General features: G+C 65.9%; 53 protein-coding genes (2 of these 53 running past the window's edge). 32 read left to right on the plus strand and 21 right to left on the minus strand.

What is annotated here, in order from left to right; genetic code table 11:
* Positions 1-166 carry the 3' portion of a flagellar brake protein gene (locus tag ACZY0R_RS16680; RefSeq protein WP_488859412.1) on the plus strand. It extends 581 nt beyond the left edge of the window, so only the last 166 of its 747 coding nucleotides appear in the window; its start codon lies off the left edge, out of view; the stop codon is at positions 164-166.
* A gap of 212 nt (positions 167-378) precedes the next feature.
* Here the strand turns inward: ACZY0R_RS16680 and ACZY0R_RS16685 are convergent, their stop codons facing one another.
* From ACZY0R_RS16685 to ACZY0R_RS16695, 3 genes are all read right to left on the minus strand, one after another.
* Positions 379-729 (minus strand): mechanosensitive ion channel protein MscS, encoded by a 351-nt coding sequence (locus tag ACZY0R_RS16685; RefSeq protein WP_488859413.1) that lies wholly within the window; start codon positions 727-729, stop codon positions 379-381.
* A 525-nt stretch (positions 730-1,254) separates the two neighbouring features.
* A complete protein-coding gene (locus ACZY0R_RS16690) occupies positions 1,255-2,604 on the minus strand; it encodes an NTP/NDP exchange transporter (protein WP_488859414.1) in 1,350 nt (449 codons plus the stop codon).
* 7 nt (positions 2,605-2,611) lie between these two features.
* Positions 2,612-3,526, minus strand: a complete 915-nt coding sequence (locus tag ACZY0R_RS16695; protein WP_488859415.1) for an aldo/keto reductase — start codon at positions 3,524-3,526, stop codon at positions 2,612-2,614.
* Positions 3,527-3,676: 150 nt separating this feature from the next.
* On the opposite strand from ACZY0R_RS16695, the gene ACZY0R_RS16700 reads away from it, so the two are divergent.
* From ACZY0R_RS16700 to ACZY0R_RS16730, 7 genes are all read left to right on the plus strand, one after another.
* Complete coding sequence (locus tag ACZY0R_RS16700) at positions 3,677-4,144, plus strand: DUF3995 domain-containing protein (RefSeq protein WP_488859416.1); 468 nt, start codon at positions 3,677-3,679, stop codon at positions 4,142-4,144.
* Between the two features lie 153 nt (positions 4,145-4,297).
* Positions 4,298-5,488, plus strand: coding sequence for a 4-hydroxybenzoate 3-monooxygenase (pobA, locus tag ACZY0R_RS16705; RefSeq protein WP_488859417.1), 1,191 nt, complete (start codon positions 4,298-4,300; stop codon positions 5,486-5,488).
* 85 nt (positions 5,489-5,573) lie between these two features.
* Entirely contained in the window at positions 5,574-6,437 is an 864-nt protein-coding gene (locus tag ACZY0R_RS16710) for a branched-chain amino acid ABC transporter permease (RefSeq protein WP_488859418.1), read from the plus strand.
* Positions 6,434-7,459, plus strand: coding sequence for a branched-chain amino acid ABC transporter permease (locus tag ACZY0R_RS16715; RefSeq protein ID WP_488859419.1), 1,026 nt, complete (start codon positions 6,434-6,436; stop codon positions 7,457-7,459). The genes ACZY0R_RS16710 and ACZY0R_RS16715 overlap by 4 nt, the downstream gene beginning before the upstream one ends.
* The gene (locus ACZY0R_RS16720; RefSeq protein ID WP_488859420.1) at positions 7,456-8,208 is read left to right on the plus strand and encodes an ABC transporter ATP-binding protein; all 753 of its coding nucleotides are present in this window, start codon (positions 7,456-7,458) and stop codon (positions 8,206-8,208) included. Before ACZY0R_RS16715 ends, ACZY0R_RS16720 begins: the two co-directional genes overlap by 4 nt.
* The gene (locus ACZY0R_RS16725; protein ID WP_488859421.1) at positions 8,201-8,902 is read left to right on the plus strand and encodes an ABC transporter ATP-binding protein; all 702 of its coding nucleotides are present in this window, start codon (positions 8,201-8,203) and stop codon (positions 8,900-8,902) included. The genes ACZY0R_RS16720 and ACZY0R_RS16725 overlap by 8 nt, the downstream gene beginning before the upstream one ends.
* Before the next feature lie 135 nt (positions 8,903-9,037).
* Positions 9,038-9,655, plus strand: coding sequence for a DUF6869 domain-containing protein (locus ACZY0R_RS16730; protein WP_488859422.1), 618 nt, complete (start codon positions 9,038-9,040; stop codon positions 9,653-9,655).
* Here ACZY0R_RS16730 and ACZY0R_RS16735 read toward each other — a convergent pair.
* On the minus strand, positions 9,636-10,811 hold the full coding sequence (locus ACZY0R_RS16735) for an ABC transporter substrate-binding protein (protein WP_488859423.1): 1,176 nt from the start codon (positions 10,809-10,811) through the stop codon (positions 9,636-9,638). The two genes, ACZY0R_RS16730 and ACZY0R_RS16735, sit on opposite strands and share 20 nt — an antisense overlap.
* Positions 10,812-11,009: 198 nt before the next feature.
* Positions 11,010-12,554, minus strand: a complete 1,545-nt coding sequence (locus ACZY0R_RS16740) for a methyl-accepting chemotaxis protein (RefSeq protein ID WP_488859424.1) — start codon at positions 12,552-12,554, stop codon at positions 11,010-11,012.
* Between the two features lie 390 nt (positions 12,555-12,944).
* Here ACZY0R_RS16740 and ACZY0R_RS16745 point away from each other — a divergent pair, with 390 nt between their 5' ends.
* The 8 genes from ACZY0R_RS16745 (at position 12,945) to ACZY0R_RS16780 (ending at position 18,500) form a co-directional block, all read left to right on the plus strand.
* Positions 12,945-13,316 (plus strand): TraR/DksA family transcriptional regulator, encoded by a 372-nt coding sequence (locus ACZY0R_RS16745; RefSeq protein WP_045239733.1) that lies wholly within the window; start codon positions 12,945-12,947, stop codon positions 13,314-13,316.
* Positions 13,317-13,553: 237 nt separating this feature from the next.
* Complete coding sequence (locus tag ACZY0R_RS16750) at positions 13,554-14,186, plus strand: nitroreductase family protein (RefSeq protein WP_488859425.1); 633 nt, start codon at positions 13,554-13,556, stop codon at positions 14,184-14,186.
* Between the two features lie 44 nt (positions 14,187-14,230).
* Positions 14,231-14,929 carry a dienelactone hydrolase family protein gene (locus tag ACZY0R_RS16755; protein ID WP_488859426.1) on the plus strand — a complete coding sequence of 233 codons (699 nt, stop codon included), beginning with the start codon at positions 14,231-14,233 and terminating at the stop codon, positions 14,927-14,929.
* Positions 14,926-15,558, plus strand: a complete 633-nt coding sequence (locus ACZY0R_RS16760; RefSeq protein ID WP_488859427.1) for a phosphoribosyltransferase — start codon at positions 14,926-14,928, stop codon at positions 15,556-15,558. Before ACZY0R_RS16755 ends, ACZY0R_RS16760 begins: the two co-directional genes overlap by 4 nt.
* A 352-nt stretch (positions 15,559-15,910) precedes the next feature.
* Positions 15,911-16,117, plus strand: coding sequence for a hypothetical protein (locus ACZY0R_RS16765; protein WP_488859428.1), 207 nt, complete (start codon positions 15,911-15,913; stop codon positions 16,115-16,117).
* A gap of 44 nt (positions 16,118-16,161) precedes the next feature.
* Positions 16,162-16,374, plus strand: coding sequence for a DUF6566 family protein (locus ACZY0R_RS16770; RefSeq protein WP_488859429.1), 213 nt, complete (start codon positions 16,162-16,164; stop codon positions 16,372-16,374).
* 69 nt (positions 16,375-16,443) lie between these two features.
* Complete coding sequence (ald, locus tag ACZY0R_RS16775) at positions 16,444-17,559, plus strand: alanine dehydrogenase (RefSeq protein WP_488859430.1); 1,116 nt, start codon at positions 16,444-16,446, stop codon at positions 17,557-17,559.
* A gap of 503 nt (positions 17,560-18,062) precedes the next feature.
* A complete protein-coding gene (locus ACZY0R_RS16780) occupies positions 18,063-18,500 on the plus strand; it encodes a universal stress protein (RefSeq protein WP_488859431.1) in 438 nt (145 codons plus the stop codon).
* Between the two features lie 49 nt (positions 18,501-18,549).
* Here ACZY0R_RS16780 and ACZY0R_RS16785 read toward each other — a convergent pair whose 3' ends face one another.
* The 9 genes from ACZY0R_RS16785 to ACZY0R_RS16825 all read right to left on the minus strand — a co-directional run bounded on the left by ACZY0R_RS16785 (position 18,550) and on the right by ACZY0R_RS16825 (position 25,366).
* A complete protein-coding gene (locus ACZY0R_RS16785) occupies positions 18,550-18,795 on the minus strand; it encodes an SRPBCC family protein (protein WP_488859432.1) in 246 nt (81 codons plus the stop codon).
* A complete protein-coding gene (locus tag ACZY0R_RS16790) occupies positions 18,796-19,038 on the minus strand; it encodes an SRPBCC family protein (RefSeq protein ID WP_488859433.1) in 243 nt (80 codons plus the stop codon).
* 83 nt (positions 19,039-19,121) lie between these two features.
* Positions 19,122-19,571 (minus strand): HU family DNA-binding protein, encoded by a 450-nt coding sequence (locus ACZY0R_RS16795; RefSeq protein ID WP_488859434.1) that lies wholly within the window; start codon positions 19,569-19,571, stop codon positions 19,122-19,124.
* A 222-nt stretch (positions 19,572-19,793) separates the two neighbouring features.
* A complete protein-coding gene (locus tag ACZY0R_RS16800) occupies positions 19,794-19,964 on the minus strand; it encodes a hypothetical protein (protein WP_488859435.1) in 171 nt (56 codons plus the stop codon).
* A gap of 427 nt (positions 19,965-20,391) precedes the next feature.
* Positions 20,392-20,721 carry a hypothetical protein gene (locus ACZY0R_RS16805; protein ID WP_045239742.1) on the minus strand — a complete coding sequence of 110 codons (330 nt, stop codon included), beginning with the start codon at positions 20,719-20,721 and terminating at the stop codon, positions 20,392-20,394.
* A 256-nt stretch (positions 20,722-20,977) separates the two neighbouring features.
* Positions 20,978-22,339, minus strand: coding sequence for a GntP family permease (locus tag ACZY0R_RS16810; protein WP_045239743.1), 1,362 nt, complete (start codon positions 22,337-22,339; stop codon positions 20,978-20,980).
* Positions 22,340-22,456: 117 nt separating this feature from the next.
* Positions 22,457-22,849, minus strand: a complete 393-nt coding sequence (locus ACZY0R_RS16815) for a RidA family protein (protein WP_045239744.1) — start codon at positions 22,847-22,849, stop codon at positions 22,457-22,459.
* 115 nt (positions 22,850-22,964) lie between these two features.
* Entirely contained in the window at positions 22,965-24,458 is a 1,494-nt protein-coding gene (locus tag ACZY0R_RS16820) for an N-acyl-D-amino-acid deacylase family protein (RefSeq protein WP_488859436.1), read from the minus strand.
* Between the two features lie 2 nt (positions 24,459-24,460).
* Positions 24,461-25,366, minus strand: a complete 906-nt coding sequence (locus ACZY0R_RS16825; protein WP_441627878.1) for a MurR/RpiR family transcriptional regulator — start codon at positions 25,364-25,366, stop codon at positions 24,461-24,463.
* 149 nt (positions 25,367-25,515) lie between these two features.
* Between ACZY0R_RS16825 and ACZY0R_RS16830 the strand changes: the two genes are divergently transcribed.
* The 4 genes from ACZY0R_RS16830 to ACZY0R_RS16845 all read left to right on the plus strand — a co-directional run bounded on the left by ACZY0R_RS16830 (position 25,516) and on the right by ACZY0R_RS16845 (position 30,282).
* Entirely contained in the window at positions 25,516-26,784 is a 1,269-nt protein-coding gene (locus ACZY0R_RS16830; protein WP_488859437.1) for an amino acid deaminase, read from the plus strand.
* Positions 26,785-26,856: 72 nt separating this feature from the next.
* A complete protein-coding gene (locus ACZY0R_RS16835) occupies positions 26,857-27,792 on the plus strand; it encodes a sugar kinase (RefSeq protein ID WP_045239747.1) in 936 nt (311 codons plus the stop codon).
* 103 nt (positions 27,793-27,895) lie between these two features.
* Positions 27,896-28,540: a bifunctional 4-hydroxy-2-oxoglutarate aldolase/2-dehydro-3-deoxy-phosphogluconate aldolase gene (gene eda, locus ACZY0R_RS16840; protein WP_045239748.1), complete on the plus strand. Its 645-nt coding sequence runs from the start codon at positions 27,896-27,898 to the stop codon at positions 28,538-28,540.
* A gap of 98 nt (positions 28,541-28,638) precedes the next feature.
* Positions 28,639-30,282: a phospholipase D family protein gene (locus ACZY0R_RS16845; protein WP_488859438.1), complete on the plus strand. Its 1,644-nt coding sequence runs from the start codon at positions 28,639-28,641 to the stop codon at positions 30,280-30,282.
* 126 nt (positions 30,283-30,408) lie between these two features.
* Here ACZY0R_RS16845 and ACZY0R_RS16850 read toward each other — a convergent pair whose 3' ends face one another.
* Positions 30,409-30,540: an entericidin A/B family lipoprotein gene (locus tag ACZY0R_RS16850; RefSeq protein ID WP_035861400.1), complete on the minus strand. Its 132-nt coding sequence runs from the start codon at positions 30,538-30,540 to the stop codon at positions 30,409-30,411.
* 421 nt (positions 30,541-30,961) lie between these two features.
* A complete protein-coding gene (locus ACZY0R_RS16855) occupies positions 30,962-32,275 on the minus strand; it encodes a hemolysin family protein (protein WP_488859439.1) in 1,314 nt (437 codons plus the stop codon).
* 392 nt (positions 32,276-32,667) lie between these two features.
* Here ACZY0R_RS16855 and ACZY0R_RS16860 point away from each other — a divergent pair, with 392 nt between their 5' ends.
* From ACZY0R_RS16860 to ACZY0R_RS16875, 4 genes are all read left to right on the plus strand, one after another.
* Positions 32,668-34,812, plus strand: a complete 2,145-nt coding sequence (locus tag ACZY0R_RS16860) for a hydantoinase/oxoprolinase family protein (protein WP_488859440.1) — start codon at positions 32,668-32,670, stop codon at positions 34,810-34,812.
* An 11-nt stretch (positions 34,813-34,823) separates the two neighbouring features.
* On the plus strand, positions 34,824-37,148 hold the full coding sequence (locus ACZY0R_RS16865; protein ID WP_488859441.1) for a hydantoinase B/oxoprolinase family protein: 2,325 nt from the start codon (positions 34,824-34,826) through the stop codon (positions 37,146-37,148).
* 60 nt (positions 37,149-37,208) lie between these two features.
* Complete coding sequence (locus tag ACZY0R_RS16870) at positions 37,209-37,715, plus strand: acetone carboxylase subunit gamma (protein WP_045239753.1); 507 nt, start codon at positions 37,209-37,211, stop codon at positions 37,713-37,715.
* 354 nt (positions 37,716-38,069) lie between these two features.
* Positions 38,070-40,091, plus strand: coding sequence for a sigma-54-dependent Fis family transcriptional regulator (locus ACZY0R_RS16875; RefSeq protein ID WP_488859442.1), 2,022 nt, complete (start codon positions 38,070-38,072; stop codon positions 40,089-40,091).
* Between the two features lie 29 nt (positions 40,092-40,120).
* On the opposite strand, the gene ACZY0R_RS16880 is transcribed toward ACZY0R_RS16875, so the two are convergent.
* A complete protein-coding gene (locus tag ACZY0R_RS16880) occupies positions 40,121-41,119 on the minus strand; it encodes a tripartite tricarboxylate transporter substrate binding protein (RefSeq protein ID WP_488859443.1) in 999 nt (332 codons plus the stop codon).
* 97 nt (positions 41,120-41,216) lie between these two features.
* Positions 41,217-42,911: a thiamine pyrophosphate-binding protein gene (locus tag ACZY0R_RS16885; protein ID WP_488859444.1), complete on the minus strand. Its 1,695-nt coding sequence runs from the start codon at positions 42,909-42,911 to the stop codon at positions 41,217-41,219.
* Positions 42,912-43,119: 208 nt separating this feature from the next.
* Between ACZY0R_RS16885 and ACZY0R_RS16890 the strand changes: the two genes are divergently transcribed.
* The 6 genes from ACZY0R_RS16890 (at position 43,120) to mdoH (ending at position 51,058) form a co-directional block, all read left to right on the plus strand.
* The gene (locus ACZY0R_RS16890; RefSeq protein ID WP_488859445.1) at positions 43,120-43,845 is read left to right on the plus strand and encodes a GntR family transcriptional regulator; all 726 of its coding nucleotides are present in this window, start codon (positions 43,120-43,122) and stop codon (positions 43,843-43,845) included.
* Between the two features lie 58 nt (positions 43,846-43,903).
* The gene (locus tag ACZY0R_RS16895) at positions 43,904-44,815 is read left to right on the plus strand and encodes a helix-turn-helix domain-containing protein (protein WP_488859446.1); all 912 of its coding nucleotides are present in this window, start codon (positions 43,904-43,906) and stop codon (positions 44,813-44,815) included.
* 287 nt (positions 44,816-45,102) lie between these two features.
* A complete protein-coding gene (locus ACZY0R_RS16900; RefSeq protein WP_488859447.1) occupies positions 45,103-45,654 on the plus strand; it encodes a surface-adhesin E family protein in 552 nt (183 codons plus the stop codon).
* Between the two features lie 174 nt (positions 45,655-45,828).
* Positions 45,829-46,014 carry a hypothetical protein gene (locus ACZY0R_RS16905; RefSeq protein ID WP_045239759.1) on the plus strand — a complete coding sequence of 62 codons (186 nt, stop codon included), beginning with the start codon at positions 45,829-45,831 and terminating at the stop codon, positions 46,012-46,014.
* Positions 46,015-46,952: 938 nt separating this feature from the next.
* Positions 46,953-48,536, plus strand: coding sequence for a glucan biosynthesis protein G (locus ACZY0R_RS16910; protein WP_488859448.1), 1,584 nt, complete (start codon positions 46,953-46,955; stop codon positions 48,534-48,536).
* Positions 48,509-51,058 (plus strand): glucans biosynthesis glucosyltransferase MdoH, encoded by a 2,550-nt coding sequence (mdoH, locus tag ACZY0R_RS16915; RefSeq protein WP_488859449.1) that lies wholly within the window; start codon positions 48,509-48,511, stop codon positions 51,056-51,058. The genes ACZY0R_RS16910 and mdoH overlap by 28 nt, the downstream gene beginning before the upstream one ends.
* An 83-nt stretch (positions 51,059-51,141) precedes the next feature.
* On the opposite strand, the gene ACZY0R_RS16920 is transcribed toward mdoH, so the two are convergent.
* Positions 51,142-51,717, minus strand: a complete 576-nt coding sequence (locus ACZY0R_RS16920; protein WP_488859450.1) for a hypothetical protein — start codon at positions 51,715-51,717, stop codon at positions 51,142-51,144.
* Between the two features lie 379 nt (positions 51,718-52,096).
* Here ACZY0R_RS16920 and ACZY0R_RS16925 point away from each other — a divergent pair, with 379 nt between their 5' ends.
* Positions 52,097-53,317, plus strand: a complete 1,221-nt coding sequence (locus tag ACZY0R_RS16925) for a Bcr/CflA family multidrug efflux MFS transporter (protein ID WP_488859451.1) — start codon at positions 52,097-52,099, stop codon at positions 53,315-53,317.
* Positions 53,318-53,384: 67 nt separating this feature from the next.
* On the opposite strand, the gene ACZY0R_RS16930 is transcribed toward ACZY0R_RS16925, so the two are convergent.
* Complete coding sequence (locus ACZY0R_RS16930) at positions 53,385-54,215, minus strand: mechanosensitive ion channel family protein (RefSeq protein ID WP_488859452.1); 831 nt, start codon at positions 54,213-54,215, stop codon at positions 53,385-53,387.
* Positions 54,216-54,446: 231 nt separating this feature from the next.
* On the minus strand, positions 54,447-55,649 hold the full coding sequence (locus ACZY0R_RS16935; protein WP_045239764.1) for an ammonium transporter: 1,203 nt from the start codon (positions 55,647-55,649) through the stop codon (positions 54,447-54,449).
* Positions 55,650-56,248: 599 nt separating this feature from the next.
* On the opposite strand from ACZY0R_RS16935, the gene ACZY0R_RS16940 reads away from it, so the two are divergent.
* On the plus strand, positions 56,249-56,406 hold the 5' portion of the coding sequence (locus tag ACZY0R_RS16940; protein ID WP_017226623.1) for an HU family DNA-binding protein. The gene runs 124 nt beyond the window's last position; 158 of the gene's 282 nt are visible here — the first part of the coding sequence; it begins with the start codon at positions 56,249-56,251; its stop codon lies beyond the right edge, outside the window.

The raw sequence follows: 56,406 nt of genomic DNA on the forward strand, positions 1-56,406 counted from the left end.
CCTGGGTGCGATGAAGCTTGCGCTGCAGGTGGTGCGGCATCGAAAGGCATGGCACGGCAACGAGGCGCACAATCATTTCGGCTGCCGCTTTGGCCAGATGGATGGGCAGAGCGGCAAGTGGCTGCAGCGCGTGGTGTTTGCCCTGGAGCTGGTGGGGCGCCAGTGAGCAGGGCGCCCGGAGACGGGCCAGCCTGCGCCGGTCGCCGCAACAACGGCGCCATTGCATCCGGCACCGCCAACTCGAAACGCAGTACCGCACCGGCGAGCGCCTCGCTCAGCTTTTGCGCCAGCAGGCTCGCGAGGATGCCGGTGGTGCCATGGCCCGCGTAGTGGGCGCTGCCGATGGCATCGCACGCTGGAACTGACGAGCCGTCGCGCTCAGTATCCTGGGTATGGCTGCTGCGGCGCCTCCTGATAGTAATAGGGCGCCGGCTGCGGTGCGCATGGCACATAAGCGCGATCGTAATCGCGATAGCAATATCCCGGCGGCGGCCCATAAGCCGGCCCATAAGCTGGCGCGGGCGGGGCGGCCACGACGACCGGCTGGCTGGCCACGGCGGTACCGACTACCGCCAGCCCGACGAGGGCGCCGATGGCCAGCGCGACCGCGCCGGCCGAGTCGCCGTCACCGTGGCCGCGTCCGCGTGCGGAGGCAGGACCTGCGGCCAGCAGCGCGGCGGTGAGCAGGCCTGCGCCTAGGATGCGGGCGGCACGATTGGGTTTGCGCATGACTGACTCCTTGTGGCTGCATGTAAGGGCCAGCGACAGTGACAGCGGCTGGCCTTGCAGCCATCTTAGGGGTCAGGCGTCTCCGGAATCTGTCCACACGGTTAGCAGATGTAACGCTGGAGCCATGGCGATCAGGGTGCCGGACGCGGTGGCGGAGGCGGCGGCGAAGCGTCGGGTGCCGGGGCCGCCTGCGGCGCCGGGGCCTGATTGTCAGGAGCCTTTTGCTCGTGCTTCTTGTGTTTCTTGTGCCGCGGTGGCTGTGGCGGCAGGGGCTTTTGCGTGGCGCGCTCGCCTTGCGGCGTTTGCGGCTCTGGCGGCGGAAGCGCGGCGCAGGCCATGCCACTGACGGCCAGGGCGGTAAGCAGGGCGGCTGCCTTGCAAATCGAAATTCCGGGCTTCATCAGGACCCCTCGAAAAATAATCCGTCACAATCGTCACAACTCTCGGCAAATGCGGGGGCTGAAGTGTAGGAAAACACCTGAACCGTGTATCGCATTTGCCTCCCGGCGTATCTGGCGAGCGTACTCAGGCACCGCCCCGGTCGCGAGGCACCGCCGCCAGGCGGGCGGTGGACGCTGGCGATGCGGTCCCGTGCTGGCCTTCATGCTGACGGCCAAGCCACCATCCCAGCCAGGCCCATCCCAATGCCAGCGCAGCCCCGGTGAGCGCCACCACGGCCGGGTGGCCGGATAGCCCGTCAATGGCGGTCTTGATCCAGGCGCTGACCGTATCGCCGGCGCGATAAACGGCGGTGTCGATCACGTTCTTGGCCTTGTATTTGGTTTCGGCATCCATCAGCGTGAACAGCATCTCCCGGCCCGGCCGCAGCAATGCGTATTCGCCCACCCGGCGCAGGATCATCACGCCGGCCAGCACGCCGAAGGCCGGCCATAGCGCCAGCACCAGGAAGCCCGCCGCCACCGCCAGCGGCACCGCGCTGAGCAGGGAAGTCACGCCGTAGCGCCTGGCGATGCGGCCCGAGAAGAACACCTGCACCACAATGGTCAGCGCCTGCACGATGGCGTCGATGGCGCTGAAGACCTGCGTCTGCTGCGTGCGGCTGGGAAAGGTCTGCGCCACCAGCCTGGCCTGCTCGAAGTAGAGAAAGGTGCTGGCGGTGGCCAGCAGGATCACGAACAGGCTGATGCCCAGCAGGTAGCGCGAACGCGCCACCAGCGTCAGGCCGGCCCAAAGCCCGCCGCCTATAGGCCGGGCCGGGTCTTGAGCCGGGACCGGATCGTCCGCCACCGGCACGCCGGCACCGGCGCGCCGGCGCCAGCCGAACAGGTAGCCCACGCCGGGCAGCGTGGCCGCCAGCAGCGCGGCGGACAGGAGCATCAGCCCGGTCAGGCCGATGCGCGGCACCAGCCAGCCGCCGAGCAACGGCCCGGCGAGTCCGCCCGCGCTGGCGCCGGCGGCCAGCAGGCCGAACAGGCGCCGCGCCTGGCCGGGGCGGAATACATCGGCCATCAGGCTCCACGCCACCGACACCACGAACAGGTTGAACACCGACAGCCAGACGTAGAACACCCGCGCCAGCCAGATACCGTCGGGCGCGGCGCGCGTGGCCACGGCAAAGCCCAGCAGGTTGGCGATAAAGAACGCATAGACCCACGGCACAAAGCGCCGCCGCGGCAGGCGTGCGCTGCACAGGCCATAGCAGGGAATCGCCACCAGCATGACCACGAAGGTGGCGGTGAACAGCCATTGCAGGTTCTGCACACCACCGGCGATACCCATGGTCTCGCGCACCGGGCGCAGCATGAAGTAGCTGGCGAACAGGCAGAAGAAGAACAGGAAGCCGGCCGCCACCGCGCTGCCTTCGCCGGACTGGATGCCGAGGCTGTGCCGGGCCGCTTGCGTGCTGCTGGCCATGACCGGCTCAGGCCAGCAGCGCGGCGATGCGCTCGCGCTGGCGGGCATCGGGCATGCGGCCCAGGCCCGCGCCGAGGTTGTCACGCATGTTCCTGGGCTTCGAGGTGGCGGGGATTGCCGCCGTCACGGCGGGATGGCTGACAATGAATTTCAGGAAGAGCTGGGCCCAGGAGTCGCAGTCGATCTCGCCGGCCCAGGGTGGCAGCGGGCGGTCCTTCACCGCGCGGAACAGCCGGCCGTCCTGGAACGGGCGATTGACCAGCACCGCCACGCCGCGCTCCTGGCACAGCGGCAGCAGCGTGCGTTCGGCATTGCGCTCGGCGAGCGAGTAATTGATCTGGACAAAATCCACGCGTTCGCTACGCACGATCTGGGCCAGCGCCTCGTGCGCGTCCTCGCGGTAGTGGGTGATGCCGGTATAGCGCGTCTTGCCGCGTTCCTTCAGCTGGCGGATAAAGCGCAGGTTGTCGCGCCAGTCGATCAGGTTGTGCACCTGCAGCAGATCGACGGTTTCGCTACGCAGGTCGCACAGCGACTGCGCCCACTGCGCCGGCGCGTTGGCGGCCGACGCCGAGATCTTGGTGCCCAGGAAGACCTTGGCGCGGGCGTTGGCATCCAGGAGCAGGTCGCCGGTAACGGCCTCGGCGCTGCCGTAGCTGGGCGCGGTGTCGATCACCGGGCCGGGCGTTTGCAGCAGCAGGGCCATTACCTCGGCCAGCGGCGCGCGCTCGCCGGGCTCGGTACCCACATTGAAGGTATCGGCGGTGCCCATGCCGATCACCGGCAGCGTTTCGCGGCCGCCGGGCAGCGCACGGCGCAGGGGGACCGGGGAGGGCGGGGCAGCGAGCGCGGCGACGGGCGAGGCCAGGCCGGCGGCAAGCAGCATGCCGCGGCACAGGAAGCGGCGTCGATCAGATGACATGGCGGTCTCCTCGCTGGTGGGCACGGATTCTGGTGGCCGGGATCCCCTGTGCTGCGGCATATAGCCACGGCTTCGCACGGCACGGTGCGGCTGGATTAAGCTGGACGCTCCGGTCCGGGGCATCTTCTCACAGATAGGAATCCTGCTGCTATGGTCGCTTTGGTCGCTCTTCTGCTGGTCTGCATCTACCTGTTGCTTGCCGGTGTGCATGTTTACTGGGCGTTGGGCGGCTCCCTGGCCAAGGATGCGGCGGTGCCCCGCGTTCCGCGCAAGGTATCCCCCGGCGAAGGGGCGGCTGCGGTGCCTGCGATGGTGCCTGCTTTCACGCCTTCGCGCACTGGCACGCTGATGGTGGCCGTCGGGCTGGCGGTGGTGGCATTGATGGTGGCCGCGCGCGCCGGGCTGTTCGCCGTGCCATACACGGGGCCGCTGCTGCAATGGGCCATCGGCCTGGTGGCGGTGGCCATGCTGGCGAGGGCGGTGGGCGATTTCCGCCTGGTTGGTTTCTTCAAGCGCGTCACCGGCTCACCGTTCGCGCGGCTGGATACGCTGGTCTATTCGCCGCTATGCGCAGTCCTGGCCGCCGGCCTGGCGTACGTGGCGATGCTGCCACCCTGAGCGTCCTGCGTGCTCCCGCCGGCGGCCCGCGCGGTATCGCCGGAACCCCCGATTGCAAATTGGGGGCGAGCGCCTGAAAATGCCCCTCATCCAAGACCGGGCGCCGCGGCCAGGGGCCGCGGCAAGAGGCTGAACGGGAGACGGGAGACCACGATGCGCACCCAGGTAGCGATCATCGGTGCCGGGCCGGCGGGCCTGCTGCTGGGGCATCTGCTGCGCCGCGCCGGCATCGATGCCGTGGTCATCGAGGACCGCAGCCGCCAGCACGTCGAGGCGCGCATCCGCGCCGGCGTGCTGGAGCAAGGCACCGTGGACCTGCTGGTGGCCTCCGGCGCGGGCGAGCGCCTGCAGCGCCAGGGCCTGCGCCATCACGGCATCGACCTGCTGTTCGGCGGACGCCGCCACCACATCGACCTGTCCGGGCCGACCGGGGGCCGTGCCATCACTGTGTACGGCCAGCACGAAGTGGTCAGGGACCTGATCGCCGCGCGCCAGGCGGATGGCGCGCCACTGCTGTTCGAGGCCAGCGGCGTGGCGCTGCACGGCATCGATGGCAAAGCGCCCGGCGTCACGTTTGCACACGGGGGGCGGCGCCACACGCTGCATTGCGATTTCATCGCCGGATGCGATGGCTTTCGCGGCGTCTCGCGCGGAGCGATTCCGGCATCCGCGCTGCAGGTGTTCGAGCGGACCTATCCCTTTGCCTGGCTCGGCATCCTGGCCGAGGCCGCGCCAGCCGCGCGGGAGCTGATCTATGCCAGTCATGCGCGCGGCTTTGCCCTGTTCTCGATGCGTTCGCCGCAGATCACGCGGCTCTACCTGCAATGCCGTCCCGACGAGGATCTCACCCTGTGGCCAGATACGCGGATCTGGCAGGAGCTGCACGCCCGCCTGGAGACCGGCGACGGCTGGCGGCTCAACGAAGGCCCGGTGCTGCAAAAGGGCATCACGCCGATGCGCAGCCATGTGGTGGAGCCTATGCAATATGGCCGGCTGTTCCTGGCCGGCGACGCGGCGCATATCGTCCCGCCGACCGGTGCCAAGGGCATGAACCTGGCGGTGGCCGACGTGCGCACGCTGGCACGCGCGCTGGCGGCACACTATGGCGAACGCCGCGAAGACCTGCTGGCGGCGTACTCCGCCACCTGCCTGCGGCGGGTCTGGCGCGCCGAGCATTTCTCCTGGTGGATGACTTCGCTGCTGCATCGTTTCCCTGACCAGACCCCCTTTATGGCGCGGCTGCAGCGGGCCGAGCTGGAATATGTTGCCGCTTCACCCGCCGCGGCCGCGTCTCTCGCGGAAAACTACGTCGGGCTGCCCTTCGCCGCCTTCGAGGGCGAGTGAACCCCATCCAACCCTTTGGAAAGACAGGAGACTTCATGACTCAGCGCAGTGGACGGGCCTCATCGCAACGCGGGGAGGCCCGGCGATGATCGCCAGCTTTGGCGTGCTGTTCGACGGGCTGGCCTATGGCTGCCTGCTGTTCCTGATCAGCGTCGGGCTCTCTGTCACCATGGGCCTGATGAATTTCGTCAACCTGGCCCACGGCGCATTCGCCATGTTCGGCGGCTACGTGGCGGTGGTGCTGATGAGCCGTGCCGGCGTGCCCTTCCTGGCGACGCTGCCGCTGGCCTTCGCGGGTGCCGCGGTGGTGGGCTGGGGGCTGGAGCGCACCTTGTACCGGCGCCTCTACCGCGCCAGCCATCTCGACCAGGTCCTGTTTTCCATCGGGCTCACCTTCATGGCGATCGCCACCGCCACCTACGTGTTCGGGCCCGGCCAGCAGCCGGTGGAACTGCCCGCTTTCCTGCGCGGGCAGGTGCGGCTTGGAGGACTGGATCTTGGCGCCTATCGGCTGTTCCTGATCGGCGTGGTGGTGGCGATCACCGCGGCGCTGGGCTGGCTGGTGGCCCGCACGCGCTTTGGCGCGCAGGTGCGCGCGGCTGTGGACAACCAGCAGGCGGCGCGCGGCCTCGGTATCAATGTGGAGCGCGTATTCAGCCTGACTTTCGCGCTCGGTTCGGGGCTGGCGGGCCTGGGGGGCGGGCTTGGCATTGATGTGCTGGGCCTCGATCCCTCCTTCCCGCTCAAGTACATGGTGTATTTCCTGCTGGTGGTGGCGGTGGGCGGCGCGGGCACCATCCGCGGGCCGCTGGTGGCGGCGCTGCTGCTGGGCGTGGCCGATGTGGCCGGCAAGTATTACGTGCCGGCGGTGGGCGCCTTCGTCATCTATGCGCTGATGGTGCTGTTGCTGGTGCTGTTCCCGGCCGGTCTCTGCGGGAGGCGGGCATGAGCGCGCTGGACAAGGTATCCGATGTGGCCAGCGCGGGTGGCGGCGTACTGCGCCCGCGCCTGCCGGACGGGCGCTGGCGAGCCGGCGAGATCGTGTTCTGGCTGCTGCCGGTGGCGGCCTGGTTCCTGTTGCCCGGCTACCTGATACTCGGCAGCCAGGTGCTGATTACCGGCCTGTTCGCGCTGTCGCTGGATTTGTTGCTGGGCTACGCGGGCATCGTCTCGCTCGGACATGCGGCGTTCTTCGGGCTGGGCGCCTACACCGCCGGCCTGCTTGCCGCGCATGGCTGGGGCGAGCCGTTGTCGGGTCTGCTTGCGGCGGGCGCGGTGGCCGGCGTGGCGGGCTGGCTGGCGAGTTTCCTGGTGGTGCGCGGCGGCGACCTGACCCGGCTCATGGTCACGCTGGGCATCGGGCTGATGCTGTTCGAGGCGGCCAACAAAGCGGCCTTCCTCACCGGTGGCGTGGACGGACTGTCGGGCGTCACCATGTCGCCGCTGCTCGGGTTGTTCGCGTTCGATCTGTTTGGAAAGACCGCCTACCTCTACAGCCTGGTGGTTGTCTTCGTTTTGTTTGTGCTGGTGCGCAGGCTGGTGGACTCCCCCTTTGGGCTGTCGCTGCGGGGCATGCGCGAAGGGGCGCGCCGCATGCCCGCGCTGGGCGTCAACGTGCCGCGCCGGCTCGGCGCGGTATTTGCCGTGGCGGCCGCGCTGGCCGGCGTGGCCGGCGGGCTGCTGGCGCAGACCACGCAGTTCGTGGGCATGGACGTGCTGGGCTTTCCGCGCTCGGCGGAGTTGCTGGTGATGCTGGTGCTGGGCGGCGCGGGCAGGCTGTACGGCGCCCTGGTTGGCGCGGCGGTCTTCATGATCGCGCAGGATGTGCTGGCGGGCATCAATCCGGTCTACTGGCAGTTCTGGATCGGCCTGTTGCTGGTGGTGATCGTGCTGTTCGCGCGCGGCGGGGTGATGGGCGCCGTTGACGCCTTGCGCGGGATGCGCCGCAAGCCGGAAGGAGGCCAGCCATGACGGCCATCTTGCGCACGGAAGGGCTGTCCAGGTCCTGGGGCGGGTTTGCTGCCAACAGCGAGATCTCGCTCCGTTTCCCGCCGGGCGCCCGCCATGCCCTGATCGGGCCGAACGGCGCCGGCAAGACCACCTTCATCAACCTGCTGACCGGCGCCTTGCCGCCCAGCAGCGGCACCATCTGGCTCGGCGACGAGGACATCACGCATCTGCCGCAGCACGCGCGGGTGCGGCGCGGCATGACGCGCACCTTCCAGATCAACACCTTGTTCCCTGGGCTGACCGTGCTGGAATCCGTCGTGCTTGCGGTGGCCGAACGCAGCGGCGCTACACGTATCTGGCATCGCACCGTGGCATCGCAGAGACCGCTGGCCGACGAGGCCATGGCGGTGCTGACCAGCCTGCGCCTCGACCGCGATGCCGATACCGAGACGCGCAGCCTGCCTTACGGCAAGCAACGCCTGCTCGAAATCGCGCTGGCGCTGGCCACCCGGCCCGCCATCCTGCTGCTGGACGAGCCCGCGGCCGGCATCCCGGCCGGCGAGAGCGCCGATCTGTTCGGCGTCATTGCCGGCTTGCCGCGCGACATCACCATCCTGTTTATCGAGCACGACATGGACCTGGTATTCCGCTTTGCCGAGCGCATCACCGTGCTGGTCGGCGGCCGTGTGCTCACCGAAGGCACGCCGGCGGAGATCGGCGCCGATCCCCGCGTCAGGGAGGTGTACCTCGGGGAGGCCGTGCATGACTGAATTGCTGCAGGCAGAAGGGGTGTGCGCGGGCTACGGCGAGGCCGTGGTGATCGACGGCATCGACCTGACGCTCCGTGCCGGTGAGAGCCTGGCCCTGCTGGGCCGCAACGGCGTGGGCAAGAGCACGCTGCTGATGACCTTGATGGGCCTGACGCGGCTGCGGCGCGGCAGCCTGCGCTGGCAAGGGCGCGACCTGTCGCGGCTGGCCGCCCACCAGCGTGCCGCCGCCGGGCTGGGATGGGTGCCGCAGGAGCGCTGCATGTTCCCGTCGCTGACGGTGGAGGAGCACCTGACGGCGGTGGCGCGGCCGGGCTTCTGGAACGTGGCGCGGGTCTACGAGATCTTCCCGCGATTGCAGGAGCGCCGGGGCAATCTGGGCAACCAGTTGTCCGGTGGCGAGCAGCAGATGCTGGCGATTGCACGGGCACTAATGGTAAACCCGTTACTGCTATTACTGGACGAACCGATGGAAGGTTTGGCGCCTATTATTGTTCAGGAATTGCAGAACGTGATCCGCCGCTTGATAGACGAAGGCGGCATGGCTGTGATTGTGGTGGAGCAGCACGCGCGCCTGGCGCTTGGCATGACCCGGCGCGCGATGGTGCTCGACCGGGGCAGGGTGGTACATGCTTCGACCAGCACGGAGTTGCTGACGGACAAGGTTACGCTGGACAGGTTGCTGACGGTCGCCTGAGCCAGGCCACGGCATGGTCAACCGGGGTCTGGCGGTGGTGGGCAGCCGTTGATGAACCACGCCGACACGGGCGGCAAAACCGTGGCCGGCATTCGGGCTATGCCCATTCTTGCAGACGGGTAGTGACGGGGGACTATGGAAACCCATGAGCAGAAGCGGCTGGTCAACGCCTATATCAAGCGTTACAGCCGGTACGACCCGGCCATCGGTCGGCACGAGGTGCGCTCATTCTGGGTCTGGCAGGCCTGCGACTGGCTGTGCGTCAATGATCCCGAAAGGCTGTGGCGGCTGGTGCTGGAGGTCCTTGCCCATACGGAGAGTCCCCGCGTGCTGGGCGCGCTCGCCGCCGGCGAACTCGAAGACCTGATCGAATACCACGGCCCGGCGTTCATCGAGCGTATCGAGCAGCAGGCCGGGCGCGACCCGCGCTTCCGCCGCCTGCTGTGCGGCGTCTGGCGCAGTTCCACGCCCCAGGTCTGGGCGCGTATCCTGGCCGCCAGCGATGGCAATTTCAATGAAGTGCCGCAGCGCGCGATGTGGATGTGCTACGACGTGCGGGGCATCGGGCTGCCGGACGGGCCAGCGCCTGGCGGCGCCACGGCGGAACTTGCGCAGATGCGGCGCGCACCCGAGAAAGTGCCTGCCCGCATCGAGAAACCGCAGTCTCCCCGCCGGCAGTGCCAGGGCGCGCGGGCCACCATCGCCATTGAGCCACCGCGCCCCGGCGCGCGGGCTACTTCCCCGGATCCTTGACGTTGTCGAACTTGTCGAACTCCACGTTGTAGAGTTCGCCACCGACCTTCTCCACGCGCCGGATATAGACCGTCTGCACCACGTCGCGGGTGTCCGGGTCGATCAGGATCGGGCCCCGCGGGCTGGCGATCTTCATGCCTTTGAGCGCTGCCAGCATCTTGTCCCCGTCAGTCGCGCCGCCGGTTTTCTTCAGCGCTTCGTAGATCGCGCGCATGCCGTCGTAGGCGGCTACCGCCATGAAGTTGGGCCGGCCGGCGCCAGGGTTGGCTTCGGCGAACGCCTTCAGGAAGGCCTTGTTCTCCGGCGAATCGTGCGCCATCGAATAGTGGAAGGACGTGATCACGCCCAGCGTGGCGTCGCCCATGGCCGGCAGCACGTGGTCGTCGGTAAGGTCGCCGGTGGCGATCACGCGGATCCCCGCCTCGGCCAGGCCGCGCTCGCGAAAGCCCTTCATGAACGCCACGCCTTGCTCGCCCGCGGGCAGAAAGAGGAAGACCGCCTCGGGTCTGGCATCCTTGATGCGCTGGATAAACGGGGCGAACTCCGGGTTGCGCAGCGGCACCCGGATGGATTCGATCACCTGGCCGCCACCGCCGATGAAATTGGTCTTGAACGCTGTCTCCGCATCGATGCCCGGCGCGTAGTCCGCAACCAGCGTCACCACCTTGCGCACCTTGTTCTTGACGGCCCAGGTGGCCATCGGCGCCGAGATCTGCGGCAAGGTCATCGAAACCCGCGCGATATAGCCCGACTTGGTGGTGACCGAAGACGACGCAGCGTTGAAGATCACCATTGCCTTCTTCGCCTGCTCGGCCACCGGCGCCACCGCCAGCGCCTCCGGCGTGAGACCAAAGCCGGCCAGGACATCGACCTTGTCGCGCACCACCAGTTCTTGCGCCAGGCGCTTGGCCACATCGGGCGCGGGGCCGGTGGTGTCCTTGCTGATGATCTGCACCTTGCGGCCCGCCACGGTGTCGCCGTTGAGCTTCTGGAACGCCTTGATGCCACCCTCCATCTGCTTGCCGTAGTCGGCGAAGCTGCCCGAAAAGGGCGCGATCAGCCCGATCTTGACGGGGTCGGCGGCGTGGGCGAGCGTTGGCGCCACGGCAAGCACGCTGCACGCCGCTAGGGCGCGCAGCAAGGGGGCAAAGGTCATCGATGGTCTCCTGGTTGGGTGCGCTCTGATCCCGGCGCCGGGCCGGGCGCGTGCCGGCGCGGGCACTGGCTGTGGAGTTTAGGGGGATGGGGGATTTGGTGCAATCGGGGAGGGCCGCGCATTCATGGCGGCCGTATCGGTCCGGCGTTGGCCAGCGGAACCTCGCGCAGAGGCGCCGGCTAACGCCGGTTGTCCGCGTCAGGCAGCAACAAGACGGAACGAGGACACCGCTTGCTTCAGGCGTTGCGCCTGCTCTTCCAGCGATCCCGCTGCGGCTGCGGCTTGTTCCACCAGCGCAGCATTTTGCTGCGTCACCGTATCCATCTGGGTGACCGCCTGGTTGACCTGCTCGATGCCGGCGCTCTGCTCGGCCGACGCCGCGCTGATCTCGCCCATGATGTCGGTTACGCGCCTGACCGCGCCCACGATCTCTTCCATGGTGTGGCCGGCTTGCCCCACCAGCTGCGAGCCCTTTTCCACGCGCTCGGCGGAATCTCCGATCAGTGTCTTGATCTCCTTGGCGGCAGTCGCGCTACGCTGGGCAAGGCTGCGCACCTCGCCGGCCACCACCGCGAAGCCACGGCCTTGTTCGCCGGCACGGGCGGCTTCCACCGCGGCATTCAGTGCGAGGATGTTGGTCTGGAAGGCGATGCCTTCGATCACGGCGATGATATCGACCACCTTTCTGGACGCGCCGTTGATCTTATCCATGGTGTCGACCACCTGGCCGACCACTTCGCCTCCCCTGACCGCGATTTCGGAAGCATTGACCGCCAGGGAGCTGGCTTGCTTTGCGTTGTCGGCGTTCTGCCGGACGATGCTGGTCAGTTCCTCCATGCTGGAAGCGGTCTGTTGCAAGGACGACGCCTGTTCCTCGGTCCGCTGGGACAGGTCGGTGTTGCCAGCGGCAATCTGGCTCGTGCCGGAGGCAATGGACTCCGTGCCGGTGCGTACCTGGGTGACGATGCGCAGGATATTGCCGTTCATCTCGTTCAGCGCTTGCAGCAACTGGCCGGTCTCGTCCTTACTATCCACGTCGATGCGGCTGGTCAGGTCGCCGGCCGCCACTTTCCGGGCAAAGCCAACGGCACGATGGAGCGGCCGCGTAATGCCGATGGTCAGCCACAGCGAAAATGCCACGCCGATCGCCAGCACCAGCAGGCCAAGCACGATCAGGCGGTTCCGCGTGGTTTCATAAATCCCGTTGATATGTTGCGCGGTCGCGTCGATGCTGGTGCGCTGGATATCGAGCAGCTTCTGGATTTCGGCGAGATAGGCGTTGCCGGCAGGCACGAACTCGGCTTCCAGCACCTGGTTGGCTTCGTCCGTGCTGCCTTCCTCCTTGAGCTTGGTGATCTTGTCGCGAGAGTCGTTATAGGGCTTGCGCACGGTCTGGATCGTCTGGAATGCCGCTTTTTCCGCTTCCGAGGAGAGCATCGGCTCGATCTTGTCCCGCAATGCGGCGATGGCTTCCACGGAGCCCTTTGTCTCCGCGGCAAAAAAAGCGCCGAGGCCCGGGTCCGAGCTCCGCGCCACCGCGGTCGTGCGCCGCACGCTCGTGTGCATCAGGCGATACCAGTCGCTGACGACGCGCTCCTTGGCCAGCGGCTGCTGCATCATGTCGTGCGTGCGGTGAGCGACTTCCTGCAAGCCCAGGACGCTGAACACCGTCATGAGCGTTGACAGTAGCAGCACCACGCCGAAGCCAATACCGAGACGTACCCCAATTCCAAGATTTTTCATTTCTTCTACCTGAATGGAAATAACAATGGTGGCGAAATGCTGGCCCCGAGGGTGCCCATTCGCTCTTTTGTCTGCCGCACAGTGCTATGACGACCGCACCTGTAGGCAATGGTGAATAACGGCTGGCGGGAGACAGACTTGAGTGCCGATGCTGCCCGCGGGGTTGGGGAGGCGCGAACCAGTGCGAAACGCTGTACCGCAAGTCAGAATGCATGGGCCGCATTGGACCCCGTGAAGCAGCGTTGTGTCCGCACACCGTGCGGCCGGGTAGCCCAGCGTTAGCAGGCGTAATTGCGGGGCGACCCCACAACGCTTGATCCAGCGCAAATCAAATGCCTGACGCCATCGCAGAATTAAGTAGGCGCGCATCGGCGCGCTCGGGAGACCACGATGCCGGCATTGACCCTGGAGCAACTCAACACCCTGGCCGTCCTGCTGGATAGCCGGGAGGAACGGATCCGCGGGCAGATGGATGCGGCGAATGTTGCCCGTGCCGTTTCCACACGGCCCGAAGCGGGCGACGTGGCGGATCTGGCGGAGCAGGGCGCCGAACAGCGCATGGACGACGCGGTGGTGGACCACTACCGCGCGGAACTGGCCGATATCGCGGCCGCGCGTGCACGGATAGCGCAGCAAGCCTACGGCATCTGCCTGGATTGCGGCGAGTCCATTCCGTATTTGCGCCTGCAAGCGTACCCGACGGCCGAGCGCTGCATGCCGTGCCAGCGCAGGCATGAACACACATTTGGTGCGGCGTCTTGAATCCCTGATGAGAGAGCGCCACCTGATGGAACGCATCATGGAGATGGAGACGGGGGCTGGCCACCGCCCCACCACACCAGCTTTCAACAGACCCGCGGTATCGGCCCGGCCGCGCATCATGCCTGTCGCGGCAAGCCTGAGATCGACTATGCCACCGCAGAAGAGACGCCGCGCGTTCATTGGCGTCGGGCTTGAGCGCAGCCATCCTGCGCCGCCCGACGATGCCTGGAGACCAGCATGACCCATCCCATCGTGACCCCCGACGCCGTTCCGGAGTATGTCGAATTGCCCCCTCCGCAGATGGAAGGCGGCATGCCGCTGATGCAGGCGCTGCGCCTGAGGCGTTCGATCCGGGCCTTCACCGGCGATCCGCTGGCGCCGGAACTGCTCTCCAGCCTGCTGTGGGCAGCTTACGGCATCAGCGAGCCGAAAACGGGCCGGCGCACAGCACCGTCGGCGCGCAACTGGCAGGAAATCGACCTGTACCTGGCGCTCGCCGACGGCCTCTATGCGCTGGAACCAGTGGCCTGGCGCTTGCGCCTGGTTAGCGGGGAGGACGTGCGCGCAACCACCGGGCTGCAGGACTACGTGGTGCAGGCGCCGCTGGACCTGGTGTTCGTTGCTCGCCTGTCCAGGATGGATGAGCAGGCAAAACCGGTGCGTCAGTTCTACATGGGGCTGGACACCGGATACATCAGCCAGAACGTGTACCTGTTCTGTGCTTCCGCCGGGCTGGCGACGGTGGCGCGCGGCCTGCTGGACAGGCGCGCCATGGCGGGTGCGATGCGTCTCGATGCGGACCAGCGCGTGGTGCTGGCGCAAAGCGTTGGCTTTGCCTCGGCGAACGGAGGGACCGGGCATCCGGCATGACGATCTGCAACGAGCGTCTGGGAGCCGGTTATCTATTGGAGGGCATGATGAGCACAACCTCGCGGGAGCAAATCGACATCGATCTGAGCGGTGCGGTGCTGCCCGGCGACCTGGTCTGTCCGCCGCGTGCTACCGGCCTGGTGCTGTTCGCGCATGGCAGCGGCAGTTCGCGGCTCAGTCCCCGCAACCGCTATGTCGCCGGCCATCTCAACCACGCCGGCATTGCCACCCTGTTGACGGACCTTCTGCTTGCCGAGGAAGACGTCGGGCCGGCGCGGCGTTTCGATATTGGCCTGCTGGCCGCGCGCCTGGAGGGCATCACCCGCGCCGTTCGCGGCATGGCGCAGCTTGGGCGACTGCGCCTGGGGTACTTCGGCGCAAGTACCGGCGCGGCGGCTGCAATCCGGGCCGCCGCGATGACTGGTGGCGGCTATCGGATCGAGGCCGTGGTTTCGCGCGGCGGCCGCCCGGATCTTGCGGGCCATGACGCCCTCGCGGCGTTGTCCGCGCCGACCTTGCTGATCGTCGGCGGCGCGGATACCGAGGTGCTGCACCTGAATGAGCGTGCCTACACATGGATGTCCTGCGAGAAGCACTTCGAGATCGTTGCCGGTGCAACCCATCTGTTCGAGGAGCCGGGCGCACTGGAAGTGGTGGCACGGCTGGCTACCGGGTGGTTCGCCACACACCTGGCGGGGCGGCGGGGCGCGGACCCGGCAACCGGTGAACAGGAGACATCATGATGTTCCGGGACAGGACCGAAGCCGCCACGCGGCTGGCGCAAGCGCTTTCGAGTTACCGGGGCACGCATCCCGTGGTGCTGGCCGTTCCACGCGGGGCGGTACCGATGGGCAGGATCGTAGCCGACCAGCTCGGCGGCGAACTCGATGTGGTGCTGGTCAGGAAGCTGGGTGCGCCATTCCAGCGTGAACTGGCAGTGGGTGCGGTGGATGAGAGCGGCTGGGTTTATGTCACGCCCTTCGCCGAACAGACTGGCGCCGATCCGGCTTATATCGCAGAGGCGCGCAGAGAGCAGCTGGAACTGCTGCGCCGGCGGCGTGCGCTCTACACGCCCGGGCGCACCGCATTGCCGCTCGCCGGCCGTACGGTCATTGTGCTGGATGACGGCCTGGCCACCGGTGCCACCATGATTGCGGCGCTGCACGCGGTGCGGCAGCAGCAGCCTGCGCGGCTGATATGCGCCGTGCCCGTGGCCGCTCCGGATTCCCTGGCCCTGGTGGAGGGCTATGCGGATGAAGTGGTCTGCCTGGGTGCTCCCGCTTATTTTCGTGCGGTCGGCGCGCATTACCGGGAGTTTCCGCAGGTCGACGACGCTGAGGTGGTCGCCTGCCTGGCGGGGGGTGGGGGATGAATGCACAGCCGCATCGGCGGCGGCCTGTGCGCCGAAAACCGCATCTGTGCGACCCACTGCCGCATAAGCCGGCGCAGTGCGTTGGGGCATTCGGAAGTATGCGGCGGCGCGGCAACTATCGGGCGGTTGACGTGCGTCAACTCTGGCCTTCAGACGCCGCCAATAATGAAAAGCGCATCCATGCTGGCACGGTCAGCGTCTGCGCGGTTTCGCCTGACGCTTTTGTGCGGAGACCCGCTCTCCATCCATGTGGGAGACGTCTGGATTTTTATGCCCATCCGCAGTTTACTGAGTGAAATGACGCCTGCAAGGAAGTGATCGAAACGCAGGTGACGAAGTGGGGGCGCGAAACATGGAATTGAAATACAAAGGCCGAACCGTCTCGATCCACACACTCAAGGCCTCCCCCGATAGTTGGGATTGGTCTTACGTCATCCACGGAGTCGAAGCCAGGCGGCATGCCGATGCGCTTGCCCGGTCGGAAGATGTTGCGGTGGAGTGCGCTTTTCAAGCGGCCCGGAAAGTCATTGACCGCTTGTCGGAAGAGGACAATGACTAGCGTCGCCACAAGCCGGGACTGATCGACGGCAGCGGAGGCAGCCAATGGATCGCGACACCATGGAGTACAAGGGGTTCATCATCCATGTCTTCTGCGAGATGATCAAGGATGGCTCGTACACGGCATCGTGCGAAATCTGGGAAGACGCGGCTGTCGTGCATGATGCCAGATCGATTGGCCGGAACTCCGCCACTGCCGCGGATGCGAAGGCGGCGGCTTACGGATGGGCGAGGCAGTGGATAGACAGCAATTCTTGAGAATGAGGCGGGGCCGGTACCTCGCCGCCGTTTGGCCGGATCTGAATGACACCTGGACAGGGGTAGAGAATGCTGATTGGCGTGCCAAGGGAAATCAAGGACCAGGAGTATCGCGTCGGACTGACACCGGCCAGCACGCGGGAATTGACCAGCCGGGGCCACCAGGTGCTGATCCAGGCGGGCGCGGGCGCGGCGATCGGCCTCCCGGACGAAGCCTACACGGCGGCCGGCGCGGCGATATGCGGCGACGCGGGCGAAGTCTTCAGCCGCGCCGACATGATCGTCAAGGTCAAGGAGCCGCAAGCCGCCGAGCGCGCCATGCTGCGGCCGGGACAAATTCTGTATGCGTATCTGCATCTGGCCCCCGATCCCGGGCAAACGGCGGATCTGCTGCGGTCTCGTGCCGTCTGCATCGCCTACGAGACGATCACGGGGCCCGGCGGTGGCCTGCCGTTGCTGGCGCCCATGAGCGAGGTTGCAGGCCGCATGTCGGTCCAGGTGGCCGCGTCCAATCTTGAAATATCGAAGGGGGGCATGGGCTTGTTGCTCGCGGGCGTGCCGGGCGTCGCACCGGCCCATGTCGTCGTGATTGGCGCGGGGGTGGCAGGCACGCAAGCCTTGCAGGTAGCAATCGGCATGGGGGCCAGGGTGACGGTGCTCGACAAGAACGTGGAACGCTTGCGGCAGCTCGACCTGATCTTCGGCAATCGCATCACGACGCTTTACTCCAGCGAACATAGCGTCGAGGCGTCGGTATTGAATGCCGACGCGGTGATCGGATGCGTGCTGGTGCCGGGCGCATCCGCCCCGAAGCTTGTCACGCGCGGCATGGTCGCGCGCATGAAGACCGGATCGGTGGTCGTGGATGTGGCGATCGACCAGGGCGGGTGCTTTGAGACCTCGCATGCGACCACGCATACAGAGCCAACCTACCTGGTCGATGGCGTGGTGCATTATTGCGTTGCCAATATGCCCGGGGCCGTTGCCAGAACCTCAACGTTCGCGCTGAACAATGCAACCATCGGCCACGCTATCGCGCTGGCGGACAAGGGATGGAAGCGCGCGCTGGCGCAGGACAGGCACCTGAAGGCAGGCTTGAACGTTTGCGAGGGCCGCGTGACGTACAAGGCAGTGGCCACGGCGCTGGGCTACGAGTACATGCCTGCCGACCAGTTGCTGGACTGATTCCGTGCCGCAACAACGCCGCCCTCGGTTTGCTTCATTAGCCATCGGGTTGCGATGGAGGTGCGGTTCAGATTACATCCGCCTGTTCCTGGCAAGGCGCGGCGACCGCGACGCACGCATGGCGCATCAGGACGGTCTTCCGGCCGTATCGCCTCGTGAGCTCGGCTTCACTGCGCGATGCCATCCGCCCCTTTTGTACTCAAGAGATGGGCGGCCGCGCGTATGCTGAGTATGCTAGATGAGGTAGACGCTCACCTGACCAACCGGAGGGAATCATGACCGCGCCTGTCACACCCCGGGTTATGCGCAAGTGCCCGTCATGCGGCGCGCAAGGGATGGATAAGATTGCCCACCGTCATCAGCTCTCGCCACAGCAATGTGCCCATCTTCGTTGTCGTTCACAGCAATGAAGGCGGGCATGTTTATGGGGTCCTGCCATACTCGCAGCCATAGGCAGGTCCGCGCTACGCAACGCCGCTCGTCCTAGTCGCGAGGAGGCAGCTATGTTCAAGCATCTTCTGGTACCCACGGACGGATCCCCACTCTCCGAAACCGCCGTCAGAATGGCGATGATGGTCGCCAGGGACTTCCGTGCGAAGGTTACGGGCATTCACGTCATTCCCGAGTTCCGTGTCTTTACCCATCGAGCCGACATGCTCGAGGATGCGCAGGAGCGCTTTGCCCAAAGGGCTGAACACCATGCAGAGCAATACCTGGGAGTGATCGCGCAAGCCGCGAAGGAAGCAGGGGTGGAGTGCGAAACGGTCTGTGTAACCGGCGACCATCCTTATGAGGCGATTCTCCGGGCGGTGGAGGAGCGGGGCTGCGACCTTGTCGTCATGGCCTCGCACGGCCGATCTGGCATTCAGGGGCTGCTGATCGGCAGCGAAACCCAGAAGGTCCTGACGCATGGCACGATCCCGGTTCTTGTGTATCGTTGAGGGATCGTGCCCGGTTGACAGCGCCTGAAGCGCACCGCCTTCAAGCAGCTCAGTGGGTACCGATTCCTTCGCTCACGCTGTCCTGCGCGAGCCGCCTCCAGTTCTTCGCTGCATAGGCATGGGCTTGCCTTAACGCTGCCCACAGACCGACCAGCCTGAGCATCTTCAGCAAGCCTCTGGCTTCGAATTCCGTCGTGCGCCGGACCCGGGTCCGGCCATCGCCGAGCGATTCAAGGGTGAAGGTGTCGACCAGCTTGCCAACCCAGGCGCGGCACCAGACGGTGCTTTCCCGCATCTAGTACTGCAGCAGCCGGTCCGGCTCCAGCTGCAGGATGCGCTGGTTGATCGTGCCCCGGTCCGTGGTGCATTGGCGCGTATTCCCGACCGCAGCGGTGCCTTCCAGGACCCGGCAGCTCACTGGCTTGGGAATTCCGAACCAGAACAGCAGCGGGCGCGACGTATCCATGCGCGCATGCAGGAAGTGCGGCCAGACATGCCGCGGCTCGCAATCGAAAATCCACTCGGATTTGATCTTCATAACCTGTGCCCGATTGCGGATAGCGGTTGGCGGAAACAAAAGGGAGCCGCGCGGGCTCCCCTCGTTCAACAGGCCGGCACGGCTTACAGTGCGGCGTCTTTCAGCTTCTTCATCGGGCGTACCTTGACCTTGACGGTTGCCGGCTTGGCGGCGAACCACTGGTCTTCACCGGTGAAGGGGTTCTTGCCGAAGCGCTTCTTGGTGGCGGGCACCTGGGTGGCGACGACCTTGAGCAGGCCCGGCAGGGTGAACTCGCCGGCGCCCTTCTTGTGGACAGCGCTGAGCACCGTGTTCTCGAGATGGGCCAGCACGGTCTTGACCGTCTTGGCATCCAGTTCGGTCTGGGCGACCAGGTGGGCGACCAGGCTGGATTTGTTGAAGGTGTCCTTCAGGGGCTTCACCGCCGGTGCGGCTGCTGCGACCTTCTTGGCCGGCGCGGCCTTCTTTGCCGGTGCCGCTTTCTTTGCCGGCGCTGCCTTCTTGGCGGCAGGCTTGGCGGTGGTCTTTACGACAGCATTTGCTTTGGTAGCCATGGGTCTTGAATCTTGTGTTCGTTGAATTGCCGCCTGCTGCCGACGGCAGCAGGCGCGCGGCGAGCATAGCACTCCGCGCGGCGCATGCCAAACGCGCGCCATCGGCGCGGCGCGCGGCGCGCTAATTGCCGGTGCCGCCAGCGCCGCCACGCAGGCTGGCGGCAAGCGCCAGGCAGCCGAGGCCGATGCGGCGACCGCGATTCCGGGCAAGCACTGCTGAGCCTACGATGGATCTTTGGTACGCGTACGCGAAACTGCTCCCATGATGCCCAGGCCGAGGGCGATGATACACACGATGCCCACATAGACCTGTGCCACACCTGCTGTAACGAGACTCCACGCAATGCCGCCGACGAGCAGCAGCAGTCCTACCAGGTAGAGCGCGAACGACATGAGGCAGCTCCTTGCAAAGCGCAGCGAACCGTCGCGGCATAGGAGCAATTTAGTCGGCGGGTCCGCTGCGGGCTATCGGAGGATTGCGGAGATTGACGTAGGCCTGTTCTGACTTGTCCGGCGTGGTAAGTCCAGTGGCCCCTGGCGCAAGGCGATGGTTTCGGGGCGCGTGCGTCTGGGTGTCGCGCACCCCGTAGCCCTTGAGGAGGACGATTTCGCCATCCCGGTTTACGGCGCGCGCGAGACCCGGCGCTTTGCTGTCCTGCATCGACGCTGCGATGAGCCGGCGGCACGCTCCGCATCGGATGGGAGCTAAGGCGCGCATGCAGTACACCCATACCAGGCAATGCGCGATCCGGTTACGCGCCTGGCAACCACGCGCGGCGGCGCAGTATGTGCACGCCATTGGCGCGGCAGGAAAGACGCCTTACTTGGCGGGCGCTTCCGCCGCGCGCTTGTCGGCGTCGCGCAGCCGCTTGACGGCTTTGCCCAGCAGGCCGCCTTCGCTATCGGATACCGCGGCTTCCAGCGTGGTCAGCGCTGCCCTGATCTGCGCGCCGTGGGCGGCGGAGAAGGCCTGGTCTTCAATCAGGGCGTCGGCCTCCTTGCGGGCGCGCTTGCCCAGCTTGCGGGCGAACTCGGGGTCGAGCTGGCCTTGGGCGGTGGCGTTGGCGATATGGTCGAGCAGGGCGATCAGGCCTGGCGCCGTAGTGGTGGCCGGCACGGCTTCCTCGGTCTTCCTGAGCTTTTTGGGCATAGTTCTTTTCCTCCGGTTGGGGCTCGATTCTATCGCTGGGGCAGAAGCGGGGCCTGCCTCCAAATATGAAAGATTTGTGACAATCATGAGCAGGAAAGGCCTCGGCGCCCAGCGATTTGGTGCGGTGCACACCATAGCACATCGCGGCACGGAATCCTCCGGCCGGCACCACTGGCACCGGGGCACGGGGCATGAAAAAAGGGGAGGCGCACGGCGAGCGCCTCCCCTTTTTCCGTGGCTGCCGCCCCGCGGAGGGTCAGACCACCGTGGCCAGCGCCAGGGTCAGCAGCAGCGCGATCACCGAGATCAGGGTTTCGCAGACCGACCATGTCTTGAAGGTCTGGGCCACGGTCATGTTGAAGTATTCCTTGACCAGCCAGAAGCCGCCGTCGTTCACGTGCGACAGGATCAGCGAGCCGGCGCCCGTGGTCAGCACCAGCAGTTCGGGCCGGGTGCCCGGCACGCTGGCGGCGATCGGCGCGACGATGCCGGCTGCGGTGGTCATGGCTACCGTGGCGGATCCGGTGGCGATGCGGATCAGCACCGCGACCAGCCAGCCGAGCAGCAGCACCGACACATGCGCGCCGGTGGCCACGTCGACGATGGCGTTGGAGATACCCGAATCGCGCAGCACGCGGCCAAAGCCGCCGCCGGCGCCGACCACCAGCGTGATGATGGCGGTGGGCGCCACGCACTCGTTGGTGAACTTCAGGATGTTCTCCCGGTTGAAGCCGCGGGCCTTGCCGAAGGTGTAGAAGCTCACCAGCGCGGCGATCAGCAGCGCGATCACCGAGTTGCCGATCAGCTTGAGGAAATCATTGAAAAAGGTCTTGGGCGTGCTGATGACATCGGCCCAGCTGCCGATCAGCATCAGGAACACGGGCAGCAGGATGGTGAACAGCGTGATGCCGAAGCCGGGCAACTGGTGTGATGCCTTGACGCTCTCGTCCTCCTCGGTGAACTGGTCGGCCAGCGGATTGATATCCGGCAGCTTGACGTAGCGGTCCATCAGCTTGGCGAACAGCGGGCCGGCGATGGCGGCGGTGGGGATGCCGACGATCAGCGCGTACATGATGGTCTTGCCGATGTCCGCCTTGTAGGCGGTCACCGCCAGCAGCGCGGCGGGGTGCGGCGGGATCAGCCCGTGCACCACCGACAGGCCTGCCACCATCGGGATGCCCACCAGCACCATGGAGGTCCCGGTGCGCTTGGCCACGTTGAAGGCGATCGGCACCAGCAGCACGAAGCCCACCTCGAAGAACACCGGCAAGCCGACGATAAAGGCGATGGTGACCATGGCCCAGTGCACGTTCTTCTCGCCGAAGGCATCGATCAGCGTGCGCGCGATGCGTTCGGCGCCGCCGGATTCGGCCATCATCTTGCCGAGCATGGTGCCCAGGCCCACGACCAGCGCGATGTGGCCCAGGGTGCCGCCCACGCCGGCCTCGAACGATTTGACGATGTCGCCCATCGGCATGCCCACGGCAAAGCCGAGCAGCACCGACACGACGACCAGTGTGATGAAGGGGTTGAGCTTGAACTTCGCGATCAGCACGACCAGTGCGATCACGGCGATCAGCGCGTAAAGCAAGAGTGTGGTTCCGGTTACGGCGCCCATATTGTCTCCTTTGTGCGGGGTCCGCCGGTGGCCCGGCGGGGCTCCCCCGCGTCCGCTATGAAAAGGGCCGCGCTGGCGGCGGCCGGTTCAGGTTGTTCGTGGCAGGCTGGCCTGGGTTCAGGCCGTCGGCTTCTTGTAGGCGATGCAGTCCACTTCCACCTTGCAGTCGACCACCATGCTCGACTGCACGCAGGCGCGCGCCGGCGGGTTGGCGCCGAAGTACTCCTTGAAGATCTTGTTGAAGGAGGCGAAGTCGCGCGCGTCGTCCAGCCAGACGCCGCAACGCACGATGTGCTCGGTGCCGTAGCCGGCTTCGGCCAGGATGGCCAGTACGTTCTTGATGGCCTGGTGGGTCTGGGGCACGATGCCGCCGTCGATCACCTCGCCGGCCACCATCGGCACCTGGCCGGACACATAGAGCCAGCCGTCGGCTTGCACGGCACGGGCAAAGGGCATGTGCTGGCCACCGGTGCCGGCGCCGCCTTCGACGCCAAATCGTTTGATATCCATGGGAACTCCTGAAGCAGATTGCAGATTGCAGATTGCAGATTGGGTTTATTGCTGGCCACGCGGGGCGGGAGCGCGGCCGGGATTCACCGCGCGGGTTGCCGGCCGCGCGGCCTCGTTACTGTGGCGTTGCGGCGTTCGCCCCAGCGGGCTTGCCGCGTGCAAGGAAGCGGCCCGCGCGCGTGCCGGTGGGCCGGCGCTGTTGCCACGACAGCTCGCCGTTGACCCACACCGCGGCGATGCCCTCGGCTGGTTGCATGGGGTCGGTGAAGCTGGCCGCATCGCGAATCGTGGCGGCGTCGAACAGGACCAGGTCCGCCCAGTAGCCTTCGCGCACGAAGCCGCGTTCGGTCAGGCCGAAGCGTTCGGCCGACAGCCCCGTCATCTTGTGGATCGCTACCGTCAGCGGGAACAGCTCGCGATCGCGCGCGTAATGGCCAAGCACACGCGGAAAGGCGCCCCACAGGCGCGGGTGGGGCAGGGGATCGTTGGGCAAGCCATCGGAGCCCACCACGGTGGCGGGGTGGCTCAGGATGCGGTCCACGTCCGCGTCTTCCATGCAGTGATAGACCGCGCCGGCCGGCTGCAGGCGGCGCGCGGCGTCTTCCAGGCTGAGCTCCCACTCGGCGGCGATGTCGGCCAGCAGCCGGCCGCCCATGTCCGGGTGCGGTTCGGACCAGGTCACCATGATGTCGAAATCGCTGGTGACCTGCTTGAGGTCGAGCGTGGAGGAACTGGCCGTGTAGGGATAGCAATCGCATCCCACCGGCTGCCAGCGCTGGGCCCGCTCCAGCGTGTCCAGCACCTCGGCGCTGCGGCCCCAGTTGTCGACGCCGGCGCATTTCAGGTGCGAGATCACCACGGGCACGCGCGCGTGCCGGCCGATGCGGAAGGCTTCGTCCATCGCTTCCAGGATCTCGGCGAACTCGCTGCGCAGGTGGGTGGCATAGAGCGCGCCGGCGCGGGCCAGCGGTTCGGCCAGCGCCAGCACTTCGTCGGTGGTGGCGGAGAACGCATTGGCGTAGGCCAGCCCGGTGGACAGGCCAAGCGCGCCATGGTCGAGCGCTTCTTCAAGCTGCGCGCGCATGGCGGCGATCTCGGCCGCGGTGGCGGTGCGGTCCAGCCGGTCCATATGGTTGCTGCGCAGCGCGGTATGGCCGACCAGGGCCGCCACGTTGACGGCCGGCTGCGCCGCCTGCACGGCTTGCGCATAGGCGCCGAAATCGGGATAGCGGAAGGCGTCGGCGGTGCCCAGCAGGTTCATCGGGTCGGGCGGCTCGCCGCGCAGCGCGACGGGCGCCGCGCTGATGCCGCAATTGCCGACGATCACGGTGGTGACGCCCTGTGACAGCTTGGGCGTCATCTCGGGCTGGCGTACCACATTGGTGTCGTCGTGCGTGTGCACGTCGATAAAGCCAGGGGCCAGCACCAGCCCTTCGCCTTGCACCACATGCGCGGCGCTGCCGGGATCGATGCCGTCGGCACCGTCCTCGAGCATGGCGATGCGGGCGATGCGCCCGGCGCGCAGCGCCACGTCGGCCAGGCGCGCTTCGGCGCCGGAGCCGTCGAGCAGGGTCGCGCCGCGGATCAGGGTGTCAAACAGTTCAGGCATGGTCAGTCTCCGAGCGGCTGGCGGCTTTCCGGGGCATCCGGTCCGGCAGTGTTGCCGCGGTGCGCGTCGAGCACGTACTTGAGCCGCCGCAATTGCTCCTGGCTCTGGTCCTGCTGGAGCAGGGCGAGCTGGGTAGCCAGCACGTCCATCACCAGCAGCATCGCGTAGCGCGAGGCCGAGGGCTTGAAAATAAAATCGGTTTCCAGCGTGCGCACCGGCAACAGCACGTCGGCGCGTGCCGCCAGCGGCGAGCCCAGCGCGGTCACCGCGACCAGCTTCGCGCCGTATTCGCGGGCGATATCGCAACTGGCCAGCATCTCGGGCACATTGCCCGTGGCGGAGAAGGCAAGCACGACATCGTCCTTTTGCAAGGTGGCCGCCACCATCTTCTGCAGCAGCGCGTCCTGGTAGCTGGCCACGGGACGGCCCAGGCGGGCCAGGCGGTAACGCGCCTCGTCGGCCATGAAGGACGAGCCGCCACCCATGCCAAAAGCGTAGACCATGCGCGCCTCCAGCAACAGGCGCGCCGCACGCTCCATATGGTCGGGGTCGATCAGCTTGCGGTTGACCTCAAGTGAGTCCAGGATATCCGCATGAATGCTGTCGGCCAGCGTGGCCGGCGACGGCTCCGCCGCGCGGGCGACTTCCGCCTGCAGGAAGCGCTGGCCCACCGCGGTGGCTTGCGCCAGGCGCAGCTTCAGATCGCGCACGTCGCGGCAGCCGATGGCCTTGGCGAAACGGGTCACGCTGGCCTCGCTCACCCCGGCCTGGCGCGCCAGTTCGTTGATGCTGGTGGCCGCCGCGCCTGCCAGGTCCTGCAGGATCACTTGCGCGACCTTCTGCTCGGCCAGGCGCAGCGTGGGGCCACGCTCGGCAATGCGGGTCAGGATGTCGAAGGGCGCGGACATGGTTGGCAGGTCGGTGGTGGAGGCAAGCGGTTCCATCGGGCCAATGTCGCCCCGGAGCCAGCTTTGAATGTTACTTTATAACAAGGGTGAAATATCGTAATTTCAAGGCTATCATTACGTCAATCGGAATTTTTCAGGATGATGGCAGCATGCGTGAAATAAAGTACCAAGCCGGCACGATCGATCCGCTCAACAAGGCGCTGGGCAAGCTCGAGGCGCCGCTGGCGCCCGATGACGCTGGCCAGGTAGGCTGGAAATTGCTGGCCGAAGACCTGAGCCTGCCGGCGGCGGTGCTGTATGAAGAGCGCCTGGTGCATAACCTGGAGTGGATGCGCCGCTTCATGGGCGAGTACGGCGTGCAGCTGGCGCCGCATGGCAAGACCACCATGGCGCCCAAGCTGTTCGCGCGCCAGCTTGCCGCCGGCGCCTGGGGCATCACCCTGGCCACCGCGCACCAGACCGCCGCCGCGTATGCGCACGGCGTGCGGCGCGTGATGATGGCCAACCAGCTGGTTGGCCGCCGCAATATGGAAATCGTGGCCGACCTGCTGCGCGATCCGGATTTCGAGTTCTTTACGCTGGTGGATTCGCCTGAACTGGTGGACCAGCTCGGCGCCTATTTCAGTGGCCGCGGGCAGCAGCTCCAGGTCTTGCTGGAGCTAGGCGTGACAGGCGGCCGTACCGGCGTGCGCGACGCGCGGCAGCAGGAGGCCGTGCTGGCGGCGCTGACGCGCTGGCCCGGCGTGCTGTCGCTGGCCGGCGTGGAAATCTACGAAGGGGTGCTGAAGGAAGAGGCCGACATCCGCGAGTTCCTGCAACGCACCGTCGCGGTGACGCGCGAACTGGCCGCGGCGGGGCGTTTCGGCCGCAACCCGGTGGTGATGTCCGGCGCGGGCTCGGCCTGGTACGACGTGGTGGCGGAGGAGTTCGCCCGCACCGACATCGGCACGCCGATCGACATCGTGCTGCGCCCCGGCTGTTACCTCACGCACGACGTCGGCATCTACCGGGCCGCGCAGCAACGCATCCTGGCCAGCAACCCGGTCGCGCAGAAGATGCGCGAGGGCCTGCTCCCGGCGTTGCAGCTGTGGGCCTATGTGCAGTCGATTCCCGAGCCCGACCGCGCCATCATCGGCATGGGCAAGCGCGATGCCGCCTTCGACGCCGGCATGCCGCTGCCCGCCCAGGTGTACCGCCCCGGCACGGAGGCCCCGGTGCCCGTGCCCGTGCACTGGGAAGTCACCGGCATGATGGACCAGCACGCATACCTGCAGATCCGGCCGGGCGACGATCTCAAGGTCGGCGACATGGTTGCCTTTGATATTTCGCATCCATGCCTTACCTTCGACAAATGGCGCCATATCCCGGTGCTCGACGGCGACCTGCGCGTGATCGACCTCGTGCAGACGTTTTTCTGAAGCGGCATCGCAGGCAGCAGTGACGAGCAGCAACGACAGCAACGAGCAGCAACGACAGGGGACGCTTGCACCATGAGCATCGACATTCTCGCTTTCGGCGAAGCACTGGTTGAGTTCAACCAGCAGCCCGACGATCCCACGCGCTACCTGCAAGGGTTTGGCGGCGACACTTCCAACTTCTGCATCGCGGCCGCGCGGCAGGGCGCGCATACCGGCTATATCAGCGCGGTGGGCGAGGACACCTTCGGCGAACGGCTGCTGGCGCTATGGACACAGGAGCGGGTCGATACCCGCCACGTGCGCATCGACGCCGGCGCGCCGACCGGCGTGTACTTCGTCACCCACGACGCGCACGGCCACCGCTTCGACTACCTGCGCAGCGGCTCCGCGGCCAGCCACTACAGCCACGAGAACCTGCCGCACCACGCCATCGCTGAGGCGCGCTACCTGCATGTGTCCGGCATCAGCCTGGCGATCAGCACCAATGCCTGCGACGCCGGCCTGGCGGCAATGGAGCACGCGCGCAAGGCGGGTTGCAAGGTCTCGCTCGATACCAACCTGCGCCTGCGGCTCTGGACGCTGGCACGCGCACGCGGCATCATGCGCGAGGCCTTTGCGCTCACCGACGTATGCCTGCCCAGCTGGGACGACATCACGGTGCTGACCGGTCTCAACGACCGCGACGCCATCGTCGACTACCTGCTGGGCTGCGGCATCGGGCTGGTGGCGCTGAAGCTGGGCGAGGAGGGTGCTTATGTGGCGACGCCCGAAGCCCGCTCGCTGGTGCCGCCGTACCCGGTGCGCCCGCTCGACGCCACCGGCGCCGGCGACTGCTTCGGCGGCAGTTTCGTCGCTCGCCTGGCCGCTGGCGACGATCCCTTCGAGGCCGCGCGCTATGCCAACGTGGCGGCCGCGCTCTCCACCACCGGCTACGGCGCCGTGGCGCCGATCCCGTTTATCGAAACCGTGCTGGCGCGAATGGCCCAGTCGGTTTCCGTAATTGCCTGATACCACCCTGGCGCCCGGCGCCGCCCAACGGGCGGCCGGGCAGGCAGGCTTGCAACCCCAAGCGCCAAGTCCCATCGTCCGACCTTACCGAACACCAACTGCCATGCAAACTCAATCTCCCTCGCTGATCGAACGCCTTGTTAACGTGCCGGTGATCCCGGTGCTCGAGTTTTCTTCCGTCGACGAAGCCCTGCATGTGTCCGAAGCCTTGGTCGGCGGCGGCCTGCCGGTGCTGGAGATCACGCTGCGCACGCCCGTGGCGCTGGACGCCATCAAGGCCGTGGCGGCAGCGTTTCCGCAGGCCTGCGTGGGCGCGGGCACGGTGCTGACGGCGGCGGACCTCAAGGCCGTAGGCGATGCCGGCGCGCAATTTGCGGTCTCGCCCGGGCTCACGCCGGCACTGGCCGTGGCTGCGCAGGGCGCCGGCGTGGCGCTGCTGCCTGGCGTGGCCACCGCCAGCGAAGCGATGGCGGCCATGGAGGCCGGCTTCAAGTTCCTGAAGTTCTTCCCGGCGGAAGCGTCGGGCGGGGTGCCGATGCTCAAGTCGCTCTACGGTCCTTTCGCGCAGTTGCGCTTCTGCCCCACCGGCGGCATCGATCTCGCGCGTGCGCCAAGCTATCTCGCTCTGCCCAACGTGGTGTGCGTGGGCGGCTCGTGGGTGGTACCCAAGGACGCCGTGGCCAAGGGCGACTGGGCGCGGGTGCGTACGCTGGCGCAGGAGGCTGCGGCGCTGCGCAAGACCGCCTGACGCCCGCCTGCCCGCCTGCCTGGGGCGTCGGACAAAGGCGGATAGCACGCTGCCTCGCCAGGTTCTAAGCTTGCCTTATCCGGACTGCTGGAGGCAGCATGTTTGCGCGATTGGCGGGAAAGGCGGCGGGTAGCGCGGCAAGCTCCGCGGGAAGCCGGGCCCGCCGGCTGCGCCGCGCGCTGGTTTGCGCGCTGGTCCTGTTTGCCGAGTCCTGCGCCAGCCTGCCACCGCCTGTTCCTCGCGAGCAAACCGCCGCCCTGTCCGACCCTGCCACCACCGCCCTGGGGCGGTTGGTCGCGGAAGGCTCGCCCGACCCGGCCCTGTCTGGCTTCCACGTGATCGCCTCCGGCGAGGAAGCCTACGGCACCCTGATTTCGCTGGCGAACCATGCCACGCGCACGCTGGATCTCCAGTACTACCTCATCGAGGCCGACGAATCCTCCCGCGAAATCCTGCGCCACGTGCGGGCAGCCGCCGAGCGGGGCGTGCGTGTGCGTGTTCTGGTCGATGACCTGCACGGCGATGGCAAGGACCGGGCCTTTCTGCGCTTCGCGGGACATCGCAATATCGAAGTGCGCATGTTCAACCCCTTCCCGGCGGGGCGCTTCTCCAAGTTCACGCGGATGCTCTCTTCCGCCACCGACGTCCGGCGGCTGAACCGGCGCATGCACAACAAGGCGTTTATCGCCGACAACGCACTGGCCATGACCGGCGGGCGCAACATCGGCAACGCCTATTTCCTGAGGGCACCGGATACCAATTTCGTCGATCTCGACGTGATCGCGGCGGGGCCTGCCGTGCGCCGGCTCTCCGCTGCCTTTGACCAATACTGGAACAACCCGCTGGCGGTATCGGTGGAAACGCTCGCGAGCCCGGCCGAGACGGCGGACGCGGCCGCCAGCGCGGCCCGGCCCGGGCAGACCCTGGTCGACGCGGAAACCGAGCGCAAGCGCATCGAGGCACAGGGCATGACGCCGCCCGGCACAATCGACGCACGCGCCAGCTTCCTTGGGCGCCAGTTCGCGGGCGGCGGCAAGCTTGCGCTCGAATGGGCATCCGCCAGCGTGATGGTGGATGCGCCGAGCAAGGCGTCGCCGGACCAGGAGCCCGCTGCCAGCAAGACCATGGGTGAAGAACTGGGCCACATGCTCAGCGGGGCGAACCAGGAGATCATCCTGATCTCGCCATACTTCATCCCTGGCGACCGCGGGGTGGCGTGGATGGCGGAGCTGGTCAAGCGCGGCGTGAAAGTGCGCGTGCTGACCAACTCTCTGGCCGCCACCGATGCGCCCATCGTCCACGTCGGCTACCGGCGTTACCGGCCCGACCTGCTGCGCGCGGGCGTGGAGCTGCATGAGCTCAAGTCGCGACCCGGCCGGCCGCAGAAAATCATCGGGGATTACACGTCGTCGCAGGCCAGCCTGCATGTGAAGGCCGCGGTCGCGGACCGTACTAACCTGTTCGTGGGGTCGATGAACTTCGATCCCCGCTCGGCCAGCCAGAACACCGAGACTGGCCTGATCGTCCACAGCCCGAAGCTGGCGCAGCAAGTCGCGCAGCTATTTGCCGGGGCGATCGATGACAACAGCTACCTGCTGCGCTTGTCCGGACAGGGCGCGGTGCAATGGGTGGATGGCAAGGGAGACAAGGCGGTGGTGTTCGATACCGAGCCGGATACCAGCTGGTCGAAGCGCACATGGATCGACGTGCTCGCGCCTTTCACGCCGGAGCAGCTGCTGTAACACCCCCGGCGCGCTGGCCGGTCATGCCGGGGATGACGTGCGAGGCGGCGGAGGGTAGCGACGGGCCGGTGGCGCAACGCCAGGCCCACTCCCGCCAGGCACCGGAGCCGGTGCCGTCGACGCATCCTACTTGCTGCGATCCGCCGCGCCTTCGAGTTTCTGGCCGCCCTTCTGAATATCCTGGCCGAGCCCGGCCATGGTGTTGCAGCCAGCCAGCAAGGTGGCAAACAGAATGCAGAAGATCCATCCTTTTTTCACGCCAGACTCCTTTCGATCATTGAATTCGCCGCAATTCTACCGTTGTCGCTGGGCACTATTGAAGCGCGATGCATGTCATTTTGTAACCGTTCGTGCCCGGCGAAACGTGCGGCGGGATGCCGCATTCCGGGGAGGCGGCAGCAGCACGGGCGGCCTGCCTACGCCAGCAGCTCGCTCGCACGGGCGCAGATGGCCGCATGTGTCTGCGCCAGCCACTGGGCCGGGAAGAGCTGGGCCAGCAGGTAGCTTTGCACGGCACAGCCAGATCATACGGCACGGCAGGCGCCGCTCGAAGGGTCGCGGATACAGGGATAGTGCGGATTCGCAGGGGCTTGACGGAGGTCGAATCCGGCGCCTGGCGTAACCAGGCCCGGTTCGGCAGGCGCGGCGCGGAACCCGCCAGGCCCGGCGGGCAGGGTGATCAGCCGGTGGTTTCGGCGTCGGCGCCGTCCTCGGGCGGCACGCGCGAGGACAATACCTTGTCGATGCGCTTGCCGTCCATGTCGACGATCTCGAACTTCCAGTCGGCCCAGCGCACAGTGTCGCCGGTTTGCGGGAGCCGGCCCAGCAACAGCAACAACATGCCGGAAAGCGTGTGGTAGCGCTCTTTGTCCTCTTCCGGCACGTGGCGCAGGCCAATGCGGTCTTTCAGCTCGGGGATGGGAATCAGGCCATCGAGCAGCCAGGAGCCATCCTCGCGCTGCACCGCCCATTCCTCGCCGGTGCCGTCCTGCTTGAATTCGCCGGTGATGGCTTCGATCAGGTCCTGCAGCGTGACCAGGCCCAGCACCTCGCCGTATTCGTCGATGACGAAGGCGATCTGGCCACCCGAGATGCGGAAATTCTCCAGCAATTCCATGCCGGTCACACTCTCAGGTACGAAAACCGGAGGTTGCACCACGGCGGCCAGGTCGGTGGGCTCGCCGCGCAGGCGGCGCGCAAGCAACTGGCGCGCGCTGACCACGCCGAGCATGTCGTGCATGCCGCCGCGCACCACCGGGAAGCGCGAGTGATCGGACTCCTCGATGCGGCGCAGGTTTTCTTCCAGCGGGACTTCCACGTCCAGGCAGACCACGTCGCCGCGCGGCACCATCAGCGAGGTGAGCTGGCGGTCGTCGAGGCGGAACACATTGCGCACCATGGTGTGCTCGTGCTGCTCAATGACGCCTGCCTCCGAGCCTTCCACCAGCAGCGCATGGATCTCTTCTTCGGTGACGGCCGGGCCACGGCCGCTCTTGACGCCAAGCATGCGCAGCACCAGCCGGGTCGAGCTGGAGAGCAGCTTGACAAAGGGCGTGGAGGCCAGCGCCAGGAAGGAAATCGGGCGTGACACCAGGCGGGCGATGGTTTCCGGCGCCATCTGGCCGAGACGCTTCGGTACCAGTTCGCCAAGCACGATGGAAAAGTAGGTCAGGCCCGCCACAACGATGATGGTTGCCACGTAACCGGCGGTCGACTCCTGCAAGCCAAGGCCTTGCAGCCACACACCAAGCGGCTGGGCCAGGGTGGACTCGCCAACCACGCCGTTAAGCACGCCGATCGAGGTGATGCCGATCTGCACGGTCGAGAGGAAGCGGGTGGGGTCTTCGCCCAGCTTGATCGCCTCGATGGCGCCGCGGTCGCCTTCTTCGATGCGCCGTTGCAGGCGGGCCTTGCGAGCCGTCATCAGGGCGATTTCGGACATCGCGAACAGGCCGTTGATCAGAATCAGCGCCAGTAATATGGCAATTTCCATCAGGGTGCGCGCCCTGTGCGCGCAGGAGTTATCGAGGCCCAAAGCATAACATCGCTGTGTGTCAGGACCGCTTCCGGCCTTGCGCAGAGTGGCTTACTCATCTCCCGGCGGTACTTTGCGCCGAACGAGGCACCGCCCTCCGCGCAGCGCGAAAACCGAACGATGCGCCGTTCGAATTCACGACGTTCGAGACGGTGCAAGTCGCTTGTTCCCACTTTCCGGAGCCCGGGAATATTCGATATCCCATTGATATAAAAAGAAAAAACGCTTGTCTCCGCTGGCTGGCACAGCGGTTGCGATACAGACACCGGACCACCGTGCCACGCGGTGCGTCTGGCAACGGCGCTGCCTGGCAGCTGCCGTGAACGCTGTCAAAGCAAGGAGACAAGGATATGGAAGTGCAATCACAAGTCCAGGTGATGGGCATCGACGCCGGCGGCACGATGACCGACACCTTCTTTGTGCGCGCCGACGGACGGTTCGTCGTCGGCAAGGCGCAAAGCAACCCGGAAGACGAATCCCTGGCCATCTTCAACTCCTCGGAGGACGCGCTTGCGCACTGGCAGCGCGGCGTCGACGACGTGTATCCCGAACTGCTGACCTGCGTGTACTCGGGCACCGCGATGCTCAACCGCGTCGTGCAGCGCAAGGGGCTGGACGTGGGCCTGATGGTCAACAAAGGCTTCGAGCACGTCCATTCGATGGGGCGGGCCATCCAGAGCTACCTGGGCTACGCGCTGGAGGAGCGTATCCATCTCAACACGCACCGCTACGACGAACCGCTGGTGCCGCTGTCGCGTACCCGCGGCGTGACCGAACGCACCGACGTGCAGGGTGAGATCGTCATCCCGCTGCGCGAACACGAAGTGCGCCAGGCGACGCGCGAACTGGTGGCGGCCGGGTCCAGGGCCATCGTGATCTGTTTCCTGCAGTCCCACAAGAACGGCACCAGCGAGCAGCAAGCGCGCGACATCGTGCGCGAGGAACTCAAGAAACTGGGCGCCGATATCCCCGTGTTCGCCTCGGTGGACTATTACCCGCAGCGCAAGGAAAGCCACCGGATGAACACCACGGTGCTCGAAGCCTACGCGGCCGAGCCCTCGCGGCAGACGCTCAAGAAGGTCAGCGACCGTTTCAGGAAGCACGGCGCCAAATTCGACCTGCGGGTGATGGCCACCCACGGCGGCACCATTAGCTGGAAGGCCAAGGAACTGGCGCGCACCATCGTCTCCGGCCCCATCGGCGGCGTGATCGGCTCCAAGCTGCTGGGCGAGACCCTGGGCTACGACAATATCGCCTGTTCCGACATCGGCGGCACCTCGTTCGACATGGCGCTCATCACCAAGGGCAACTTTGCCATTGCCGCCGATCCCGACATGGCGCGGCTGGTGCTGTCGCTGCCGCTGGTGACGATGGACTCGGTGGGCGCCGGCGCGGGCAGCTTCGTGCGGCTCGATCCCTACAGCGGCGCCATCAAGCTCGGTCCGGACAGCGCGGGATACCGCGTCGGTACGTGCTGGCCGGAGAGCGGGCTGGACACGGTGTCGGTTTCCGACTGCCATGTGGTGCTGGGCTACCTCAATCCTGACAACTTCCTTGGCGGCGCCATCAAGCTGGACGTCGAGCGGGCGCGCCAGCATATCAAGGCGCAGATCGCCGATCCGCTGGGTTTGTCGGTGGAGGATGCGGCAGCGGGCGTGATCGAACTGCTCGACCTGCAACTGCGCGAGTACCTGCGCTCCAATGTAAGCGCCAAGGGCTACAACCCGACCGAGTTCGTCTGCTTCTCCTATGGCGGGGCAGGGCCGGTCCATACCTATGGCTACACCGAAGGGCTGGGGTTCAAGGACGTGATCGTGCCGGCGTGGGCGGCGGGCTTCTCGGCATTCGGCTGCGCCTGCGCGGACTTCGAATACCGCTATGACAAGAGCGTCGACCTGGCGCTGCCGCAGGACGCCGCCGAGGCGGACAAGGCCCAGGCGGCCCAGACCATCCAGAAGGCGTGGTCGGACCTGGCCGCCAAGGTGATCGAGGAGTTCAAGATCAACGGCTTCAAGCCCGAAGACGTGATCCTGCGCCCCGGCTACCGCATGCAGTACATGGGCCAGCTCAACGACCTGGAAATCAGCTCGCCTATCGTCAGTGCCGCCACAGCCGGGGACTGGGAGCAGATCGTCGATGCCTTCGAGGAAACCTACGGCAGGGTGTACGCCAGCTCGGCGCGTTCGCCGGAACTGGGCTTCTCCGTCACCGGCGCGATCATGCGCGGCATGGTGATTACCCAGAAACCGGTGCTGCCGGAAGACCCGGAAGGCGGGCCGAAACCGCCTGCGCAAGCCCGCCTGGGAACGCGCCCGCTGTACCGCCAGAAGCAGTGGCGCGACGCGGTGCTGTGGAAGATGGAGGCGCTGCAGCCCGGCAACATCATTACCGGACCGGCCATCATCGAGTCGGACGCGACCACCTTCGTGGTGCCTGAGGGCTTTGCCACCACGCTCGACAAGCATCGCCTCTTCCACCTCAAAGAAGTGAAGTAAGGAGACACGCCATGAACATGATGTCCAGCAAGGAAGTCGGCCTCGCCGACCTGCTCAAGACCGGCGAAACGCTCAAGCAGTTCCGCGACGCCATCCTGGAGCGCACCGCTAAAACCGGCCACTACAACGGGCTCACGCGCCTTGAATTCCGCGAGCGGGACCCGATCCGCTACGAAAAGCTCTTCTCCAAGCTGCGCGGCGGCCTGGTGCATGCACGCGAAACCGCCAAGAAGATCGCCGCCAGCCCGATCGTCGAGCAGGAGGGCGAACTGTGCTTCACGCTCTACAATGCCGCAGGCGACTGCGTGCTGACCTCGACCGGGATCATCATCCACGTCGGCACGATGGGCGCGGCGATCAAATACATGATCGAGAACAACTGGGAGGCCAATCCCGGCATCCATCCCGGCGACATGTTCACCAATAACGATTGCTCGATCGGCAACGTCCATCCTTGCGACATCGCCACCATCGTGCCGATCTTCGCGCACGGCAAGCTGGTGGGCTGGGTGGGCGGCGTGACCCACGTGATCGATACCGGCGCGGTGACACCGGGATCGATGTCGACCGGGCAGGTGCAGCGCTTCGGCGACGGCTACATGATCACTTGCCGCAAGACCGGGGTGAACGACACGCCGTTGCGCGACTGGCTGCATGAGAGCCAGCGCTCGGTACGCACGCCGAAATACTGGATCCTGGACGAGCGTACCCGCATTGCGGGCTGCCACATGATCCGTGACCTGATCGAAGAAGTGATCGAGGACGAAGGACTGGAAGCCTACGAAGAGTTCTCCTACGAGGTGATCGAGGAAGGGCGGCGCGGCCTGCAGACGCGCATCAAGGCGATGACGTTGCCCGGCAAATACCGCAAGGTCGCCTTCGTCGATGTGCCATACAACCATCCGGACGTGCAGACCTCGTCGGCTTTCGCCAAGCTCGATTCGATCATGCATTCGCCTGTGGAAATGGAAATCCGCAAGGACGGCTCGTGGCGGCTGGATTTCGAGGGCGCGAGCCGCTGGGGCTGGCACTCGTACAACGCGCACCAGGTGGCCTTTACCAGCGGCATCTGGGTGATGATGACCCAGACCCTGGTGCCCACGCAGCGCATCAACGACGGCGCTTACTTCGGTACCGAATTCCATCTGCCCAAGGGTACCTGGATGAACCCGGACGACCGCCGCACTGGCCATGCCTATGCCTGGCACTTCCTGGTCTCAGGCTGGAGCGCGATGTGGCGCGGCCTCTCGCAGGCCTACTTCAGCCGTGGCTACCTGGAAGAGGTCAATGCCGGCAACGCCAACACCTCCAACTGGCTGCAGGGCGGCGGCATCAACCAGGACGGCGAGATCCACGCGGTCAACAGTTTCGAGGCGTCTTCGTGCGGCACCGGCGCCAGCGCCATCAAGGATGGGCTGAATCATGCCGCGGCGATCTGGAACCCGGAAGGCGACATGGGCGACATCGAGATCTGGGAAATGGCCGAGCCACTGCTCTACCTGGGGCGCAACGCCAAGGCCAATTCCGGCGGCTACGGCAAGTACCGGGGCGGCTGTGGTTTCGAGACGCTGCGCATGGTGTGGAAAGCGCAGGACTGGACCATGTTCTTCATGGGCAATGGCTATATGAACAGCGACTGGGGCCTGATGGGCGGCTATCCGGCCGCCACCGGCTACCGCTTCGAGGCCCACAAGACCGGCCTGAAGGAGCGCATTGCCGCCGGCGACAGCCTGCCGCTGGGCGGCGACGCCAATCCGGACCTGCCGGATTACGAGAACCACCTCAACGCCGGCGCGGTGGTCAAGCGCGACCAGCAGTGCATGACCACCGAGGACTGCTACGACAACTACGACCTGTACCTGAACTACCTGCGCGGTGGCCCGGGCTTCGGCGACCCGCTCGACCGCGAGGCGGAAGCCATCGAGCGGGACCTGAACAACGCCTTGCTGCTGCCGGAGTACGCGCAGAAGGTCTACGGCGCCGTGGCGACCAGGGATGGCAACGGCATCTGGAAGGTGGATGCCAGCGAAACGGCTCTGCTGCGCGTCGAGATCCGTAACCAGCGCCTGGCGCGCTCGCAGCCCGTCCAGGAATGGATGAAGGGCGAGCGCGAGCGGATCCTGGTCAAGCACGCCTCGACCCAGGTGCAGCACATGTTCGCCACCAGTTTCGGTCTGTCGAAGAAGTTCGAGCAGCAGTTCCGCACGTTCTGGGATCTGCCGGACTCGTGGACACTGACCGAGGACGAGCTGGACGTGCCGACCTATGGCTCCAAGTACCGCATGGACCTGTCCAAGATGCCCGACGTCAACACCGTCGTGCTGGTCGAGGAATGAAGCCCGGCCCACGCCAGCGAACACAGACATCAGGCAATACGCCACCAGAGAGGATTCAATATGTCCACCTACACCAGTGAACAGGTCAAGAACCTGGTCGACGGCAAGCTCGACTGGGACACCACCTTGCGCATGCTGTCGATGCCCAAGGATGCCGCGCGCTTCCAGCTTTATGTGGAAGCACTGCAGAAGAAGCTCGATTGGGACGATCGCATCGTGCTGCCGCTGAGCCCGCACATGTTTATCGTGCAGCAAGCCAAGACCAGGAAATGGGTGACGCAATGTGACTGCGGCCATGTCTTCTGCGACTATCGGGAGAACTGGAAGCTGCACGCCAACGTTTATGTGCGCGATACGGACGAAGCCATGGCCGAGGTCTATCCGCAACTGATGGCGCCGGATACCCAATGGCAGGTGTACCGCGAGTACTACTGCCCGAAATGCGGGACCATGCACGACGTGGAAGCCCCCACGCCGTGGTATCCGGTGATCCACGACTTCGAGCCGGATATCGAGGCGTTCTACACGGACTGGGTGAAGTTGCCGCTGCCGGAGCGCGTGGATTGATGCGCACATCGGCGCAGAAGTAATTACTTGTCCACTTTTTGGCCCGGGGACGGATCAGCCGTCCCCGGGCGGAAGGCCTGGCGGCCGTTCGATTTTCGGACGGCCGTTTCGTTTTCGGCCGGTCGCTGGCGGACGATCCGGCGCGCGCGCGGCCCGGCAGGGCGCGTGGCTGGTGGCTGGCGCGTGGCCTGGAACTTGCACGACGTAGGCAAGTCCCGGCTGGCTTTGGCGGCAGCGTCGGGAGTAGCATGCAGGAAGCGGGCTCTGGTCCCGCAAAGCAGATAAGACAAGAGAACGAGCCGGCGAACCGGCCATCCGAGCCCGCATCGAGCGGGCCCCGCAAGGAGACACGGAATGCAAGAAGCCGGCACACCGATGGATTGGTTTTCTCATCCCGACCACGACGCCAGCATCATGTCCGCCTGGGAACACTTGATCGACGGCGGTGAGGCGAGTGCCGGAGAATTGCGCTGCGTGGTCGACGATTCCTGGCGCCGCTGTCTGGTGGGCCAGGTCGATCCCGGTGCTGGCGCCGCGCCGCCACCGCTTGACGAAGGTGCCCTGAGAGCCCGGCGGGAGAAGAACGATCGCCTGCTCAGCGCCAGCCTGCCGCTGATACAGCAGACCCGCGAGTTTCTCTCCCAGACCGGCACGATCATGCTGCTGGCCGATCCCGACGGGATGATCCTCCAGCAGGAGGGCGATATGCGCATCGTCGAGCCGGCCGGGGAAGTGGGCCTGATTCCCGGCTGCGACTGGACGGAGCTCAACTGCGGGACCAATGCCATCGGTACCGCGCTGGCCTTGCAACAGCCCGTGCAAATTCACGGCGCCGAGCATTTCTGCGCCGGCATCAAGCGCTGGACCTGCTCGGCCACGGTCATCCGCGATCCGCTGGACGGTGGCGTGCTTGGGGTGATCGATGTGTCCGGCCTGGCGCAGACCTACAGCCGGCATAGCCTGGCGTTGACGGTGTCGCTGGCCGGCCGTATCGAAAGCCGGCTGGCCAAGCTGGCCATGGAGCGCCGCCTGCGCCTGCTGGATCGCTGCATGAGCCATTTTGCCTCGGTGCGCAGTGATGGCGTGCTTGTCCTCGATGCGGGCGGGCGCCTGGTCAAGGCCAATCCGCAGGCGCCAGGGGCGCTGGCACGGCTGGGTGTGAGCACGGCGCTGAACAGCGCGTTTTCCGTCCCCGGCCTGGACGCCCGTGCGGCGGGCGCGGGCTCCGGACCACTCCCCCAATGGCTGCGCCTGACCCGCTTCGAAGCGATCCGCGACAACGGTGAGATGCTGGGTTTCGTGGTGGTGATCCCTGCCGCGCCGCATCGTCTTGCAACGGGTGCTGCCGGCGTGCCGGCCGCCCGGCCGGGCCTGGCCCCGGCGTTTTCCCGGATCGTAGGCAGCGGCGCTGCCTTGCGCTCCGCCGTGGAGAAGGCGCAGCACCTGGCGCCGTCCAGGGTGCCTGTACTGCTGCTGGGCGAGACGGGTGTCGGCAAGGAACTGTTTGCGCAGGGGATTCACCAGGCCAGCGCTTGCGCGGATGGCCCGTTCGTGGCGCTCAATTGCGGGGGGCTGTCGCGGGACCTGCTCGCCAGCGAGCTCTTCGGCTATGCCGAGGGCGCGTTCACCGGGGCACGCAAATCGGGCGCGCCCGGCAAGATCGAGGCCGCCAACCGGGGAACGCTGTTTCTGGACGAAATCGGGGAAATGCCGCTCGATATCCAGCCGCACCTGTTGCGCGTGCTGGAAGAGGGGGAGATTTACCGGCTGGGCGAGAACACACCGCGCAAGGTCAGCTTTCGCCTGGTCGCCGCCACCCACCGGAACCTGCGTGACGATGTGTCCGCGGGGAAATTCCGCATGGACCTGTTCTACCGTATCGCCGTGACCAATATCGCGATACCGCCGTTGCGCGAGCGCAAGGACGATATCCCGGCCCTGGTCACGCACTGGCTGGGACAGCTATGCGAGCGCTACGGCCTGCCGGTGGCCTCGTTCGACGACGACGCTTACCGGTGCCTGCTGGCCTACGACTGGCCGGGCAATATCCGCGAATTGCGCAACGCGCTGGAGGGCTCCTTGCTGATGGCCGAAGGCGGCGTGATCACCATGGACAAGCTGCCGCTCGAAATCAGCGCGGTGGGCATGCCTGGCGCCGCCAGCTTGCCCAAGGGCCTTGCCGGCAGCGTGCCCGAAACGGTGTGCTCGCTGGAAATGGCCGAATCGGAATCCATCCGCAAGGCCCTGGCGTACAGCGGCGGCAACCTGACCAGGACCGCGTCGCGCCTTGGCATCGCGAAGAGCACGCTGTACCAGAAGATCCGCAAATACGGGTTGAGCGCGGCCCTGAGCGAAACGCGCGGCAGGGTGACATAGGGCGGCGATTCTCACCGCTTTCCGCACCTTCAGTCCTCCAGTTTCAGGCTGGCTTTCTTGACGAAGGCGTTCCAGCGTTCGTATTGGTCGCGGGCGTAGCGGTCCAGCGCCGGGCCATCGCTGGCCACGACCTCGAAACCCGCCTGGGTCAGCTTGCGGTGCGTTTCAGGGTCCGCCAGCGCGGCCTGGAACGCTTCGGTGAGCTTGCGCACCGTCGCCGGCGGGGTGCCGGCCGGGGCGAAAATGCCGATCCAGGAATAGGCCTCGAAGCCGGGAAAGCCGGATTCCGCCACGGTCGGAACATCGGGCAGGTCTGGCAGCCGCTGGTTGCCGGTGACGGCCAGCGGCTTGATCTTGCCTGCGGCAATCTGGCCCTTGAGCGCCGCATAGCTCAGCAGCGTCAGGCTTGACACATTGCCGAGCACGGCCTGCACGGCGGGCCCGCCGCCGGCATAGGGGACATGCAGCAACTCGACGCTGGCCTGGCGCTTCAGGTCCTCGGCGACCAGGTGATTCATCGAGCCAAGCCCGGTGGAGGCGTAGCTGTATTTGTTCGGCGCCTGTCGGGCGGCGTCCAGGAAGGCCCGCAGGTCTTTGCCGGGCACGGTGGGCGAGGCGCCGATGACCAGCGGGAACCGTACCGCCAGGGTCACGCCGACGAAGTCCTTGAAGGTGTCATAGGGCAGCTTGGACTTGGCGATCGGATTGATGGCGTGGGTGTCGAAGCTCACCAGCACGGTGTTGCCGTCCGGGGCGGAGCGGGCCACGTACTGGGTGGCGAGCTGGCTGGCGGCGCCAGGGCGGTTCTCGATCACCACCGGCCTGCCGGCAGCCTCGGCCAGCTTGGGCTGGATGATCCGCGCGGCGATGTCGGTGCTGCCGCCGGGCGGGAAGGTCACGACCAGTTTCAGCGGCGTTGCGCTGTCCGCCAGCGCGGGCCGGGTGGCCAGCGGCAGCAGGCAGGCCAGGAGCGCGACGCCGGCAACCAGCGCGCGTCGGTTGACGGATGCTACACGTAGGCAAAGCATGAATACCTCTCCCTTGGTCTGTTGGCGTCTGATGGCGTCCGTGACTTCTTGTGCGCGGTCCTTCCTGGCCGGCGGCCGCGCTCCCCGGCCCTGTGCCTCAGCCCATCCACTGGCTCACCGGCGCGGCGGTGTCCTGCAACTCCTGTGAAATCACATCGACCAGCGCCGGGCCATCATGCTCCAGCGCAGCCCGGATGGCCGCATCCAGCAAAGCGGGATCCTCCACCCGCCAGGCCTTCACGCAGAAGGCTTCGGCCACCCGGGCGTGGTCGGTGCGATTGAAGTCCACCGAGAAATAGCGTTTGTCGTAGCCGGCTTTCTGGCTGGCCTTGATCCAGCCGTAGACCGAGTTCGAGAACACGATCATCTTCAGCGGGATCTTGCGCCGCACCAGGGTTTCCATCTCGCCGCAGGTGAAGCCGAAGCTGCCATCGCCCATCACCGAGACGACAGTGGCGCCGGGGCGGCCGACGATGGCGCCGATGCCCGCCGACATGGAGAAGCCCAGCGCGCCATGCGCCCGGTTTGTGATGAAGTGGCGGCCGGGCCGGCTGGCATTGTAGTAGGCCGAGAAGTACGGGCATGGCGTACCGGGGTCGGCGACCACGATGGCATCGTCGGGCAGGAGGCGGTTGAGTGCATCGACCACGCGCTCGGGCTTGATGGGCGTATCGTGCGATGCAGCCAGGGGGGCGAACGCGGCCAGCTTGGCGGCACGCGCCGCGCCAGCTAGCGCCACGCCGTCGGCGGCGTCCTCCGGACGATGCGCAAGGCGGTCCCGCACGGCAGCGTTCAGCGCGCGCAAGGCCAGCAGCGCGTCGCCCACCATGCCGACCTCGGTCCGGTAATTGGCCGCGATCACCATCGGGTCGGCATCGATATGCAGGATCGGCACGCTGCGGGCGGGAAAGCGCCAGTGTTCGGTGGTGGTCGAACCGGCCCGGCATCCGATGAACAGCACCAGATCGGCCTGGGCGACGATCTCGCGGGTCGCCATGATGCCGCCGTTGGCGCCCACCACGCCGGCATTGAGCGGGTGGGTGTCGGCCAGGCTGCCCTGGCCGCTGACCGTGGTGCAGACCGGCGCGGACAGCATGACGGCCAGCGCGTCGAGTTCACCGCAGGCGCCGGAAATCACCACGCCGCCGCCGCAAATGATGACCGGCGCGCGCGCTGCCACCAGCTTTTGCGCCGCTCGCTCGATTTCCGCGGGATCCGGGGCGTAGCGCATGGCGGGGAAACGGTCGTGCCCCTGCTGGGCCCAGACGTCGGCGGCATCGACCTCGTGCTTCTGTACATCGTACGGCAGGCAGATATGGGCTGAACCCGGCTTGCCCGTGGTCATGGCGCGGAACGCGCCGCGTACCGCATCAGGAATCTGGTCGGCACGGTCGACGGTGGTATTCCACTTGGTCAATGGCCGGTAGAGTGCCTCCTGGTCCAGCTCGGTCAGCGGGTATTTGCCGCGCGAACCCACCGAAACGTCCGACGTGATGCCCAACACGGCCACGGAAGATTCATTGGCCTCGACCAGCCCTGGTAACAGGTAGGTAGCCCCGCCACCGCTCGGGCCTTCGCAAACGCCCACCTTGCCGGTAACGCGCGCATAGGCGTCGGCCATATAGGCGGCACTGCGCTCGTCCCGGGTCAGGATGTGGTCAATGCCGTGGTCCAGGCGCGCCAGGGCATCATAAAAGGGCAGGCTGGTGTCGCCGCACAGGCCGAAGACGTGCTTCACGCCGTTGAGTTGAAGCATCCGCACCATGGCTTCGGCGCCATTCATCTTAGTCATCCGGGGAATCTCCAAATCCAGGGGCCGCGCGCCGCCCTGGTTGCGGGCCGGGCGCATGCCTGTCTTCGTTGCAGTTGAGCAGGCATGTGCAAAGGATACCCATTAGAATACAGTTAAGTATACTTAAAATTGCAGCACCGGGCCGGACGTGCCACGTGCACGCGGTATGATCCAGCGCCCATCCTTTCGAAGCGAAGCAGACAACAGCATGAAGACGCCTATTTCCACCGTCAGGCGAAGACGCGGCTCCGACGTGTTCACCACGCTTCGGGAGATGGCGATTTCGTATGAACTCAGGCCTGGCGAGCGCCTCAACGAGATTGAACTGGCCGAGCGGCTGGGCGTGAGCCGTACACCGGTGCGCGAAGCGCTTACCCGGCTAGCCACGGATGGTTTCCTGGTGGAATCGAGCCGCGGCTATATGCGCCGCCCGCTCGAAATCCAGGAAATGCTGGATCTGTACGAGGCCCGTGTCGCGGTGGAGCGGGAATGCCTGCGCCTGGCGTTCGCGCGAGCCACGCCGGCCGCTATCGCGGAGATCGGCGCCTATCTCGATCGCAGCAAATCGGTCCCGCCGGATACGCCGGTGCGCGAACTGGTCGAACTCGACGAGGGTTTTCACATGCGCATTGCCGCCATGGCCGGCAATGCCGAGCTCAGGCGCATGCTCGCCAGCCTCAACGAGCGCATCCGCTTCATCCGGTGGATCGACATGGAGAACATCGGCCGCGATTCCACCCAGCGCGAACATGCCGAGATCGTGCGCGCCCTCGCGGACCAGAACTGGGAGGAGGGCGAGCGCTATCTCAGCGCGCATATCGCGTTGCGGCGCGAACAGATCGTCGAAGCCATTACCAAAGGGCTGGCGAGGATCTACTTGCCGGATGCCGCCGAGGACGCACGCTCGCCGGAGGCGCCCGCCGCGGGGCGTTGAACCTGCGATTACCTCCGAGGTAGTCGCCAGGTGGCCATCGCCATGCTGTAATACGGCCATGGACTCCCTGACCCCCAGCTCCGAAACCGCACTCGACTTCCCCGGCCTGCTGCGCTACTGGCGCGGCAAACGCGGCTACAGCCAGCTCGCGTTGTCACTGGCGGCAGGGGTCTCCCAGCGGCATATCAGCTTCCTGGAATCCGGCCGCGCCAGGCCCAGCCGCGAGATGGTGCTGGCGCTGGCCGACCGGCTCGGCGTGCCGCTGCGGCAGCGCAACCGCCTGCTGCTGGCCGGCGGGTTTGCGCCGGCCTACAGCGAGCACGGGCTGGCCGCGCCCGCGCTGCAGATGGTGCAACAGGCGGTCGCGCTGATCCTGTCCAAGCAAGAGCCGTATCCGGCGGTGGTACTGGATCGCTTCTGGAACATGCTCGATGCCAACCAGGCATACCGCCGCATGATCGGGGTACTGCTGGGCGAGCGCGCGCCATCCGTGCTGGAGGAGGGCGGCGGGCGCATCAACCTGATGCTCACCGTCTTCAATCCGGATGGCCTGTGGCCGGTCATCGAAAACGCGCGGCAGGTGGGGCGTTACCTGTTGCGGCGCGTATGGCAGGAATTGCAGACGCAGGCGCAGGACCAGACCGCGCGCGAAATCTTCAACCGGATTGCCGGATGGCATCCCGACATGGTCGGCCCGGCCGGCGTCCCGCTGTTCGATGACGAAGCCGCGGAACGCACGCCACCGCCGATGTTGCCGGTGGCGCTGGCGGCCGAAGGTTTCCGCGCCTCGCTGTTCTCGACGCTGACCACGCTGGGCATTCCGCAGGATGTCACGCTGCAGGAAATGCGCATCGAGTGCTTTTTCCCGGCCGACGATGCCTCGCGCGCCGCGCTGGAGGCGCTGTCGAAGCGTCCGTCCGAACGCTTGCCCTCCGGCGCCCACCGGGGCGTAGCTATCGGTAGCGCATGAGGTAACTCATGGCAAAGGGAAATGAACAGGATGGAAGTCGGTGACTATGGTCTATTTCCATTGAGAGAGTCCCCAAAATCCCATGGCAATTGGCTTTTTCGATTTGAGGATTTTCCTAATAATCGGGATTGGGCGATTATTGATTCAACTCTGCGGGCAGAGTGCGTGCCGCTATAGCGCCTTCGATGGGGCACCTGAAGCGAGGGACTAGCTGCCAGCCGGAAGGCGGCCGTGGCACGGTATGCGACAATGCGGGCTGTTTTTTTGGTCTACACGAGGGTCCGTCCATGTCCTTGCGCGCCTTATTCCATGCTGCCGCCGTGCTGATCGGCAGTAGCGTCTGTCTTGCCGCGTATGCCGAACCGGTTGCTGCAACGGTTCGCCCCGCCGCCGCGGGTTTATATGAGTGCCAGGCTCCCAATGGGGGTACGGTGTTCCGTTCCACGCCGCGCGAGGGTTGCGCGATGCCGGCCGCGCCGGATCCTTCGGCGCCCGACCCGCAGCGCTGGCTGCCCCTGATGGGCGCAAACGGGGTGGTCTCCTACTTTGACAAGAGTTCGGTGCGCCGCCGGGGGGCCGAGGTCGGCGTGGCCGTCATGCGTAACTCGCCGGCCGGCGTGATTCGCACCGCCAGTGGCGAACCGATCCGCTCCTCGCTCAAGCGCATGGTCTTCAATTGCGCCACGTCAATGTATGCGGTGGTCGAGCAGACGCTCTACGCCAAACGCTACGCGCGCGGCGAATCGCTCTACACCATCAGCGCGCCGCAAGCCGGCATGCCGCAGCCCGCCAACGCCGGCACCGTTGCCGGCGAACTGCTGGGCCGGTTGTGCCATTGAGGCCCTCGCCGGCGCGCCTGGACGCGGCCAATGCTGCGCCGCAGTGTCGATAGGCGTGCTGATGCGTCAACCCATCTCGACCTTGTGCCGTTGTTGGTGGTGACGAAGCGTAGGTGCCTGTGGCCGCCAAGGGCCACGGCCAGGCTTCTTTCCACAGCTGACCAGGAGGCTGATATGAAGAAGTGGATCGTGATGTTGTCGCTGGCCATGTTTGGCGCGGGTGCATATGCCCAGGCGTCGGCTCCCGCCGCCGGAGATAAGCCTGCCGCGGCAAGCTCGAGCAAGGCGACAAAGCCCGCCAAGACGAAAAAGAACCACGCGCCTTCCGATAGCGACAAGATGATGAATAAAGGCGCCTGAGCGCCGATAGCGAAAGGCGACCGGCACCCCTTGCGTCATTGCGCCACCGCGCGCATACGCTGGCCGGGCTAGTTCGCCACGCCGCCCGCGTCCGCCGCACCGCGTTACATCACGCGGTGCAGCGCGCCCGGGTACCGATGTCCAGCGGCGCCATGCGCCATTCCGGGGGGACTGGCATCGAGGCGGAACCTGATCGAGAGGCTGCGGCCTCTCTTTTTTTGCCCGGTTGTATTCACACCGGCTTCCCGTCGCAATGTCGATCCCGCGCCGCCTCGCGCAACGCCATCTGACAGCTGGTCCAACTTTCCCGAACGTCTGCTTCAGACGAGCATAGGCTTGATCCGGGTGCAGTGCACGATTTCGCAGGTGCGCCATGCGCCGTTCCAGTGCCGTACGGGTCCACGCAGCCCGCATTGACGGCGCCCAATCCATATCCTAGCGTTGCAGATTCGGACGTCGGCCCCAAATAGCAGAGCGGGGTGCAGCGGCATGCGAGACGGCGGCGAGATGCTCGCCCCCGGCTATCAAACCTGGCGGCAGCGCCAGGGAAGGGGCTGTAGAAATGGCTGAACACACAACGTGCCCTGTGCGGCACCGCGCGCTGATCCTGGGGCGTTGTCCATGTGACGCCCCGGCACGGGATCCGCGCCGAAAGCGGCGTCCGGGCGACCGGGGTTTCAAATTGTTGCAAACGTTGCCTGATCGAAACGTGACTTCCTAGGCTCGAATTGTTAAGGTTCTTTTGCGCATTGCAACAAGCCCGATACACGCTTGGTCAAGTGAAAACAATGCGCCGCAAGATCCTTATCCGTGCTTCCCGGTATCTTCGCGGTCAGCATCCCGCCGTTGCTTTTGTCATCCCGGCCGCATGGTGGCCCGCCTTTTGCTGCGGTGACAGATCGCCCCTAATTTTCCAACTCTGCCTGTCACTGGCATCCATGTCCGAAACCGTTACCCTGCCGACCTTCCAATCTGCCCAACCCCATACGGCGGTACGCGCCAATGCGGGCGCCATGCGCCTGGGCAGGTGGTTGTGCGGCGGCATGCTGGCGGTGTGCGCGATGGCCGCGCACGCGTTCGACTTCGATACCGTGGCGGCGCGCGCGCGCCAGCTGGCCGGAACGCCTTACAAGGCGCCTGCGCAGAACCTGCCTCGCGAACTTCGCGAACTGTCCTACGAGCGTTATCGCGAGATCGAGTACAAGCCCGAGCGATTCCAGTGGCGCAATGCCAAGCTTCCCTTCGAGCTTTCGTTCTTCCATGAGGGCATGGTGTTCGACCAGCCCGTGCGCATCAACGAAGTGGTGAGCGGCAGCGCGCGCGAGATTCGTTTCGATCCGGCCGCCTTCAACTATGGCCCGCACAAGGTCGATGCCGCCAAGCTCAAGCCGCTGGGCTTCGCCGGCTTCCGGGTGCTCTATCCCCTCAACAACGCCAAGAGCAAGGACGAAGTCGTGTCCTTCCTGGGTGCCAGTTACTTCCGCGCGCTCGGCAAGGACCAATGGTATGGCCTGTCGGCGCGTGGCCTGGCGGTGGATACCGCGCTCAATTCGGGCGAGGAGTTCCCGCGTTTCGTCGAATACTGGATCGAGCGGCCTTCACCGGCGGACAAGCAACTGACCATCTATGCCCTGATGGATTCGCGCCGCATGAGCGGGGCTTATCGCATCGTGATCCGGCCGGGCGCGGAAACCGCCATGGAGGTGAAGTCGCGCCTGTTCATGCGCGAGAACGTCACCAAGCTTGGCCTGGCGCCGCTGACCAGCATGTACCTCTTTGGCGAGAACCAGCCTTCGGCGGTGCAGGACTACCGGCCCGAGGTGCATGACTCCGACGGTCTTTCGGTGCAGCTCGGCACAGGCGAATGGCTGTGGCGGCCGCTGAGCAACCCCAAGCGCCTGCTGGTGACCTCGTTCGCGGCGACCAATCCGCAGGGCTTCGGCCTGATGCAGCGCGACCGCAATTTTGGCAACTATCAGGAAATCGGCGCGTGGTACGAGCGCCGCCCGAGCGCCTGGGTGGAGCCCAAGGGCAACTGGGGTTCGGGCCGGGTCGAGCTGGTGCAGATCCCGACCCCGGACGAGACCAACGACAACATCGTGGCGTACTGGGTGCCCGACAACCCACCTAAGCCCAAACAAGCTTTCGATTTCGAATATCGCCTGCTGTGGCAGAAGGACGGCGAAAAACAGCCGCCGCTGTCGTGGGTGACACAAACGCGGCGTGGCCAGGGGCTGAGCCGCAAGCAGGACGACACCAGTTTTTCGCTGGTGGTGGATTTTGAAGGCCCAGTCTTCAAGAAACTGGCTGCGGATACCCGGATCGATCCGGTGATCTCGGCCGACAGCAACGGGGAGCTGCTGAACACTTCGACGCAGCGCAATGAGGCAACCGGCGGCTGGCGCATGATGATGGTCGTGCGCCGCAAAGACGAAAACAAACCGGTCGAATTGCGCGGCTATCTTCGCAACGGCAATACAACCCTATCCGAGACGTGGAGCTACATCTTACCCCCAGGCTAAAGCAGCGCGCGGCCCCGGCGGCATGCGAGCGCTATCTCGATCGCGTGCCGGTCTCCCCAGACCTGCGCCGCGAGCTTCTCAACAATGTCGCTGGCAGCGATGGCGCGGACCCCGGGTCGGCCATTCATTCGCTGCAGCAAAAACTCGCGGCTAAAGACGCCGGCCAGTCGCCGGCGGGCGCTGCCTACGGTTCAGTAGGGCGTCGCCTCAATCTCGCGTACGGCGCCCCGCAAGCGGCGGGCGAGCCCCTGGTGCAACGCCGTGCCGATGGCACCGTGCATATCGACACCGGCCCGGCTCCCGAGCGCGCCTCGATGGTGCCGCGGGCCTGGCCCCCGCACATCGTCACCGGTTTCCTTCGCAACCTGGGCCGGCGCGTGCTTGGCCGCCCGCCCGTGCCCGAAACCTGGGACACCTTGCATGATGGTCCCGACGCCGAGGGTAAGTGGCATCCCGCGGGCGCGCATCGCCGCTGGGTGCTGCTTGGCCTCGTGGCCGGGCAGACCGCACTGGCCACCTACTTCATGACAAAGGTGCTGCCTTATCACGGCACCGACCCGCTTGAGATCGCCGTACTGGCGCTCTTCGCTATCCTGTTCTCGTGGGTGTCCGCGGGTTTCTGGACCGCGATGATGGGTTTCCTTGTGCTGGCCAAGGGCGGCGACCGCCATCTGATTTCGCGTTCGGCAGCGGTGGACGGACCCATCGCGGAGGAGGCGCGCACGGCAGTCATCATGCCGATCTGCAACGAGGACGTGAACCGGGTCTTCGCCGGGCTGCGCGCGACCTATGAGTCGATGGAGCGCACCGGCGAACTGGCGCGCTTCGATTTCTTCGTGCTGTCCGACAGCGGCGACCCGGACCTGCGTACCGCCGAGACCGATGCGTGGATGGAAACCTGCCGCGCGGTCAATGGCTTTGGCCGAATCTTCTATCGCTGGCGCCGTCACCGCGTCAAGCGCAAGACCGGCAACGTGGCCGACTTCTGCCGCCGCTGGGGCAGTGCGTATCGCTATATGGTGGTGCTAGACGCCGATAGCGTGATGAGCGGCGAATGCCTGACCACGCTGGTCAAGCTGATGGAAGGCAACCCCGGCGCCGGCATCATCCAGACCGCACCGCTGGCAGTGGGGCGCGAGACCATGTATGCGCGGGTGCAGCAGTTCTCCACGCGCGTGTACGGTCCGCTGTTCACCGCAGGACTGCACTATTGGCAGCTTGGCGAATCGCATTACTGGGGCCACAACGCCATCATCCGCATCCAGCCCTTCATGGAGCACTGCGCGCTGGCGCCGTTGCCCGGCAAGGGGCCGCTGGCGGGGGAAATCCTGTCGCACGATTTCGTCGAGGCCGCCCTGATGCGCAGGGCCGGGTGGGGCGTGTGGATTGCCTATGATCTCGAGGGCTCCTACGAGGAACTGCCGCCGAACCTGCTTGACGAGGTCAAGCGCGATCGCCGCTGGTGCCAGGGCAACCTGATGAACTTCCGCCTGTGGATGAAGCAGGGCTTCCACGCGGTGCACCGCGCCGTGTTCCTCACTGGCGTGATGGCTTATCTGTCGGCGCCGTTGTGGTTTCTGTTCCTGGTGCTGTCCACCATCATGCTGGCCAAGCACGCACTGGTACCGCCGGAGTATTTCACGCAGCCTTACCAGTTGTTCCCGACCTGGCCCGAGTGGCATCCGGAAAAGGCGCTGGCCCTGTTCTCGGCTACCGCCACGCTGCTGTTCCTGCCCAAGGTCGCCAGCGTGCTGCTGCTGATGAAAGACTCGCGCAACTATGGCGGGCCGCTGCGCCTGGTGGCTTCGATGCTGATCGAGGTGGTGATGTCGGCCTTGCTGGCCCCCGTCCGGATGCTGTTCCACACCAAGTTCGTGGCGGCGGCATACAGCGGTTGGGGGATTACCTGGAAATCGCCTCCGCGCGAGGATGCGGAGACGACCTGGGGCGAAGCATTTCGCCGTCATGGCATGCACACCTTGCTAGGGCTTGCATGGGGCGGAGTGGTGCTGTGGCTGGATCCAAATTTTGTCTGGTGGCTGCTGCCGATCGTCGGCTCGCTGGCCTTCTCGATTCCGCTCTCGGTGTGGCTGTCGCGGGTTTCGTTTGGCCGTGCGCTGCGCCGCGCCAGGCTGTTCGTGACGCCGGAGGAGGCCACGCCGCCGCGCGAAATGGCCGCCATGCAGAAGCACGTCGAGGCCGCGGGCGAACCGCCGGCATTTATCGATGCAGTGGTCGACCCCGTGACCAACGCATTGATGTGCGCCACCGGCTCGCCCCGCGTGGTACAGCCGCAGGCCACGCAACAGGAACATGCCGCGCTGGTGCACCAGGCCCTCACCGCCGGGCCAGACGGCCTCAGCGCTGCCGAAAAGCACCTGCTGCTGGGCGATCCCTTTGCGCTGGCCAGTCTGCATGAACTGGTCTGGGGTTCGCCGCTGGCGCATTCGGGATGGAAGGAAACCCGTGTGTTGCCCCGGCGCGCTGCCAATGTGGTGCCGCTGCGGCCGCGGCTTGCCTGAGTCTTGCCAGAGGAGCGGGCGCCCGCAACGGGCGCCCACCGACCCCGGCACTCCCGGGTGTCGCGGCAAGGAAATCAAATGGTTTAGCGCAGCGCCGAAGAGCAGATGGGCGCGTTGATGTAGACGTCGCCCACGCGGCGCTCGCCCCGCTCGTTGCGCGTCATATAGCGGAACATCATGCTGATGCCCAGCTTGGTCAGGATTTCCACATCCCGGTTGGCGCAGATATTGCGCTGCAGGGGCGCGGCATAGCTGAGCTCGAAGCTGGCGAGGTCCAGCATGGGGCCTCGATACTTGGTCAGCTCAAGCTGGAACAGGATGTGTTTGCCCGGTACCGACTGGCAGCGGCGCAGGCGCGTCTCGCCATCGATTTCGATGGGCAGCGCATCGTTGAGTTGTCGGCAGGCACGCGACAGTATGTTGTCCGGCCGCGCGGTGTTGCGCAGCAATTCCGGTACGCCCGCTGCGCCGGTGTTCTGGCCAGTGGCCGCGCCCTTGAGCATTTGCGCCAGCGCATCGGCTTCGTCCACAACGACGGGTGCGGAGGCTGCGGCCCTGACTGGCGGCGTTGCCGCGCGCGCTTGCTGCGCCCACGGCAAACCGGCCGCGCCGGCGGCCAGGGTAAGTAAGACAGAAAGCAGTGCGTATCTTGTTCTCATGCAGGAAAACGTTGCCGGAAGCCGTTTCGGTGGCCGGGCTTCCGCGGTGCGTCGGGCTGCGCGATCGTCCGCCCGGGGCGGCCGACAGGCTGGCATTGTACCCTTGGCGTTACTGCGGTTGAAAGCCACGCACTCCTCCGATCCGCGGCGAAGCGAAGCCCGTTGCCGCCGGCATGTCCCGGCACCGTCGGGCCTATCATCACAGTTGCGCGCTTCCAGGCGGACGCGCGCCTGCATCATCGCCGCGCGGCGTGTCGAGTACGCGGCTTGTTACGCTATGCAACAATTACGCCTCTTACCGCTCCCGCGCCGCTCGCGTCGCTGACGCATCGGCGCAGGTGGCCATTCCGGCCGCCCCGTTGTTCCTCAGGATGTTTCGATGACTCGCTCCGCCCGCGCGCCACAGTCCGCGCGTTTCCCGCTTTGGCTCCTGGTATGCGCTTCGCTCACTGCGCTGGCGCCCCTTTCGATTGATATGTACCTGCCGAGCTTCCCTGCGCTGGCCGGCGATCTTGGGGTCGATATCGGGCGCGTGCAACTCACGCTGGGAACCTTCCTGGTGGGACTGGCGGTGGGCCAGGCCTTCTATGGCCCGATCAGCGACCGCTTTGGCCGCAAGCCGCCGCTGTACATTGGCCTGCTGTCCTATGCGCTCGCAGCGGCCGGATGCGCGCTCGCGCGCGACGTCGAGGCGCTGATGCTGTGGCGCTTCTTGCAGGCCCTGGGCGGCTGTGCGGGCATGGTAATGGCCCGTGCCGTGATCCGCGACCGGCTGGAGGCGCACGAATCCGCGCGCGCCTTCTCCTCGCTGATGCTGGTGATGGGCCTGGCGCCGATCCTGGCACCCATCATTGGCGGGGCCGTGCTCGCGGCCTTCGGCTGGCGCGCCATCTTCTGGCTGCTTTGCGCCAGCAGCCTGTTGATCCTGTGGGTGGTCCACCGGTACATGGAAGAATCGCTCGACACCGTCAATGCCATGCCACTGCGCCTTGGCCGCGTACTCGCCAACTACGGCGAGCTGCTGCGAGACCGGGGCTTCGTCGGCTATTCGCTGTCTGCCGGCTGTGCGCAAGCGGGGATGTTCGCCTATATTGCGGGGTCGCCGTTCGTGCTGATCGAGTTGCATGGCATCGATCCCTCTTATTACGGCTTCGTATTCGGCGCCAACGCGTTGGGCTTGATTGGCATGTCGCAACTTAACGCGCGCCTGGTGCGCAACCGCACGCTTGACCAGGTGCTAGGCGGCGCCCTGGTTGCGCCGTGCGCGGCAGGCCTGGCGTTGGCTGCCGCGGTGCTGGCCGGCCTGGCGCCGTTGCCGGTGCTGCTGGCCGGATTCTTTGTGTTTATCGCCAGCCTTGGATGCATCCTGCCGAACGCCTCGGCCCTGGCCATGGCGGAGCAGGGCCAGCGGGCCGGCACGGCGTCCGCGTTGATGGGGACGCTGCAATTCGGGCTGGGCACCCTGGCCGGCGCCGCGGTCAGCTTCTGGCGCGACGGCAGTGCATTGCCGCTGGCGGTAGTCATGGGTATTTGCGGTACCGGTGCGGTACTGATGCGCGTCTTCGGCCGTTCAGGCAAGCCGGCGCACAGCGCCGGCTGACTGCTGCCGCCGTAGCGTAGCGGGACGGCCTGGTTCCGCGCTTCCGGCTCCTCCCTTCGTGGCACGGTTACGTGGCCGCGCTGTTTTGCAGCACCACCAGCTGGGCTGGCATCGGCGCGGAGAATCCGGCCTCGCCAAAGCTCTCGCGGATCACGCGGTTGGTGTCGAAATACACCTGCCAGTAATGATCGGTATGGCAGTATGGACGCACGGCAAGGACGGGGCCGACCAGGTTGAATTCGAGAATCTCCACGTCGGGCGGCGGTTCGGTCAGCACGTTGGGCAGTGCGGCCATGCGTTCCTTGAGCAGCGCGGCGGCGGCGACGTGGTCGGTACTGCCGGCTAGCTGCGCCTTGAGTTCAACGCGGCGGTAGGCGTTGGCGCTGAAGTTCTGGATGGTGTCCGCGAAAATCTTGTTGTTGCCGATCACGGTCAGGACATTGTCCGGCGTATCCAGCGTGGTGCAGAACAAGCCGATCTCCCTGACCGTGCCGGTGATTCCACCCACCGTGACGAAATCGCCGACCTTGAATGGCCTCAGCACCACGAGGAAAGCTCCCGCGGCAAAGTTGGACATCAAGCCCGACCAGGCCATGCCGATGGCAACGCCGGCCGCGGCGATCAGCGCGGCGAAGGTGGTGGTCTGGATGCCGAAATAGCCCAGGATGCCGATCACCAGCACGACATTGAGCGTGACCGTGACGATGGACCCGACGTAACGCAGCAAGGTCGGATCGACCTTCTGCTTGGCCAGCGCCCCCTGCACCAGCCGCACCACGAAATGAATCAGCGACCGGCCGACCACCCAGAAGGCGAGGGCAGCAAGTATCTTGATCCCGAATTCGGTCGCATAGGCGATCACTACGTCCTGAAGCTTCTGCAGCGTTGTAGCATCCATCGCGGTTCTCCCTTGCTGGCTCGGCAGGTACACGGGCAACGAACATCATGCAGCGGATTCCCGGGCGCATCGGGGGCGAGACGCGAGTGCGGGCAACGCATTATTGCTACGCCGCGTGCGGAAGTTCAAGCACAAAATGGCCGCCACGGGCGCAGCGCGCCACTGGCGGCCAAAGGCCGGGGATCCGCAGCAGCGGATGGCGCAGGGGGCAAGCCCCCTGCGCGCCGCGGCTTACCAGTTGGTTTCGCGCTCCGGCGTGGCGGAGATGCGATGCAAGGACAGGTCCGCGCCGTTGTATTCCGATTCGGCATCGAGCCGGATGCCGACCAGCTTCTTCAATGTGCCGTAGACCACGGTGCCGCCCACCAGGGCGATGACAATGCCAAGCAGCGTGCCGATCGTCTGCGCGCCCAGGGAGACGCCACCGATGCCGCCCAGCGCCTGGCTGCCAAAGATACCGGCGGCAATGCCGCCCCAGGCGCCGCACAGCCCATGCAACGGCCAGACGCCCAGCACGTCGTCGATATGCCATTTGTTCTGGGCCAGCGTAAACAGGTAAACAAACAGCGCGCCGGCGATGGCCCCGGTCACCAGCGCACCCAGCGGATGCATCAGGTCCGAGCCCGCGCAGACCGCCACCAGGCCGGCAAGCGGGCCGTTATAGGCAAAGCCGGGGTCGTTGCGGCCCGCCGCCCAGGCGGCCAGGGTACCGCCCGCCATGGCCATCAGGGAATTGATGGCGACAAGCCCGCTGATCTTGTCGACGGTCTGCGCGCTCATGACATTGAAGCCGAACCACCCCACCGCCAGCACCCAGGCGCCCAACGCCAGGAAAGGGATATTGGAGGGCGGGTGGGCGCTGATGCGGCCGTCTTTCTGGTAGCGTCCGCGGCGCGCGCCCAGCAACAGGATTGCCGGCAGCGCGATCCAGCCGCCCATGGCGTGGACCACGACGGAGCCGGCGAAGTCGTGGAATGGCACGCCCGCGACGGAGGTGATCCAGTCTTGCACGCCGAACCGGTTGTTCCAGGCGATGCCTTCGAAGAAGGGATACACAAGGCCAACCAGGACGAAGGTTGCCACCAGTTGCGGATTGAAACGCGAGCGCTCGGCAATCCCGCCGGAAATAATGGCGGGAATGGCGGCCGCAAAGGTTGCCAGGAAAAAGAACTTCACCAGTTCATAGCCGCTTCGTTGCGCCAGTTCATGGGCGCTGGTAAAGAATTCGACCCCATACGCCACGGTGTAGCCGATGAAGAAATAGGCGATGGTGGAAATGGCGAAATCCACCAATATCTTGACCAGGGCGTTGACCTGGTTCTTCTTGCGCACCGTGCCTAACTCAAGAAACGCAAAGCCCGCGTGCATAGCGAGCACCATGATCGCCCCCAGCAGGATGAACAGGGCGTCGGTGCCGCTTTTCCAATTGTCCATACATTCCTCATGCTCAAAATGGGAGCACTGGTATGCAAAAAGCATTCCAGTGTGGGGCATCCTGGCGGGGAATCTGCACCGTGTTGGGTGCTTTTGCACCGGATTGTCGCGCCTGCGGGGGCTGTCCCGGTGATAACAGCGAGGGCGATCGCCTTGCGGTCCCTATGGCGACAGACAAAAGCCTGCGCCAAAATGATGCATCGCATTGATTTGGGGCGTAGCCCCTTACAACCATGCACCATAATGGGATATTGCAGCGCTCTTGCCCAGAACCAGGGCATGCCGCCGCCTGTGATCCTCGCATCGCACCGGCGGTGGTAGCGAGCCGACGAAGCAAAGCCGCATCGCGCAGCAAGGGATGCGCGTTGCCCGTACGCGCGTTCGAATTCTTCCTAGCGTCAGCGAGCGCATTTGAAACGGCGGAAAAGGGGGGGTAAATTCCCCGCAAAGGCGCTTGACTCAAGGATTTGCGGCTTTTTTCGTTGCATTGGTGCCACTGGGGATTGCCCAATGCGCAAAGCGCGGATTAGACTGCGCCGATCGGTAATTTGCCGCGTGGCAGACACTCCGATCAAGACGACCAACAAGGGAAATCAGCCATGAATAAAGGTGAACTGGTATCTGCCATCGCCGCGGACGCCGAATTGAGCAATGCAGCGGCAGAGCGCGCACTGAATGCGGCTCTGGACAACATTAAGAAGGCAGTTGCCAAGGGTGATTCAGTAACGCTGGTGGGTTTCGGCAGCTTCAGCTCCGG

The sequence above is a fragment of the Cupriavidus sp. F041 genome (genome assembly GCF_057814235.1).

Coding starts and splice junctions, on each gene's coding strand:
- ACZY0R_RS16845 (WP_488859438.1), top strand. CDS start 28,639: ATGTTTGCGCGATTGGCGGGAAAGGCGGCGGGTAGCGCGGCAAGCTCC.
- ACZY0R_RS16770 (WP_488859429.1), top strand. CDS start 16,162: ATGGATCGCGACACCATGGAGTACAAGGGGTTCATCATCCATGTCTTC.
- ACZY0R_RS16900 (WP_488859447.1), top strand. CDS start 45,103: ATGTCCTTGCGCGCCTTATTCCATGCTGCCGCCGTGCTGATCGGCAGT.
- ACZY0R_RS16760 (WP_488859427.1), top strand. CDS start 14,926: ATGATGTTCCGGGACAGGACCGAAGCCGCCACGCGGCTGGCGCAAGCG.
- ACZY0R_RS16695 (WP_488859415.1), bottom strand. CDS start 3,526: ATGTCATCTGATCGACGCCGCTTCCTGTGCCGCGGCATGCTGCTTGCC.
- ACZY0R_RS16830 (WP_488859437.1), top strand. CDS start 25,516: ATGCGTGAAATAAAGTACCAAGCCGGCACGATCGATCCGCTCAACAAG.
- ACZY0R_RS16820 (WP_488859436.1), bottom strand. CDS start 24,458: ATGCCTGAACTGTTTGACACCCTGATCCGCGGCGCGACCCTGCTCGAC.
- ACZY0R_RS16790 (WP_488859433.1), bottom strand. CDS start 19,038: ATGAAGATCAAATCCGAGTGGATTTTCGATTGCGAGCCGCGGCATGTC.
- ACZY0R_RS16865 (WP_488859441.1), top strand. CDS start 34,824: ATGAACATGATGTCCAGCAAGGAAGTCGGCCTCGCCGACCTGCTCAAG.
- ACZY0R_RS16785 (WP_488859432.1), bottom strand. CDS start 18,795: ATGCGGGAAAGCACCGTCTGGTGCCGCGCCTGGGTTGGCAAGCTGGTC.
- ACZY0R_RS16925 (WP_488859451.1), top strand. CDS start 52,097: ATGACTCGCTCCGCCCGCGCGCCACAGTCCGCGCGTTTCCCGCTTTGG.
- ACZY0R_RS16725 (WP_488859421.1), top strand. CDS start 8,201: ATGACTGAATTGCTGCAGGCAGAAGGGGTGTGCGCGGGCTACGGCGAG.
- ACZY0R_RS16835 (WP_045239747.1), top strand. CDS start 26,857: ATGAGCATCGACATTCTCGCTTTCGGCGAAGCACTGGTTGAGTTCAAC.
- eda (WP_045239748.1), top strand. CDS start 27,896: ATGCAAACTCAATCTCCCTCGCTGATCGAACGCCTTGTTAACGTGCCG.
- ACZY0R_RS16755 (WP_488859426.1), top strand. CDS start 14,231: ATGATGAGCACAACCTCGCGGGAGCAAATCGACATCGATCTGAGCGGT.
- ACZY0R_RS16855 (WP_488859439.1), bottom strand. CDS start 32,275: ATGGAAATTGCCATATTACTGGCGCTGATTCTGATCAACGGCCTGTTC.
- ACZY0R_RS16810 (WP_045239743.1), bottom strand. CDS start 22,339: ATGGGCGCCGTAACCGGAACCACACTCTTGCTTTACGCGCTGATCGCC.
- ACZY0R_RS16800 (WP_488859435.1), bottom strand. CDS start 19,964: ATGTCGTTCGCGCTCTACCTGGTAGGACTGCTGCTGCTCGTCGGCGGC.
- ACZY0R_RS16930 (WP_488859452.1), bottom strand. CDS start 54,215: ATGGATGCTACAACGCTGCAGAAGCTTCAGGACGTAGTGATCGCCTAT.
- ACZY0R_RS16730 (WP_488859422.1), top strand. CDS start 9,038: ATGGAAACCCATGAGCAGAAGCGGCTGGTCAACGCCTATATCAAGCGT.
- pobA (WP_488859417.1), top strand. CDS start 4,298: ATGCGCACCCAGGTAGCGATCATCGGTGCCGGGCCGGCGGGCCTGCTG.
- ACZY0R_RS16825 (WP_441627878.1), bottom strand. CDS start 25,366: ATGTCCGCGCCCTTCGACATCCTGACCCGCATTGCCGAGCGTGGCCCC.
- ACZY0R_RS16690 (WP_488859414.1), bottom strand. CDS start 2,604: ATGGCCAGCAGCACGCAAGCGGCCCGGCACAGCCTCGGCATCCAGTCC.
- ACZY0R_RS16750 (WP_488859425.1), top strand. CDS start 13,554: ATGACCCATCCCATCGTGACCCCCGACGCCGTTCCGGAGTATGTCGAA.
- ACZY0R_RS16860 (WP_488859440.1), top strand. CDS start 32,668: ATGGAAGTGCAATCACAAGTCCAGGTGATGGGCATCGACGCCGGCGGC.
- ACZY0R_RS16935 (WP_045239764.1), bottom strand. CDS start 55,649: ATGGACAATTGGAAAAGCGGCACCGACGCCCTGTTCATCCTGCTGGGG.
- ACZY0R_RS16880 (WP_488859443.1), bottom strand. CDS start 41,119: ATGCTTTGCCTACGTGTAGCATCCGTCAACCGACGCGCGCTGGTTGCC.
- ACZY0R_RS16870 (WP_045239753.1), top strand. CDS start 37,209: ATGTCCACCTACACCAGTGAACAGGTCAAGAACCTGGTCGACGGCAAG.
- ACZY0R_RS16920 (WP_488859450.1), bottom strand. CDS start 51,717: ATGAGAACAAGATACGCACTGCTTTCTGTCTTACTTACCCTGGCCGCC.
- ACZY0R_RS16715 (WP_488859419.1), top strand. CDS start 6,434: ATGAGCGCGCTGGACAAGGTATCCGATGTGGCCAGCGCGGGTGGCGGC.
- ACZY0R_RS16740 (WP_488859424.1), bottom strand. CDS start 12,554: ATGAAAAATCTTGGAATTGGGGTACGTCTCGGTATTGGCTTCGGCGTG.
- ACZY0R_RS16710 (WP_488859418.1), top strand. CDS start 5,574: ATGATCGCCAGCTTTGGCGTGCTGTTCGACGGGCTGGCCTATGGCTGC.
- ACZY0R_RS16875 (WP_488859442.1), top strand. CDS start 38,070: ATGCAAGAAGCCGGCACACCGATGGATTGGTTTTCTCATCCCGACCAC.
- ACZY0R_RS16700 (WP_488859416.1), top strand. CDS start 3,677: ATGGTCGCTTTGGTCGCTCTTCTGCTGGTCTGCATCTACCTGTTGCTT.
- ACZY0R_RS16745 (WP_045239733.1), top strand. CDS start 12,945: ATGCCGGCATTGACCCTGGAGCAACTCAACACCCTGGCCGTCCTGCTG.
- ACZY0R_RS16910 (WP_488859448.1), top strand. CDS start 46,953: ATGTCCGAAACCGTTACCCTGCCGACCTTCCAATCTGCCCAACCCCAT.
- ACZY0R_RS16720 (WP_488859420.1), top strand. CDS start 7,456: ATGACGGCCATCTTGCGCACGGAAGGGCTGTCCAGGTCCTGGGGCGGG.
- ACZY0R_RS16735 (WP_488859423.1), bottom strand. CDS start 10,811: ATGACCTTTGCCCCCTTGCTGCGCGCCCTAGCGGCGTGCAGCGTGCTT.
- ACZY0R_RS16805 (WP_045239742.1), bottom strand. CDS start 20,721: ATGCCCAAAAAGCTCAGGAAGACCGAGGAAGCCGTGCCGGCCACCACT.
- ACZY0R_RS16895 (WP_488859446.1), top strand. CDS start 43,904: ATGGACTCCCTGACCCCCAGCTCCGAAACCGCACTCGACTTCCCCGGC.
- ACZY0R_RS16815 (WP_045239744.1), bottom strand. CDS start 22,849: ATGGATATCAAACGATTTGGCGTCGAAGGCGGCGCCGGCACCGGTGGC.
- ACZY0R_RS16685 (WP_488859413.1), bottom strand. CDS start 729: ATGCGCAAACCCAATCGTGCCGCCCGCATCCTAGGCGCAGGCCTGCTC.
- ald (WP_488859430.1), top strand. CDS start 16,444: ATGCTGATTGGCGTGCCAAGGGAAATCAAGGACCAGGAGTATCGCGTC.
- ACZY0R_RS16765 (WP_488859428.1), top strand. CDS start 15,911: ATGGAATTGAAATACAAAGGCCGAACCGTCTCGATCCACACACTCAAG.
- ACZY0R_RS16885 (WP_488859444.1), bottom strand. CDS start 42,911: ATGACTAAGATGAATGGCGCCGAAGCCATGGTGCGGATGCTTCAACTC.
- ACZY0R_RS16905 (WP_045239759.1), top strand. CDS start 45,829: ATGAAGAAGTGGATCGTGATGTTGTCGCTGGCCATGTTTGGCGCGGGT.
- ACZY0R_RS16890 (WP_488859445.1), top strand. CDS start 43,120: ATGAAGACGCCTATTTCCACCGTCAGGCGAAGACGCGGCTCCGACGTG.
- ACZY0R_RS16795 (WP_488859434.1), bottom strand. CDS start 19,571: ATGGCTACCAAAGCAAATGCTGTCGTAAAGACCACCGCCAAGCCTGCC.
- ACZY0R_RS16780 (WP_488859431.1), top strand. CDS start 18,063: ATGTTCAAGCATCTTCTGGTACCCACGGACGGATCCCCACTCTCCGAA.